The following is a 57,671-nucleotide window of genomic DNA, read 5'->3' on the forward strand; positions in this document are numbered from 1 at the left end:
TCATCCACAACTGTATATCGCTAACCGCGACAATAGATCCGAATAAGTATGAGCTGAATGTCTTGGACAGATTGGTTTTGAGACTCATCAACACTACAGCAAGAGCCAGCCCCGAAGTCATGATGATTGCCACAGGTACCTCGCTATAGGTTCGGTAACTTCGCCGCAGTTGTTCAACCAGTAATGCACCGATGATTGCAATAGCGAATCCGCAGATCACCGGATTAAGATTCATGACCGAACCGAGTGCAACCCCTGCGAGTGAGACATGGGATAACGTGTCTGCCATAAGGACCTGCCGCCTGAGCATCAGATAGACCCCGAGAATTGGAGCGATGACTCCAATCAGTCCACCTGCCCAGAAGGCACGTTGCATGAATTCGTACTCAAACACTGCCATTCCTCACTTTCTTGCCGCTCCAAAGTAATCGTTCGATCCAATCGATTCCCCATTTCTTCCAGTCCATGAGTAACCATAATAATCGTTATCCCATGAGCATCAACATAGTGGCGCATCAGATTGTAAAATCCTTCACGGCTGTGGCGGTCCATTCCCGTTGTTGGCTCATCCAGTACCAGAATCTGCGGTTGCCCAGCCATAGCTCTTGCAATACAGATCCGCTGCTTCTGACCACCTGACAGCTCACCGACTCGTGTATTCCGATATTCCCACATGCCAACTTCCCGCAGACTGCGTTCAACGATGGCATCCTGCTCTGGTGTGAATCTGCGGAATAATCCCAGCCTGGTGTAACAGCCGGACCGGACCAGTTCATTCACCGTACTGGGAAATCCACTATTGAACGATGCCACCTGCTGGGGCACATAACCGATATTGGACTTATTCCCACGTTTCAACTGCGGATTCATATGTATCGTGCCGCTCCAGGGCTTCAATAGCCCCAGCAGCAGCTTTAACAGGGTCGTTTTGGCAGAACCATTGGGACCTGTGATGCCTATGAACTCTCCCACATGGATATCCAGCGACAGTTGATCAATGACCGGCTCTTTGCCATATCCAAATACAACATCACGCATGGAGGATAATATCATGCCTCTCCCTCTTTTCGTAAATATTACGATTAAAAAATAACAAAAAAATTTAGCGTGTTTCCCGATGGATCGTCATTTTCTTCAGACGCGGGGAGTACTTCTTCATCTCAAGTCTCTCTGGATGGTTACGTTTGTTCTTGGTTGTTGTATAGTTGCGGTCCCCGCACTCGGTGCAGGCTAAGGTTACAATGACTCTCATGGTTGTTGCCTCCTCTAATTTAATCGTAATTATTACTATTTAATGATATTAGCCTATGCTTTTTCGTTTGTCAACTCCACGCGGGAAAAGGATCTTTCAGTTCACGCCAGTTCATCCACATCTCTTCCTCCGTAAGAAGGGTCTCATCCAATGTACGTTCAATCTCCGCCCGGTCCATATCAATGCCGATAAATACTAATTTGGTTACGCGATCACCCCACTCATCATCCCAGTCCGGTATGCTTGGCAATGTATCGCCAAAATGAAGTTCCCTTTCCTCCTCACTCATCGCACCTACCCATATTCCTGCTGGCGCAAGCTGCTTCGATGTGCCTGCGTGACTGAAAGAGATCGCCATATGGTTTCTTGTCGCTAGCCACATCAGGCCTTTGGATCGCACGATGTTATCTGGCCATTTCGCAATCCAACGCAGCAACCGTTCTGGGTGGAATGGACGTTTACGATGATAGACAAATGAATGAATTCCATATTCTTCAGTCTCCGGGGTATGTTCCTCTTTCATTAATTCGCGGATCCAACCCGCGGACTGGCTTGCTTTTTCAAAATCAAAACGTCCCGTATTCAATATCTCTCTCGGATCAATCTGCCCATGTGTCGTGCGAATGAGCTTGGCTTCCGGTTGCATGGCGTGTAGTGCCTTTTCAAGCTTCGAAAGTTCTTCCTCCGATACCAAATCACATTTGTTCAGAATCAGCACATCACAGAATTCCACTTGATCCGTCAGCAGATGAACGATTCCGCGAACATCGTCCTCCCCGGCTTCCTGTCCACGATCCTTCAGTGTTTCTTTAGAATAGAAATCACGCCAGAACTGGGCAGCATCGACAACCGTAACCATCGTGTCGAGACGAGTGAACTTCGTCAAATCAATGCCAAGTTCCTCATCGATATACGTAAACGTCTGCGCAACAGGTACCGGCTCACCAATACCCGTCGATTCAATCAGTATGTAGTCAAAAGAACCATCCAACGCCAGCCGCTCGACTTCTTTCAACAGATCCTCCCGCAATGTGCAGCAGATGCAACCATTGGACATCTCTACCAGCTTCTCATCAATACGTGATAATCCTCCACCATCTCGTATTAAACCTGCATCAATATTAACCTCACTGAGATCATTGACGATGACAGCAACCCGCATCCCCTCGCGGTTATGAAGCACATGATTGAGCAGTGTCGTTTTGCCTGCACCCAAATATCCACTAAGTACGGTTACTGGAACCCGCTGTTGAACCTGTTGATCTGACATTTCTGCTTCCTCCACTCTGTTTAAGTTGTAAATTTAATCGTAATAATTACTATTAAGAATGATCAATCCGAACTATACCGCAGTTTTCTTTAGGTTGTCAACTCTAATAGGATGAAAATTCTTGATTAATCGTAAAAATGTTGATTAGAACATAGGAATGATGTATGTTGCCGCACGTACAAGCATATATTTTAGCAAAGTCCTAGTTGTGGAGGTCTGTTTCATGAAAATGGCAGCCAATCTGAAGCTCCTGTCCTTCCTGATCCCTTGTGCATTTCTTGTTCCCGTGTTGATCACAATGGCTCCAGACTTGAAGGAAGCATGGAACAGTGAAGCTTTGCAAAATATGAAAACCGTATTCATAGGTATTTTCCTTGAAGCCGCACCTTTTCTGCTCATGGGTGTGTTATTGTCCTCGCTCATGCAGTGGTTTGTATCCGAAGAAATGGTCCGTAAGCTCACGCCCAAGAATCCGATCGGCGGTGTGCTGGTCGCAGGACTACTCGGTATTATTTTCCCCATCTGTGAATGTGGCATGATCCCGGTCGTGAGAAGGTTGATGCACAAAGGCATGCCAGCCTATATCGCAGTGACGTTCATTTTGAGTGGTCCCGTAGTCAATCCCATTGTATTTACCGCGACCTTGCTTGCCTTTCCCTCCCATCCTGAGATTACCATTGCCCGTATGGGACTGGCCTTTGCTGTAGCTGCTTCCATAGGCATGCTCGTGTATGTGTTCGTTCGTCGAAATCCCCTTCGGATGCCAAAGGTCGCAGTGACAGAGGTCAAGACACATCCCGGGTTTAAAATGGCGAAACCTCATGCTCATGCACACGCAAATGCACATGACCATAACCATGTAAAAAACTGGCGTAGCTTCTTCATTCACGCCGGAGATGAATTTGTCGATATGGGCAAATATCTGGTGATCGGTGCCTTGATTACAGCCTGCATCCAAACATTCATTAGCCGCAGTGATCTGATCTCACTTGGCAATGGTCCTGTTGCCTCCTATGTATTCATGATGGGGTTTGCTTATGTATTGTCTCTCTGTTCCACTTCTGATGCTTTTGTGGCTTCTGCGTTCTCACATACGTTTGCACTTGGGCCGCTGGTATCCTTCCTTGTGCTTGGTCCAATGCTGGATTTCAAAAGCACCCTGATGCTGCTCTCGACCTTCCGTACTCGGTTTGTTATAGGTCTAAGTCTAGCCATTATCACGCTCGTCTTTGCCGGCTCGTGGTTAATTAATCTGCTGGTATAAAGGTTAAGCAAATTACTTCATGACCTGAATGGTTAATCACATGAACTTTCATCCTGACGATTAATAGAGATGAGGTGATGATATGAACCACACTGTATATACGATGACAAAAGCCCCTGTTCCAAGATCACACATTATTCAATGGCATAACCTGATCCGTGCAGTATGGATCGGCGGTCTGGCGGTGTACATTATTCACTTGAATTCAAGTGATTCGCTTCATTATTATTTGGCGCCGACCATGCAAAAACTGCTGTTATGCTGCCCTGTTCCCTTATTGTTTATTGCCGTTATTATGGCGTGGCATGGATTGTTCAGTAGAAACGAGGTTCATTGTGACTGTGAGCATCCATCACCCTCGGGATTCCTTCGTAGTTCAATGGTATATGGTCTGATTGCTATACCCTTGTTGCTGGGGTTTTTGTTACCTGATCGGGCTCTCGGCAGCTCCATGGCCAGTCAGAAAGGCATGTCTCTCACTTATGCTCCTCCCGAGATTCGTCGGAAAGAACCGTTACCTGATCCGGCAACGCAATTGAATGTACAAGATCTTACACAACAACCAACGGCTGTTCAGTCTGCATCGGCCACCAAAGTACAATTCATTCCCCCAGACGAGTATAGCCGCGAATTCGCTGAACTGGCGGAAAAATTGTATGCAGAACAGGTCATCCGAGTCTATCCTGAGATTTTCTCTGAAACCCTCGGTACGATCGACATGTTCCAGCGACAATTTGCAGGCAAAGATATCTCGTTAACCGGGTTTGTCTATCGTGACAAAAGCATGGATCATAAATCACATTTTGCACTAGGACGATTTCTCGTCATGTGTTGCCCCGCGGATGCGGCTCCCTTTGGCGTGATGATTCACATCCCTGAAGCGGATAGCTTCCCTACAGATAGTTGGGTGCAAATCGATGGCAGCATCGGGTCAGCACAAGTGAATGGTAAGGATACTATTGAGATTCGCGCCACAAAGGTGACCCCTGTAGCCGAGCCATCCACGCCTTATATTTATACCAATGCGGACTCGGTGATGGCGTATGAGCAAATAAAGAGCGAGTAGTTGCTAGTAGTAGTAACTTGCAGCTCAACAACGATAAAAAGCCCCAAAGCGATGGATCACATCGCTTTGGGGCTTTCATGTTCAGTCAGATATGAGATTTCATCTCGTCTGCTCTGATTGTATTATTCCGTTACGATATCATGAACCAATACAGGAGCATCGGCATGATCCGCAATCGTAATGTTTTCTTTGATCTTCGCAATGACGTCAGCTACGTCTTCACGATTGGCATGAATCGTTACGAGGGACTCACCAGCTTTGACTGGGTCACCCACTTTTTTGTTCAGCATCAGACCAACAGCGAGATCAATCTCAGACTCTTTTGTTGCACGGCCTGCGCCGAGCAGCATTGCTGCCGTTCCGATTTCGTCAGCGACGATTCCGGCAACATATCCGTCTTTGTCTGCTGGGACTTCAACCAGGTATTGTGCTTGTGGCAAACGATCTGGATGATCCACAACCGAAGCGTCTCCGCCTTGGTTTGCCAGGAAATCTTTGAATTTCTCCAGCGCTTTACCGTTCTGGATCACTTCTTTCAATTTCTCCTCAGCATGTTCCAAGGAATCTGCTTTGCCAGCAAGGAATACCATCTGACGTCCAAGTGCCAGACATAGTTCTTCCAGATCTTTCGGACCTTTACCTTGCAGGGTGAGGATGGCTTCTTTCACTTCAAGCGCGTTACCAATCGCCAGACCCAGTGGTTGGGACATATCGGAGATAACAGCCATCGTTTTACGTCCAACATTGTTACCGATGCTTACCATGGCATGGGCCAATTCTTTAGCATCTTCTGTCGTTTTCATGAATGCACCAGCACCCGTTTTAACATCCAATACGATCGCATCTGCACCTGCTGCAATTTTCTTACTCATGATGGAGCTAGCAATCAGTGGAATGGAGTTAACGGTAGCTGTTACGTCACGCAGTGCATAGAGCTTTTTGTCTGCAGGCGTTAGATTACCACTTTGTCCAATAACCGCAACCTTGTGTTCGTTGACGAGACGAATGAACTCTTCTTTTTCAAGCTCTACGTGGAAACCAGCAACCGATTCCAGCTTGTCTGTTGTACCACCCGTGTGACCAAGTCCACGTCCGGACATTTTGGCAACAGGAACGTCCAGCGCAGCTACGAGCGGAGCGAGTACCAGTGTCGTCGTATCGCCCACACCTCCTGTGGAGTGCTTGTCTACTTTGATACCTTCGATAGCAGACAGGTCGATCGTTTCACCGGAATTCACCATCGACATCGTCAGATCCGCGCGTTCTTTGTCTGTCATATCTTTAAAGAATACCGCCATCGCCCAAGCGCTGACTTGATAGTCCGGGATCTCTCCTTGTGTGTATCCTTGAACAACAAAATCAATCTCAGCTGTTGTCAGTTCTTTTCCGTCGCGTTTCTTGGCAATAATGTCTACCATTCTCATGATGATCTCTCCTTGTGTGTGTATTGATTGTATAGAACACTTTGTAGTTACACCGTTACGGCCCCGGATCGTTCTTACGATCGCTGTTGTCTCCAAGTTTTTTTGATCCATTTTACAATGGAGAAAACTCGGAGACAAAGGCGAGCGCTTCGCTTCTTCAGAATCGATTCCGGGTCCTTCACTCCGTGCTTCAAACAAAAGTTTCGATTAAAATCAATTGATTATTGTATATGAAATACAAAAACATCCGTTGTAATCTTATACAACATTTTGACGTTAATTCGTTCCGCTCCGGATCGTTCCTTCGAACGCTTCGCTTCTTCAGAATCGATCCGCTTCCTTCACTCCGTGCTTCAAACAAAAGTTTCGATTAAAATCAATTGATTATTGTATATAAAATGCAACAATTACAGTGTGATTGCTGTATCTAGGGCAACTACCATCATGTCGTTGAACGTTTTTTGACGCTCTTCGGCAGATGTTTCTTCGCCTGTCAGCAAGTGGTCACTTACCGTCAGGATGGTCAGTGCGTTAACACCGAACTTGGCAGCAATGGTGTACAGTGCTGTTGTTTCCATTTCTACGCCCAGTACGCCGTGCTTCATCAACTTCTCGGTTACTGAACGGTCATCGCGATAGAAAGAATCGGAGCTGAACACGTTACCAACGTGAATTTTCATGCCTTTAGCTGTTGCACGGTCATATGCTTCTTTCAGCAGGGAGAAGGTAGCAATCGGGGAAAAGTCATATCCACCGAATACGTGCTTGTTCATGCTGGAATCTGTACATGCTGCTTGTGCAAGGATGACGTCACGTACACGCACATGCTCCTGCATACCGCCACAAGTACCTACACGAATCAGGTTTTTCACGCCATATTCGCTGATCAATTCGTTTGCATAGATAGCAAAGGACGGAATACCCATTCCTGAACCTTGCACCGAAATCCGGTGCCCTTGATATGTACCTGTGAAACCGAGCATTCCGCGAACCTCGTTATAACATACAACATCTTCAAGGTACGTATCTGCAATATATTTCGCACGCAAAGGGTCTCCTGGCAAAAGGATTGTTTCTGCGATATCTCCGGGTTTTGCTCCAATATGTGTACTCATGAATGAAATTCCTCCAGTTATATATTTAGTCTAATATGATGGCAGGAATCGGAGCAGCCACAGCCACTCCGACCTCCCCTATCCAGTTTTCGAAGAACTTACTTCAAATCTTTCAGGAAGCTAGTGCCGTATTCCGGCATTTTCACACCAAAGTTCTCGGCTACGGTTGCACCGAGGTCAGCAAATGTGCTGCGCAGGTCAAGCTTTTTGCCCTCACTGAAACGCGGAGAGTAGGCAAGCAGTGGTACATATTCACGTGTGTGGTCTGTGCCACGGTAGGTTGGATCGTTACCATGGTCAGCTGTGATCAGCAGCAGATCATCATTGGTCATTTTGGCAAAAATCTCTGGCAGCCGTGCATCATAGTCTTCAAGCGCCTGAGCATAACCTTGCGGATCACGACGGTGACCGTACAGGGCATCAAAATCAACCAGATTCAGGAAGCTGAGTCCTGTAAACTCTTCATCCATCGTTTCGGACAACTTGTCCATGCCATCCATGTTAGAGACAGTACGAACAGCCTTGGTTACACCTTCGCCATCGTAGATATCTGCAATTTTACCCAAGGCAATGACATCAAATCCACCATCTTGCAGTTCATTCATGACGGTACGTCCAAACGGCTTAAGCGCATAATCATGACGATTCGCTGTACGCTTCCAGTCACCTGCTTCACCTACAAATGGACGGGCAATAATGCGGCCCAGCATGTATGGATCTTCAAGTGTAATTTCACGACAGAACTCACAGATCTCATATAGTTCTTTCAGAGGAACGACATCCTCATGTGCTGCAATTTGCAGAACCGAATCCGCAGATGTGTACACGATGAGTGCGCCAGTTTCGACATGCTCTGCACCCAGCTCATCCAGAATTTCTGTGCCGCTGGCCGGTTTGTTACCAATCACTTTGCGGCCCGTTTTCTCTTCAATGCGCTGAATCAACTCATCGGGAAAACCGTTCTCGAACACGCGGAAAGGTGTATCAATGTAAAGACCCATCAGCTCCCAGTGACCTGTCATTGTGTCTTTGCCTCTGGATGCTTCCTGCATCTTGGTGTAATACGCTTTAGGTGCATCCGCTACAGGGATACCCTCGATTTCTTTGATGTTGGACAGTCCGAGACTGGCCATGTGAGGCATTTTTAGACCTCCGCGTTCACGTGCAATGTGACCGAAGGTATCTACATCAAAATCATCAAATTCTGCTGCATCCGGCGCTTCGCCGATCCCTACAGAATCCATAACGATTAGATGTACTCTTTTGAATGTTGACATAACCTAAGCACTCCTTCCAATAATCCGGTTTACAAGAACAGTCCGGCGATGATCGCCGACAATACACTGACAAGCGATGCACCGTAAAGCAGCTTCAGACCGAAGCGGGCTACCACATTACCTTGTTTCTCATGAAGTCCCTTCACCGCACCGGCAATGATACCGATCGAGGAGAAGTTGGCGAACGATACGAGGAAGACGGATACGATCCCTGTTGTTCTGGCAGACAACGTTGTCTGCTTCGTCAGATCAAGCATGGCTACGAATTCATTGGATACCATTTTGGTAGCCATAATACTTCCCGCTTGAACAGCTTCCTTCCATGGAACACCCATAATAAAGGCAAATGGTGCAAACACATAACCTAGCAGCTCCTGGAATGAAATACCGAGTATTGCGCTAAACATTCCGTTAACTAACGCGATGAGAGCGACAAAACCGATTAACATCGCAGCTACGATGATGGCGACTTTAAATCCATCCAGGATGTACTCACCCAGCATTTCGAAGAAGGACTGTTTCTCCTCTTCCTGTACTTCCAATATATCTTCTTCCTCTGTAACCTCATAAGGATTCACAATGGAAGCAATGATAAAACCGCCAAACAGGTTCAGCACGAGTGCCGTAACCACATATTTCGGATCAATCATGGACATATAGGCACCGACAATCGACATCGATACCGTGGACATCGCCGAAGCACACAAGGTGTACAGCCGATGTTTTGGCAACAACCCAATTTGTTTTTTCACAGAAATGAACACTTCAGATTGCCCCAATACAGCCGAAGCAACCGCGTTATATGATTCCAGTTTGCCCATTCCGTTGATTTTGCTTAATACCAGACCAATATATTTTATAACAAAAGGTAAGATTCGGATATACTGCAATATCCCAATGAGGGCAGAGATGACAACAATCGGCATCAATACGTTCAGGAAGAACGGAAATCCGCCATTAGCATCCGGGACACCAGTTAAACCACCGAATACAAATGAAATCCCTTCATTCGCATAGGCCAGCAAACTTTCAAATATGGTCGCAAATCCACCAATCAGCCATGTTCCTACCCCTGTATTCAGCAAGGCATAGGCCAGGATCACCTGCAAAACAATCATAACGACCAGCGGTCGGTATCTAATCTTCTTTTTACCGTTGCTTGCGATATAAGCCAGTCCAAAAACAACGAGTAAGCCAAGAAGGGCAATTAGAAATTTCATTTGATCTCTCCTTTGAAGGTAGTTAAGCCGGATGTGGAATTCAGCTCAAAGGGTTCTTAAGCATTCAAAATCATAAACCTTTCAGAAAACTTATGAAGCGCTTACAATTAATCCCGTTTTTAAAATATAAGTGTAAATTCTATTCCCTGTACCTGAGTCGAGTGCCCAAGTACAGAGAATATATCATTACTTTTTAGTTCATCAAGCTTTGTTTAATTAGCTTTTGCTTAGTAAGAAGAGGTAGACTGACCGCCCTGCATGATCTTCACACCAGAACTTGCACCGATCCGAGTCGCACCCGCTTCGATCATTTTCTGCATATCTTCCAGGCTGCGTACGCCACCGGAAGCTTTAACGCCAACATCAGGACCTACAGTACGACGCATCAAAGCGATATCTTCCGGCGTTGCCCCACCTGTGGAGAAACCTGTAGAAGTTTTAACAAAATCTGCTCCAGCTCGTACAGCTGCCTGACAAGCACGTACTTTCTCATCATCCGTCAACAGACAAGTTTCAATAATGACTTTCACCAAAGCTTTACCCGCAGCAGCTTCAACTACAGCACGAATATCCTGTTCAACGTAATCATCTTTGCCATCTTTCAAAGCACTGATGTTGATGACCATATCGACTTCAGTTGCACCTTTAGCAATCGCATCTTTAGTTTCGAAAGCTTTTGTCTCCGATGTAGATGCTCCCAGAGGGAAACCGATAACGGTGCAGATATCTACGCCAGTACCCTGCAACTGCTCAGCAGCATAAGCAACCCAGCCTGGGTTAACGCATACGGAAGCAAACTGGTATTGCTTCGCTTCTTCGGTTAACTTGGCCATTTCACTTTGCGTTGCGTCCGCACGAAGCAACGTATGGTCGATCATTTTAGCTAATTGTGGTGTAGTCAATTGAATCTCTCCCTTGTCTGAACTAGTTATTTTCTATACCCTTACACTAACATGAACATATGTAAAAATCAACTTGAACTTTTGTTCACGGTTCAATTTACAGTTCTTGCTTCGTTATATTTTCTGCCTTACAAAGCAAAACATCCGCCCTTTTTGCGTGGCAGATGTTGTCATCCATATCCATTCGAAATTAGAATCGCAGTAATGCCTGCGCTGTGTACTGATCTGTAACCAGAATATTCGCATAATGACCTTTAAGCGCGGCGTGAATCGCTTCAATTTTGCGTTGCCCCCCGGCGACAAGGATAGATTTTTCCTTATTTCTCAATTCAGCTAAGTCTATTCCGACGGTTCTGCTGTTAATCTCTTCACTGATCAACTGACCTTCCGCATCAAAAAAGCGTGAACAGATGTCACCAGCACCTGAGTTCATCAGTAATTGTTGCTCTTCTTCATTGAAGTAGCCGAGCCTGAACAATAAGGCATCCTCCTTCACAGTACCGACAGTGAACAAAGCGATGTTGGCTTGTCTGCCAAGTTCCACAATTCTGCCGATATGTCGATCCGCTTCCACCATGTTCTTCACTTCAATATTGTCGAAAATTACGGGCAGTGGCAGATACCTTGGTACCGTGTGGAAGGCCTCAGCGAACAAATGTACAATCTCAGCCGCATACGTATTGACATGGGAGTGACTTACGCCCCCCTTCAATTGAACGACTTCGACACCTTTGACCTGCTTGGGACGAAGCTGGCGTGCTACGGCATGCATGGTTGTTCCCCAGGTCACCCCGATAATATCTGCATCCTGAACCGTCTCCTGAAGATAGTCTGCTGCTCGTTTGCTAATATGCTTCTGTATTTCCTCATCACTCTTCAACGGGGCAAAACACACAAGTGCCGTATCCAGATCATATTTCGACTTGAGTTCACCGGCAATGATATCGATATCCTCCAGCGGGTCCATAATTTCAATTCGCACGTATCCGCGATCTTTGGCGTACTGAAGTAATCTTGATACTGTTGGACGCGACACGCCTAAGCGGGCGGCAATGTCCTGCTGGCTGTAATCGGACTGATAATACAATTTCGCTGCTTCAATGCTTAATCGTTGCTTCTCCAGATCCATTCCCATGTGCGCTCATCTCACTCATCCCTATTATCGTTGGAAAATAAATACTCGTCCTGTATATTATACATGGATTGAGTATCTGGTCACTATATAGCTTCCAATTCAGTATCGTGATCATTCGACTCATATTCCTTTCTGACGTATAAAACGGGAGAAACGATGCATACTACTGCGGTCGCTTCATCATTGCCAAGATTGGTTCACCCCATTAATTGCACAGAGAGGAAGAACTACATGTCTACCTTATTGTATATTACTGCCCATCCTCATGATCATGAAACCTCCTTCAGCATGGCTACAGGTAAAGCATTTATTGACGCGTATCGCGAAAGTCACTCTTCTGATGAGATTGTTCACCTCGATCTGTATCGCTCGGATATTCCCCATATTGATGCGGATGTCTTCAGTGGGTGGGGCAAACTGCAATCGGGAAGTGATCTGACTGCCGAAGAGCAGACCAAAGTAAGTCGTTTAAATGAACTGTCAGATCAATTCGCTGCTGCAGATAAATATGTTTTTGTAACCCCGATGTGGAACTTCTCATTTCCTCCAATTCTGAAGGCTTATGTCGACTCTATCTGCGTAGCTGGCAAAACATTTCGTTATACGGAACAAGGTCCTGTTGGACTACTGTCTGATAAAAAAGCATTGCATATTCAGGCCCGCGGCGGCATTTATTCTGAAGGCCCAGCGGCCCAGATGGAATCCGGTCATCGTTACCTGAGCATTATCATGTCATTCCTCGGTGTACCGAAGCTTGATGGCATTTTTGTTGAGGGGCACAATCAATATAAAGACCGTGCAGATGAGATTAAGCAACAAGCTATCGAGCAAGCAAGCACTTTCGCAAAACAATTTTAAGAGTAGTAGTTCAAAAAGTCCGCTTTTGAACACTCACTTAAAGTGTAGTAAAACAATCAAAGCATAAACAAAACCCGCGTGCGTCCCAGGGAATAATCCCAGGAAGCACGCGGGTTTTCAATGTATAATCAACCTCGAGCTTATTGATGTCCAGCGCTGGCACGGCTCATGGTTTCAAGTTTACGTGTGATCGCATGACGGTCTACTTTCAATCCCCAGATCATTTCGATAATCTGTTCTTTCTCCTCAGGACTGTCGGCATGCTTCAATTGCATTAACAGATCATGCATTTGTTCATTAATGCCTTCAAATTGAATCCATAAATCCTGTCTTACCTCTTTGGAATCCAGATGATGATTCGCATCGACTTCTTCCTTCAATGCTTGCATAATAGCATCTTTCCATTCGTCATCACCTAGCTGTTTCGCAATGTTCAGGAGATCCAGATAATCGTCAACAAGAAGTGAGTTCAATTCAGCATGTGTTTTCATCGTTTATTGCATCCCCTTTTAGTCTATTTACCAAGTATTATACTCGGTATTTCAGGAGATGCAATACCTGTCGGAAAAAGTTGATTTATGTAACCTGTCCCTTCAGCCTATGTACAAGCAAATTACACAACGTAAAACCGATTAAAACATACACACCGATCATACCCACAATGCCTATCCATCCCAAATGGCTGTAAAGCAATCCGCCCCCTGTTCCACTTACGCTTGAACCAAGGTAGTAGAAAAACAAATACAACGCATTGGCCTGTGATTTGTGCTGATTGGCCACGAGTCCAACCCAGCTGCTGGCAATGGAATGACCGCCAAAGAAACCGAAGGCAAACAGGGCGAGTCCAATAATTTTGACCCAAAGCGCTGGATGAACGGTACAGACTGCACCAGCCAGAATAATCCCCAGCGCGATTCCAAGCACATGTGATCTGCCGTACCGATCTGCCAGCCTTCCCATCCAGGTGCTACTAACCGTGCCCATCAGATATACCACAAAAAGACTTCCAACAATGGACTGGCTAAGATGATAGGGTTCGCCCGTTAATTCAAAACCAATATAGTTGAACAGGGTCACGAAGCCCCCCATCAGGAGAAAACCGAGTCCATACAGGCATAGCAGCCTTGGATTGCGACACTGTGACCACAAAAGAGGTATTGGATTTTTGAATCCGGGTGCAGCTTTGACAAAATGACGGGATGGTGGGATGACAAGCCAAAAAATAACGGCTGCACACAAACCTAGAATACCAATGAAACCCACAGCGGCGCGCCAACTGAACCAGTCTGTCACGACACCACTGATAAAACGACCAGCCATGCCTCCTATTGAATTCCCACTGATGTATAGCCCCATGGCATATCCAAGACTTGCAGGTTCAATTTCTTCTGACAGATATGTCATGGCTATCGCGGGCAACCCCGCGAGTGCCACCCCTTGGAGAATACGAAGCAGAAGAAGCTCCGTGTATCCCGGGCTGAACGCACTTAGCAAAGCAATAAAAGAAGATATTACTAATGCCGCTGTCATAATAAAGCGTCGCCCCACTGAATCAGACAAGGAGCCGATGAACAGCATCGTCAGTGCCATGGCGATCGTTGTTACCGATAGCGTAAGACTGGCGTGTGCCGGCGTAATGGAGAATGTATCGCTAATCTCAGGCATCAGGGGCTGGAGGCTGTAGAGCAACGCAAAAGTGACAAAACCTCCGGCGAACAGTGCAAGGCTAATGTTACGAAACGTCTTAGTTCCCTGCTGAATCATAGATGTTCCAACTTTCTCGGTAAGAAAGCTTCTTGGATGGACTGTGGCCTGATCGCCGGTCACTGAAGCCTTCCATTTTATCGTTATTTGATGAACAGTTTCCGTTCCATATGAGTCAGAAACTCATAACCATCTGGCGTTACGACAACTGTATCCTCGATTTGGAACCCACCAGCACCAAGCTCGTAATAAGGTACCTCCACACATAGCACCATACCGGGCTCCAGTATACGCTGGTCACCCGGGGAGAGAGTCATATCGTCGTACAGTTCCAAGCCGATGGCATGTCCGACATGCTGACGTCGGTAATGGGGAATTCCCTCGCGCTGTACGCGGGACACCGCCGCATGAAATACATCCGATGCCTTGACGCCAGGGCGCACCGTTTCAAGTGCCGTCTCCCATCCACTTTTGACCGCATCAAAATGCTTTTTCATCCAGGCGGTAGGTTCACCTGCAACAACCGTGCGGCCTGTATCTCCCCAGTATCCTTCCAGCTGGAGGCAAAGGTCGAAACGGACCTGATCTCCAGTCTCAATCGTATGAAAATAATTTTCAATGAGTGGCAACGCACTGCGTGGTCCTGCCCCTACTGCAGTCATTGCCGGAGTTCCACCTGCCCTCATCACAGCCAGACGATAATGATCTGCAAGTTGCTTCTCATGAACACCTGCTGCAATCAGATCAATCAGCTCCTGTTCAATCCGTTCATTTAATTGAGCAGCCTGACGCAGTTGCTCGATTTCAAAAGGTGTCTTAACCAGGCGGATTTGTCGGAACAGTTTATATGCGGAAACCACCGGCCTTTCAGGAAGCTCCTCCCTGATTCTAGCCAGAATATCGGGAGCGATCCGCATTTCATCGATGCCAATCGGCTGACTATCGATACCCAGCTGTTGTAATGCTGCCTTGAGTGCTTCTACAGGACCTGGATGAATGACCGTCGTTTGCAGGAGAGAATAGAATAGATCAATGTCGTCCGTGGAAGGTTTGCCTTCAATTGAACCTTCCACGAAGAAGTCACTGTAGGCAAATATGTCCACCCCCGTGATACCGAACTGGGCCACAACGCCCAACCGATTCGTTGGAATGATGATACACGGCTTAGCAGATCTGTCAGCAGGCAAAATAGCATAAATCTGCATCGTCCAGTTGCTTGCACGCAGCTGGGACCCGATGACATAGTGAATGTTCTCTGGAGTCGTTGCAATCAGGGCGCTTAGCCCCTGAGCTTTCATCACTTCTTCCGCCCGATCCCAATTCAGACCTGAGCTATGAGATAGATGGTGTGAATTATTCATTTTGATCCAGACCTCCTTTTGTTTTCCTGCGACCAAACAAACTCTCAAGTCCTGGTACAGAGCGCAAAACTAGTTTAATCGTCATAAACAGAGCCAGTGCAAAAGCGATCAACACTACAGACACAACAGCAATTGTTGGGTCCTGCCATTTCTCCATGTACAGGAATAGCTGTATTGGCAACGTGTAGCTGTCCTGACGGAGTAGCAGCAGTGCAGCCTCTACCTGATCGAAAGTGAAGACAAAAGCGATTGACCCTGACAAAAGCAGGGATAGTCGGAGCTGTGGCAGTGTAATTGTGAAAAAGATACGCATCGGTCCTGCGCCAAGGTCTGCGGCAGCTTCCCGGTGAGCCGGGTGCAGATTGGCTAATGCACTGCCCACAAGAGTGAGCACGAATGGAAGTACAATGACCGCTTCACCCAAAATAAGCGCAAACAATCCGCCTGCAATATGCATTTTCGAGAATAAAATCAAATATGCGATACCCAGCGTAATTTTCGGCATAACCATCGGAGATACAAAAAATGCCCTTAACATGCCAGAACCCGGGAAAGGATACTGCACGATCGCTAGCGCAGCAAGCGTACCCGTAATCAAAGCCAGCAGAACCGCCCCTGTCGAAGCAATGAGGCTGTTTTTGAAAGCATCGAGAAACTGGGTTTGCTCACCCAGATTGGCATACCATTTCAAGGTTAGACCTTCTGGCGGGAATTTACTGGCTGAACCTGAGCCTACGGACGTTAACATAATCATGAGCAGCGGCAACAGCAAATAAATGGCTACGGCGCTCACAAAGATATAGAGCAGCAGCTTGGTACCCTTGTTCGACTTAACCATACGCCTGACCTCCCTTACGGGAACGACGGAACATCAACATTTCCGCCCCTTTATTCACCAGCAACGAGACAACAATGGAAGACACAAGCAAGAACAGGCTGGCAACTGCAGCCATCGGCCAGTTCGTGTCCAAGGTACGCTGGTATATAAATACCGGAAGTGTCATGACTCTTCCCCCGCCGATCAGCTGAGGTGTGGTGAATGCGGTGAGGCACAGCGTGAACACAATTTGTACCCCGCTTGCAATGCCTCTTGCCGATAAGGGCAGGGTAATGGTGAGGAACGTTCTCCAGCTGCCCGCCCCCAAATCCTGAGCAGCTGCCTTTAAGGAAGCGTCACTTTGGGACAACACATTCAGAATCGGAAAGACCATAAATGGCAGGAAAATATGGACAAGCGCGACAACGACACCTGTCTCGTTGTATATCATGCTGAATCCTTCATCGGTAAGCCCCAGCCGGATGAATAGCCAGTTCATGAAGCCCTGTTTGGAAAGCAACAGCTGCCATCCGTAAGAACGCACAACCGCGCTGACCAGTAGCGGAAGAAACGTGAGCAGCAGCAATAACTGCTTCATGCCAGGCTTCTTTAGACCCGCTATGCAATAGGCCAGTGGATAGGCAAGCAGAAGGCTCCATAGCGTAACTTTGAAGGCAATGCGAAACGTTGTGCCAATTAGCTTCCAATAGTAGGGATCAGACAGAAACGCACGATACGCCCCCCAATCCCAGCCCCGAATAAGTTTTCCATTCTCATAAATATCGAAGCTATATCTCCCAAAGATCAACAACCCGCCCAGATAAACGATGCCCATCAAAGCAAGTGCAGGCAACAGAAGCAGCAACCGGGTTACCCATGTGCGGTTTCCAAAGGAATACAGATTCACGATCCGTTCCGCAATCCGGCTCATATTCCTGCCCCCTGGACTTGATCATGCACGGGTTCGGATAACAATAGCGCGTCCTCCGGGTCAAAGCCAATTTGTATTGGCTCACCTGGACTAAAACGTGAGGCTCCCCGCTGATGCAGCACACTGGCCTGAACCAGAAAACCTTCAGCAATCTGCACACTGTATCGAATATTTGCTCCGCCGTATACCGCTTCAATCACGTGTCCATCCAGTTTGTTCACACAATGAGTTGCATCTTCTCCGAATCGAATATATTCATTGCGGATCGATAAGGAATGTCGTGCTCCCGCTTTCGGTACAGCATTTCCATCACTGACCTTCACCAGCAATGGCTTGCCGAAGCAATCCACCCGAATTCCTTTCACATCATGTCCCAACACTTCCGTCTCAAAGAGATTGGTATCTCCAATAAACTTGGCCACGAAGCTATCGGCCGGTCTTTCATAGATTTCATCAGGGGTTGCGTATTGTAGCAGCTTTCCGGCGCGCATGACGCCGATTCGGTCAGACATGTTCATGGCTTCGCTCTGGTCATGCGTAACAAAGATAAACGTTCCGCCGAACTCACGCTGTATGCGTTTCAGTTCACGCTGCATATCGAGACGTAGTTGCATGTCCAATGCAGAGAGAGGTTCGTCAAGCAGCAGCACTTCGGGTCTGTTGATCAGTGCGCGAGCAATGGCGACGCGTTGGGCCTGCCCCCCGGACAGCTCGGATACAGCACGCCTGCCATAGTCTCCGAGCTGGACCAGATCAAGCATTTCACCCACCTGCCGCTTGATATCGGCTTTCGGTAACTTCTTCACCTTTAGCCCGTAGGCAATGTTGTTGAATACATCCATATGAGGGAACAGCGCAAGCTGCTGAAAAATCATATTACTATTGCGTCCATAGGCCGGAATGCCGGTAACATCCCGACCTCCCAGCATAATGGTGCCCTGATCTGGTTGCTCAAGTCCGCCAAGCATGCGCAGCAGTGTTGTTTTGCCACAGCCACTCGGACCAAGCAAGGAAACGAATTCACCCTTTTTCACTTGGAGTGTTACTTGATCAACCGCGGCTCGCTCACCATAAGTCTTCGTGACTTCCCTTGTTTCAATGGATATGGTCTCTTGTCCGCTGCTCATCTCTGGTTCCCTCCCATCCATTCCAGGTTCAGAGCAGAACCCGGAATTGTTGTGTGCCTGTCAATAATCCTTTTATTAAAGCTTTGTTTTCACCAGTCGGTCCCATAGTTCTTTCCAGGAAGAGCTGTTCTGTGCAAGCACATCCCAGTCTGGATTAATGCCGTTACTTTGCGTTTCTACGGAGAAGGAAGGATCATCCTTGTACTTGTCCGGAACTGCAGCTGTCGTGCTGGTTACTGGCGTACCGGTTGCTTCTGCATATTGTGACAGCGCCTCTGCGCTCAACAATTCGTTGATAATTTCGTTTGCAACACGTGTCTGCTCAGGTGTTGAGCCCTTCACGACCTGAAGTGTGTACGGGAAGGAGATGGCACCTTCACTCGGATACGCTACGGCAAGTGGAGAACCGCCATCAATCCATGTCTGTGCAACCTGTGCACTGAATGGGGCAATGAGAGCATCACCTGACTCCAGCAGTGCCTTCAGCTGATCATTGGATGAAACCAATGTGCCAATCTGGTCACTGCGATCTGCCCAGAACTGGAAGGCTGGCTCGGGATTTTCATAGGATGCACCAATCTCTTGACCTTTGGTAGCAATAAGTGGGGAGATATAGGAATAGAACATATAGTCCCAGAGCGCAGTTTTTCCTTTGAACTCCTCGTTATCCCATAGATCGTTCCAGCTGGTAGGCGGCGCTTTTACTAGGTCTTTGTTATACACTAAGGCGAAGCTCGAAACACCCCAAACCACACCTTTATTGTCTGGCTTGTGGAAGGCCTCTGGAATATCCTTCATATTGGTCACGATGCTTGTATCCAGTGGCTCCCACATATCATCATTCAAACCTTTAGCCGTCGCATCTGCATTGAAGTAACCGAAGTTGACGACCGGATTGTTGGCATCAGCCTGCTTGCCAGCGACCATCTTCGGGTACATTACCGAATTGGAGGATTCCTCAAAGGTGACTTCAACGTTGGGATGTTCTTTCACATACTCGGCAACCACTTCTTTCGGAACGACGTCTTGATTGGAACCAGCCCAGATAAACATCGTCAGCTTAACTTTGTCTCCGCTTGCTCCTGAAGATCCGCTCTCTCCGGCAGTATTACTTGAGCTGCCTGCTCCACCGCAAGCGGAAAGCACCAATGTACTGGCCAGTGTCAGTGAGGCAAGGCTGAGAAAGCGTTTTTTGTTTGATTTGAACATGCGAATTCCCCCATCCATGTAGTTGGTTTATCGATAAACAAGAACTAAATAGTCTCCATACACTTGATCAATGAAACCCTATTTTCTCGCGTAACCCTTCCATAATGTCGGATATCTCCCGTGGATCTACAGATAGGGAATCCTTATACTTCTCCTCTACAACGCCCATGGTCTGACGCTTCAGGTAGTCTCTCAATGCAAGCGGAGCACTCAGCAATGACTGATTCAGCGATACCTGCATCTCGTCGCTCCATATGGTTTCGAATTGCTCCCGTGCCTTGCCATAGGCGAATTCCTCCTGCTGCCGTGGGCGCTTGACGCGCAGTTGTTCGGTATCTCTCTCGTTCAGCTCCAGGCCGTCAATCACAACACCATATAACTCAAGGGCTTTCTCCGGGGATACCAGCCCACTTCTTACATCTTCCAGAACCAGACGTGAATCACGCTCAAATGGATCGCCATATCCGCCTCCACCTTGCGACAGGAACGTAACCGTTTCTCCAGGCTGAAGTAGCAGCTCATCAATTCTTCCCAGATGATCCTCACTTGCACGTCCAGCATTGAGAATCGCTTCTCCATGTGAACCTACGCCGCCACCGAGCCTGCCCCAGGGCTGAAATTCCATACGCTCCATGTTTCTGGCCGTCATTACGGTATCGGGTGTTAGAATTCTGACGCACAGGTCAATCCCGCTTCCACCGCGGAAGGTTCCCGCACCTGCCGAATCCGCACGAAGACCATAATGCTCGATCAACACAGGCATCTCGGATTCCACTGTTTCCGCAGGGATATTCCGAAGATGACCAACGGCAAAATCCATGCCATCAATCCCATCTTTCATCGGCCTTGCTCCCGAACCACCGCAGATCGGCTGAATTACGCCCACCTTTTTCTTGCCATCGGATGCATCTGTCATCGCCATCATGACGATGCAGGCTTGTCCAGCTCCTGCCGAAGGAACCTTGCTGGCCTGAGCTTTCCCCAAAGCACCCGTGATGACGTCCATCAGCCGGATAAAGGTCGCAGCACGTGCCCCAACAGCTGCCATCGGCTCCGGGTTGAGTACGGAAGCAGGTGGCGCGTAATTTTGCACCATACGAATCATACCCGAATTCCATGGAATGGTCGGATCGAGCGTACGGAAATAACGAATGAGTGCGGGCACCAGCATGTAATGCCCCTGTTGGTTGTGAGTAGGAATATTAAATGAAGCTCTAACCTGAGGATCGGTGCCGCTAAAGTCCAGATGAATGTCACTGCCCGCAATCGTCATTCTGCAGCGCAATCGGATGGGATATCCTCCTGGGCCTTTCTCCAGGTAGTCCCAGAAGTCATAGGAACCGTCCGGAATATCCTGCACGATGGCACGGGCCTTCAGCTCGGCATATTCCAGCAAATGTTCGATGCCCTGCTGGATTTTCTCCACGCCATATCGGGCAATGAGTTCCCCAAGTCTCTGCTCTCCCCGATTCAATGCAGCCATAAGCGCTTTGAGATCACCGAGATTTTGCTCCGGAATTCGGCTGTTGTCCAGAAACATGCGCAGAATCTGCTTGTTCAGAACACCAGCTTCATACAGCTTGACTGGTGCAATTCGAATGCCTTCCATATGAATATCGTAGGCGCTGGGAGATACACTCCCCGGTACCTTGCCGCCTACATCGGATGAATGGACAAAGCACATGCCGTAAGCGATGATTCGCCCTTCATGAAAATAAGGCTTGATAAGATGAATGTCTGGAAGGTGTGTAACCATGCCTTTGGTGGAATAAGGATCATTACATATGACGAGATCCCCTTCTTTCCAGTCTTCTATGCTGTCAATGGTCGCAGCAGCCGGAATGCCCAGAGACAGATTGTAACCCGTCTCCAGCGGCGACCCGAACGTTTCCCCGGAAGGAGATAAAAGGTAGGTTCCAAAATCGCCTGTTTCTTTGACAAAAGCGGTGAAGCCTGTCCGTAAAACGACATTCGCCATTTCTTCCACCGCAGCCTGAATTCGGTTGTTGAAAATCTCAAGAAAAACTTTGTCGCCGATCATGCTTCCACCTCCCCAATCACGTTCCCGTGCACATCCCGGTATACCTTATATCCAGGTGGGATAAAGATCGTGGTATCATATTCCTCTACAATAATGGGCCCGGGAATGGGAGCATCCACCGATGGAATCTGTCCTCTTTTGACTACCTTCGCTGTCTGCTGTACATGGTCAAAAGTAATGATCCTATCTTCCACTTCACTCTCGTCGAATGGCAAATCTACCGGATCTACCGTGTTACGGGTAGGCAAAACACCAACAATGGTCGCTCTAAGACTTACAAACATGACCTCTGCCTCCGGCTGACTAATGCCAAACACGTTTTGGTAAGACGTATGGAATTTCATCCCTGCCTTCTTGGGATCTTCAATTTCTTCCAATGTCAGCGTGACCTCGAGATCAAAGGCCTGTCCTTCATAGCGCATATCCGCACTGTATAGGCAATAAATATGATCCAGTTGGACACCGCCACGGGCTTCCTCATCGACCCAGCTACGTCCTTGGTTTTCCAGTTCAGTGAAAAGAGTTCTTAACTCACCAGGCTCCAGATTCTGGGTGCTTTTTTGTAACGTATGAACAAAATCATTTCGAAGATTGGCAACCGTGCAACCCATGGCACATAGTGTTCCAGGAGATGGCGGGATCAGCACCCTGCCGATGCCTACCTCACGTGCCATCAGAAAAGCATGCATCGGGCCAGCTCCACCATATGCGAGCAACGTAAAATCGCGGGGATCAACGCCCTTGCGGGCCATCAGAGGGGAAAACTGGGCATACATATTGGCAGTTGCCACATCGAGAATGGCTTGCGCAGTCTGTTTGGCATTCAGTCCAAGCTTCTCTCCCAGATTGGAAAGAGTACGCTCTGCAAGTTCGGGATACAGACGCATTTGTCCGCCAAGGAAACGGTCAGCGTGCAGGATACCGAGCTGTAGATAGGCATCTGTGGTTGTCGGCTCTTCTCCACCACGCTGATAGCAGGCCGGACCGGGATTGGCTCCAGCGCTGCGCGGTCCAACTTTGAGTACGCCTACGGAATCAAGCCATGCAATTGAACCACCACCTGCCCCAATGGCTGTTACATCAACAGCAGGAATGATGACAGGAAAATCCCCAACTTTGTTCTCGGATGAATAAGCCGGTTCTTTGTCAATAAGGGCAACATCAACGCTTGTCCCACCCATATCGAATGTGATGACCTGATGAATACCAGCTCGTTCAGCGATATGGGTCGCGGCGATTACACCGGAAGCAGGTCCGGACAGGAGCGTACGTACCGGCTCATTAGCCGCTCTGGCAGCCGTCATAATGCCACCGTTGGACATGGTAGACAGCAAGCTGGATTTGAGACCATACGCCTGAATCCCTTCTTGCAGACGCAGGAAGTAAGACCCCATTCGTTCCCCTACATAAGCATTCATGGCCGTTGCAAGTGTTCTTTCGAACTCACGCTGTTGTGGCCAGATGGCGCTGCTTCGGCAGATGAACAGTTGCGGATAACGTTCCCTGATCAGATCTTCCGCAAGCTGTTCATGAGCAGGATTCACATAAGCATGTAAGAAACTGATCGCCAAAGCGGTAACACCATCCTCCACCAGCTCATCCACCGCTTGCAGCAGCTGTTCCTGATTGAGTGGCTGGAGTATTCCCCCGCTCGCAATCACCCGTTCATCGACTTCCTTGACGCGATGTCTCGGTACCAGCGCATCGGTCTTGTCACCATACAGATTGGTTGTATCCTCAAGTCGCAACCGGCGGATTTCAAGAATGTCACGGAATCCTTTGGTCACCAGCAGACCTGTAACTGCACCATTTCGTTCGATTAACGTGTTTACGCCGAGCGTGGTACCATGCACAAACAGATCAATCTCACGAATGTTCACGCCATTTGCCTTGAGCTGATCCAGTGCGTTAAAAATCGCCTGCTCCGGAGCTGCCGCAATCGATGGCGTCTTCAGTGCCGCAATCACCTTGCCCTGATGGTCCATTACCAGCGCGTCCGTGAAAGTACCTCCGATATCTATACCTAAACGGTAGATTGTGTCCACAAGATCAACTCCTTTATCACCGGGTATTATTCTAAGGAATGTTATTGGTTTTGGTTTTGCATGGTGAAATAACGTTTGACATCATCGATCATTTGGTTGATATGATTCACCATTGCCGCTTCAGCCTGCTCCGGAGAGCCCGCTACAATAGCATCCAGAATCTGCTGATGATCCACAACTAATTCACTTCCTACTCTCCGGCGAATATACGCTGTTTCCAGAAAATCACGGCTTGTCTCCCATACCAGTTCAACCGCGTGCAGAAGAATTTGGTTTTGCGCAGCATAAGCCAACAATCTATGGAACTCTCGATCCTCCTCGTATGGTATAATATTCTTGGAAAGCAATTCATGCTGGTTCGCAATCGATGCTTGCAACAGTAATATGTATTCTTTCGTGGCACGCTGTGCTGCCAAGGAAGCGATCTCCCGCTCAAGTGCCCTTCTGGCAACGAGAACATCCAACAGAGCCTTTTCTCCAGAATGGTTCAGCATCTGAATTAACTGTGAATTCACGCTTTTTTGCTGCAAATCTCTTTCCAACGTCTTCATTCGATCCAGACCTTGTTCGGTCAAAGTCCTTCCCTTGCGACCTTCCAGAACTGTAAAACCTTCAACATCCATCTCCATAAGTCTTCTTCCGATGGTTGCCTGACTCAGACCATACGTTTTGCCCAAAGTATGAACCAACGTACTGGCCCCGATGGGAGCGCTCGCGTCTCGAAGCTGCTTCAGCAGTTCGTATTCCAACTCCATTTCGTTAAGCTCAGGACCCACTACATTTCACACCCCTCTTAAATACTTAATAGTTTTTTTAATCTTCTATCTTGTAGTTGTTACTCATTGATGATTAACGTTAGTATAACTTCTAATGATCTCATTTTCAACAATTCTCATCAAATTAGTATGAATTATTTCCCCCAGCTACATTCTTCGCCTTTTCAATTCATCATTAAAAATAAAAAAGAGCATTTCACATCCTTTATGCCAGCGTTTAACTGGAGGATGCAATCTGCCCTTAACGTAACAATCTTTTAATCACGATACGCTCACGAATGAACAAATAAAATATCAGGACTTGAGTTGTTGCAGTAACTGCACACGGTAGGCTTCACTTTCAAGGGATTGAATTTCCTTATATTCTTCGGCAGTAAGCACTTTGGGCTCCCCGGCTGCCTTTGCGATCATATATACCTTCGCGCTTTCTTCCACGACCTGGGTGCGGTAGTAGGCTTCGCGGAGGTTTTTACCCGTTGTGACCAATCCGTGATTAACGAGAATGAGTGCCGTATGTTCTTCTACCTGTGCTGAGACCGCATCCGCAAGAAGTTTCGTCGTTGGCAGAACATATGGAACGAACCCGATATCGCCCACCAATGCCGACTGATCAGGGAACAAGTGTGGCAATTCATCGAAAACGAGACTGAGTGCGATCGTGTATGCCGGATGCGTATGCACAATGGCTTGGATATCAGGATTCACACGATAGCTGTACAGATGCATCAATACTTCGGAAGAAGGGCGTGTTGCTCCGACATGAGTCTCTCCTGTCTCGATATCAATGGCGATCCATTCGTCAGGCTCCAGATCCTCAAGAGCATAACCACTCGGAGACAATAGCATCGTTCCTCCAGAGCGAGCGCTCAGATTCCCACCAGGTCCGACCACCAGTCCTTGAGCAACTGCTCTCCGGGCATATTTCGTTAACTCTTCCCTTACTTGTTGTTCAGACATGTTTTCTCCACTCCTCGTCCTTTTCTTTTTAGCATTTTGCATCCATGCTCATTTCATTGAATCTGTTCATTACCTTTTGATTTGATTCAGACTTTGGTAGTTTTCATAAGCTTCCTGCCACAGTTCTGCATCCTCTGGCTCATAGGTCTCGGGGGAGAAGGAAACAGACATAGCCTCTCGAACCTCAGCCAAGCTACTTACTTCTCCATGTGCAAGGAATTGCAGCATGCAATTCCCGGCTGAAGTCGCCTCTGCCGGGCCCGCCACCACCGGAACACCAGCTGCATTAGCCGTGAACTGGCATAGTAGACGATTGTGCACACCGCCACCAACCATATGAATTACACCAGGTCTTGTACCTGTGATCAACTGCAATTCATCCAGCGTCTGCCTGAATTCCAGTGCAAGACTTTCCAGAATGCACCGCACAATCGCTCCAGTCGTTTCGGGCACAGTCTGTCCGCTGAGGCTGCATTGTTGCCGTATTCGTTCAGCCATATTCCCTGGCGCCATATACACCCCATCTCCCGGCGACACGTAACATTGATGCGGCGTTGCCAAGGTAGCCAGCTGGACCAGTTCTTCATGTGTGAAAAGTTGATTCTCCCGCTCCCATTGCCGTTTGCATTCCTGTAGCAGCCACAGGCCTGAACGATTTTTCAGGGTACGTACTTTGCCATTCACGGTCCCTTCATTGGTGAATCCTAATGCACGACTTCGGTCATCCAATACAGGTGTATCTCGCTCCACACCCATAAGAGACCAGGTTCCACAACTGATAAAAGCGAAGTCCGAATCCATCGCAGGAATCGCTGCCAAGGCAGATGCCGTATCATGTGATCCCACAGAGACTACCTGCATCGGTCCAGTTCGTAACTCGGCACACAACTCATTTGTTAGATCGCCCAGCACGGTACCCGGTTGAACGAGTTTTGGAAATAATGTTTCCGGTATACCGAGACGTCCGATCAGATTTTCATTCCAACGCGCCTCGCCTGCATGCAACAGCCCACTGGTACTTGCAATCGTATACTCACAAGCCTGCTTACCGGATAGATAATAGTGAAATAAATCCGGCATAAATAACATGCGCACATCCGGACGCAAACCTTCGGCCTGCTCTCGTACACTGCCTAGCAGTTGAAATACTGTATTGATCTGCTGCGGCAAAACGCCGGACATGGCATACAGTTCTTCTTCTTTCACCATGTGCAGTACTTCTTCCATCCACTGTGCGTTGTGTGCTTCCCGATAATGACGCGGGTTAGAGCATAATCTTCCCGCACCATCTACCAGTCCATAGTCCACTCCCCATGTATCCACTGCTATAGAACGGACCGATGGAGAGACGCCTTGCGTCCCTTTCACAATGCCTTGTTTTAATTCATGAAAAAGTCGCAAGAAATCCCAATACAATCCGTCTCCCAGCTGCACGGGTTCGTTGTTGAATCGATGCACTTCTTGTAACGAGAGTCTGCTTCCATCAAAAGAACCCCGGACTACGCGTCCACTACCGGCGCCGTAATCGGCAGCAAGCACATGTGTTGCTTGATTGCCCATTCTTTCAAGCCTCCTTAACTCTACGCGATAAGCCGTATTCGAGTCTGAACACAGCTTTCAAGAGAACGCCATGTTACCTCATTTCACAAGGAACATGGCGTTTGACAGGAATGGAACTTTATTTTAACGATACAACGGACCAAACACACTGCAAGCACGGTAGTCTGCGCTCTCCGGCTCACTTGTGCCGAACAATCCCCACGCACGCGGACGGAAAATTTCCGTGTCAGGTACATTATGCATATTGACCGGAATGCGAAGCATGGAAGCGAGCGTAATCAGATCTGCACCGATGTGTCCATACGAGATGGAGCCATGGTTGGCGCCCCATTGATTCATGACTTCGTATACGGAAGTAAACGCTCCCGATCCAGTTAAAACAGGTGCAAACCAGGTGGATGGCCATGTTGGATCTGTCCGCTGATCCAGCGTATCATGCACATCTTCAGGCAGATCGACCGTATAACCCTGAGCGATTTGCAACACCGGCCCCAGTCCTTTGACCAGATTCAGACGTGTCATCGTTACAGGCATGCCGCCTTTAGTCAGGAAATCCGCTGAATAGCCGCCCCCACGGAAATACTCTACGGATGCCGGTCTCCACGATGTTGCTTTCAGACAGTCCTGAACTTCCTCATCTGTAATTTCCCAGAAAGGCTTGAGGACAGGCTTCCCGTCTCTGGACTGTTGTCCTGTGCCATCCAAAGCTGCGGAACCGGAGTTAATCAGATGCAGGATGCCATCCTTCGCGTTTCCTTCCAACTGGTGTCCCGTCACACGCTGTACTGAATCCGGACTCCAATACGTACGCACATCAGCAAAAATCTGTGCCGTATGTGTCAGTAGCGAACCAAACAACATGGACACTCCATTCAAGCTATCATTCTCTGTTGCAACCAGATAAGGCGCACGTTTGCCGTTCCAGTCAAAGGAAGAATTTAATATCGATTCAAGAAAATCTCCGTTCGGAGAATGATCTGTCCACTGTCGTTGCCCTTGGAAGCCGGATACAATCGCGTGGTGGCCCATCGATTCCTCTGTGAACCCAAGCTCAGCCAATCTCGGATTGCCCGCCATGAGGTCACGTACAATTTGGGTCATTTTCACCACGGTTTCCCATTCGTACTCTTTGCGTTTGCGATCCGTTTGCAGATGGGCAGCGTTGTTGTCCGGGCCTTCGCTACAGTTCTCCTTCACCCAGGCTAGTGCGAGCTTATACTCCTCGGGGTCGTAGATTTCTTCTTCGATACGGCGAGTGAGTTCGCTCATATCCACGTATTCATTGCGCATGCCCAGATACTCCTGGAAAAATGAATCGTTCACAATGGAACCTGCAATCCCCATGGATACTGATCCAATAGACAGATAGGCTTGCCCTTTTAAGGTTGCGGCTGCAAGACCTGCACGGCTGAACCGGAGCAATTTCTCACGCACGTCATCGGGAATCGTAGTATCCCCGCCGTCCTGCACATCCTCTCCATAGATCCCAAAGGCCGGAATCCCCTTCTGTGCATGGGCAGAGAGTACCGCTGCCAGATATACTGCACCCGGACGCTCAGTCCCGTTAAAACCCCAGATGGCTGTAGGAATGGATGGCGACATATCCATCGTTTCCGTACCATAACACCAGCATGGTGTCACGGTGATCGTTACGCCAACGTTCGAACGACTGAACAATTCTGACGCTGCGGCCGCCTCGGCCACCCCGCCAATACAGGTCTCAGCCACAACACACTCCACTGCGGACCCGTCCGGATAACGTAGTTCTGCTGCAAGCAACTCGGCAACAGACGTCGCCATCGTCATCGTTTGCTCTTCCAGTGACTCACGGACACCTTTGCGTCTTCCATCAATCGTGGGACGAATACCAATCTTGGGGAAAGCCTGCTTATAACGATAATCCTGATGTGTCATACTAGCGTGTCCTCCTTCAATTCGTTTCATAGAATTTGGGTTGAATTGAGAAACCTTCTGTCTGACCCATGTGCATTGATTGGAATAAGATAATGACGGAAATACAACCGATACCCGAGTGGCACATAAGAGCTGCATACACAGATGACCAAGAGCAGTTCGACAATTGAATACGTTTACATATTTGAAAAAATACCAATAGACCATTTCATTAATCAGCCTTGTATGTAGTTCCTCTCTTCAAGAAAATGGAACGTGCATGAGCGAATTTAACGAAATGGTTTATGTAGTAAAGACGTTCAGAACCCATTAGGGTTATCGGTAACCCTAACATAGCACGAGCCTATCTTGCTGTCAATTGGCATTATCCTATAGAATGGTAAGACTATGTTGCGGAAAGGTTAGATTCTAATGATTACCATTTACGATATTGCCAAAAAAGCCAATGTCTCCGCCATGACGGTCTCCAAGGTCATTAATCATACAGGCCGCATAAGTACCGCGACACGTGAACGTGTGCAACAGGTGATCGACGAACTTGGCTACATCCCGAACTCCAATGCGCGCAGCCTTGTGCTTCAACGAACCCAAATGCTTTCATTGCTCATTACGGATATTACTAACCCTTTTTATACAACCCTGGCCCGTGGTGCTGAAGATGCAGCCCATCTTCGTGGGTACCGTCTTTTATTCGGCAATAGTGACGAGGATTATAATAAGGAAAAGGATTACGTGGATGCGATTCTGTCTACTCGCGTGGATGGTGTACTCTATGCCCCTGCGGGGGATCGTTCTCTTCCTCATCTGAAACAGTTGCAGGAACGTCATATTCCGTTTGTCTTTCTGGACCGAACCGTTCCTGGCATTACGTCAGATATCATTGCCGGAGATAGCCGGGAAGGCGCGATTGATCTGATCCGATATCTGGTGCAATTGGGGCATCGGCGCATTGCACTGGTCAATGGTTCTTCGGAAGTTTCTACCGCCAGACTGCGAGAGGAAGGTTATATAGAGGGTTTGCGTGAGGTTGGAGCAGATATTGATCCCGAGCTTGTCCTTCGAACCGGGTACCGGGATTTCAGCGATGAAGAGGGATTGGATCGACTACTCTCTCAACCGGATCAACCAACAGCCATTTTTGCAGCTAATAACATGCTGGCGATTGGAGTCATTCGACTTTTGCGCAAACGGGGACTACGTGTGCCAGAAGACATCTCTGTCGTGTGTTTCGACGATCTGGATCTGGCTTCTGCATTTGATCCTTTCCTGACTGTAGCCGCACAGCCAGCATATGACTTTGGGTTTCAGGGCGTACAGATGCTGATTGACCGAATTGAGGGCAAGGCCCCTTCCGAAGCCCAAACCGTCATTCTACCGTCAGAACTGCGCATACGTGCCTCTGCCTCTGCCCCACGTGAGCAAAAATAAAGTTAAGCGCAAGAGTTGACTAAATAATATGTGTAGATGATTAGTCCCACTTATCTAGATCAGGTTCAATTCAGATTTTAAAAAAAGTACAACATAAACAGGGTGCACCGGAGATTACGCTCTCGTTGCACCCTGTTTATGTTCATTCGTTAGAATGACCCGTTCGTTCGAGCCGTTTGGTTCGTCTGTTTCATTCAGGCTCGTCGTTTCCTCCAGTTCCATCCATGCCGATAGTTTCTACCGCTCAGACTGTAATGCGAGAGCAACCTCACGAACGAGTCCCGGGAACCATTCCATCAGAGCTTCGAACGTATATCCCGCTTGTTCTGCCTTGGTCGTCTCCATCGTCCATGATTGTTCAATCCCGAAGGGTGACATGTCCTCTTTCACGGTTTCCGTAAGGATCTGGGACTGCATGCCCGTAACGGTCTCGATCAGATGAATCATGGCTGACAGCGTAATCGCACCCTTGGAAGCTGCATTCACCGGACCGGTAATGGACGAATGTCCAAGCCAGGCGAGAAATCTCGCCGCTTCGGTGGAATTAATAAATCCAATCTCTGCATCCGGATTCGGCATGCCGATCGGTTTTCCTTTTTGCACATGTTCAATATGAAAATGAAGTCTTCTCGTATAATCATCGATCCCGAGTACAATTGGAATGCGCATCGCCACAACCGGGAAATCCGCTTCCTGGAAAAATACAGCCTCTGCAAGCCGTTTACCTTCTCCATACGAAAAATCCTCAGCACTCCCATACTGCAATGGATATGTATATGGGTCAAAATCCGTTTCCTTAAATCCAGGTCTGGGATCACCGTACACTGATAGTGTGGATGTCAGAACGTATCTTTTGGTGCGTCCTGCAAAAGCTTCACATGCTGATTTCGCCGCATCCGGTGAATAGCAGATATTATCGTACACAACATCCCACATGTCTGTCTGCGCAACCTCTGCCAGAGATTCAGGGTCTTCACGATCCATCTTGATCCGTTTTACTTCGGGTCCGAAGTAAACATCCGTTTTACCACGAGTTGCGACTGTGATCTGAGACTTCCCTTCCCACAGCAAGTGATCCACCAGACGTTTACCGAAAAAACGTGTACCCCCAAGTATAAGTACTTTATTCATCCAAAAAAACCTCCTATCTTGTTCGATTATGTTTAACAATTTGAAGCATGGTGTGAGCGTTCCGTTGAAATTCATATGCTGTTGGTTCTTCGGATACGGTGCACCCACGCTCTTCGAGTATTAATTTTAACGCATCCATATGCTTGTAACGTTCGCCAGACATATCCACTGTCGGAAAAATACGAACCTCTCGTTTGGTCACACGCAGCAGCTCCATTACGGTTGCAACATGAAAATCAATATCCAATCGATCCGCATACGTAAACAGGAAATGGGCGGATAACGTCAGATCGAATTGTTCATCGTCAAAAGGTAGATCCGGGAGCACAGACGCCACATAACGGTCAGGAAACATTCTCATATCTGCGATGCAATCTGTGATAGCACGAGTTCGTTCTTCCTTTAACCCCTGGATTGATCCAAATTGTTCCCACACATATATGCCCTGCACCGGTTCCATCTTTTTCATCGTATGCTCAATGTCCTGAAATCCCTTTACTTCAAGCTCGTCGATCTCGTATTCGTAGGCCATATCCACGGCCATGGGGTCTGCACCCAATTTGCGCGCTTGGCTACTAAACGAACAGGCACCGCCTGGACAATCCAGAATAGACTTGCCATTAATCTCGTCCACCGTTAAGTTGAACATCTTCATATATTCCTCGAAGGTTCTTCCTATGAAAACGATCTGTTTCAGTTCCAAGCCTCCAGACTCATTGGACTGCTGATCTTCTCTGCTGTTTTTCTGCACTTCTGTACTGTTGCTCTGCTCATCTCTGCTCATCTCGTCTCAGCTACCTTTCCTGTTATTGAATCAATCGTTAGGGAATACAAGCCCAATCTGCTTACGAATCTGATCCATAACCTGCATCGTTACATAGGAGCGTTCATACGTGTTCATGTCCGATTCCTTTTGGCCCTGCTGAACCAGATGCACGAACTCCTCCACTTCATAATACATCGCCGGATGGGTTTGTTCGACTGTGAGCTGCTCCACCGTACCGTCATTGTATCGTATCTCTGCATGTTCCGGTGAGCCAATCTTGTCAATGATGATGCTGCCCAATTCCCCCATGATTTCGCTTGGTAGATGAGAGTTGGAGATTTTGGAATATGTAACGACCGCATCCATCCCGTCATAATCCAGCAGCACGCTACCATGTCCATCCACGCCAGATTCAAGCATCATCGCTTGGGACTGAACCCGGTTAGGTGCACCGAACAATGTAATCAATGGGTAGAGACAATACACACCGAGATCCATTAACGCCCCATTAGCGAGTTCAGGCTTGAATGCGTTCAGGACAATTCCCTCTTTGTACTTGTCGTAACGTGAAGAATACTGAGAGTATCCTGCTACGTATTTGCGGACAGGACCGATTTTATGCAGGCTCTTCTGCACCATTTTGAACTGGGGAACGAGGGTCGATTTCATCGCTTCCATGAGTAGAACCTCGTGTTCTCGTGCTGTATCGATCATACTTCGAACTTCGGCGCTATTTGCAGCCAAAGGCTTCTCGCACAATACATGTTTGCCGTTTCTGAGAAAAAGCTCAGCCTGCTCCGCATGAACCGTATTCGGTGTTGCAATGTAGACTGCATCGATCACATCACTTGCCGCCAACTCTTCCAGATCGGTGAAGCGGTGTTCAACATCATATTTATCTGCAAATGCGTTAGCCTTATCTTCAGTTCTTGAATACACGGCGGTCAATTCGAATCCTTCAACCTGTGCTGCGGCTTCCAGAAGCCTTTCCGTAATCCAGTTGGTACCCACTACGCCAAAACGAACCATGCCTATCTACCTCTTTCATCTATAAATTTCATTTGAGTTCTAAACCTGTATACCATCCTGTATATTGTAGCTCATATTTCGTTCAGATTGAAGGAAGGAGCCATATCCCCAAATATTGATATCTTGCTTTTTAAGTTGAAACTTCGTCATTCTCTTGGAATCAGCGGTATAATTAGAGATGAGGTGATCACCGTGGAAAGTCGAGATCAAGATCGCATACAACCCGAATCTATAGAGCAAAAATACTGGCATGCCATCATCCACAACGATAATTCTTATGATGGAACGTTCTTTTACGGCGTGCAGACAACAGGTATTTTCTGCCGACCTTCCTGTAAATCGAGAGCACCCAAAGCTGAAAATGTTCTGATATTTCATTATGTTGAAGAAGCATTAGCACGAAAATTCAGACCCTGCAAACGTTGCAAGCCAACAGGTGAGCGGGTACCTGATCAGGAGTGGATATATGGGATCACCGATTACATTGAACATCATTATGCCGAGCCTCTAACCCTAGATGTTCTTGCCACCGTAAGTCATGGTAGTCCTTATCATCTGCATCGTGTGTTTAAGCGGATTACTGGCCGCACACCCGTTCAATATATTCAGGAAAAACGAATTACCGAAGCACGAAAGTTGCTTGAACATACCAGACTTAACGTCACAGATATTGCACGCCATGTCGGTATACCCAACTCAGCTTATTTCATTACTGTATTTCGCAAACACACAGGTCTCACACCTGCACACTACCGCGAAAGGCATGACAACTCATGAAGACCAACCTTACTTACAAAGTACCCAAAACGTTACTCAACAAGGGGACAGGGTTCCTTAATGGATATACACATACGCTGAATCCTTACACAGGCTGCGCCTTCGGTTGTTCCTATTGTTATGTCAGACAGATGCCTGTCTCCTTATTTCGCAAAGAGGATTGGGGAAGCTGGGTCGATGTGAAACAGGAGGCTTCTCGAGTGTTCGCCAAAGAATTGCAACGTGCCCTGACGAAAGGCAAAGTCACCATATTCATGTCATCCAGTACTGACCCGTATCAACCCGCCGAGTACAAAGAGCGTATCACGCGTTCATTGCTTGAAACGATGATACAGTATCCGCCGGATTTCGTATTAGTTCAGACTCGCAGTCCACTGGTTACAAGGGATATAGATTTGCTACAGCAGTTAGGTGACCGGGTTCGGGTCAGCATGACCGTGGAGACGGATCTGGACGATATGCGCAAGCATTTCAGTCCTTCTGCTCCCCCGATTGCCGGCCGATTACGTGCACTGGAACAGTTGCGGGATGCCGGAATACCCACACAGGTTGCGATTGCTCCCGTATTACCCAGCAGTGAACAGTTTGCATCCATCTTGAGACCTCTAGTTCAGCGTGTGTGCATTGACGATTATTTCATGGGCGATGGCAGTGAGGGCAAGCGCACCCGTCGACTCGGCATGGAGTCACTCTATCAGCAAGTGAGGATGGAACATTGGTATCATCCTGATGCGTATAAAGCTGTTGTTCAGCGGATGAAAGACTATTTTGCCGAGGATGAGATCTGGATCAGTCAGGCGGGATTTGAGCCCTAAATCGCTATATAAGTTGAACTGAAGAATATTTACACTGGTCACTCCGATGACAGAACAACCTTCCGATCGCTGTTATTCCCAGATTTTCTGATTTAATAAAAAACAGCCCCTTTCCTGGTTTGAAGGAAAAGGGGCTGTTCGTCATGATATAAGCAATAATGGCTGTCTTATTTATCCAATGTATACAATGGCAGATCCACTGGCAATGCAGCTGGGCGCTGACACGAGCTTTTCATTTGGTAGAATGCCTGCTCATCTGATGAATCGTGGAATGCCCACATGGCCTCAAGAACGTGGTATGCCAGCTCCCCACTTGCCCGGTGTGCACGTCCGCTATGGGCTGCATAGGCCATATCTGCCACACCGATGCCGCGTGTATTTTCCTGATACCCTGGGAGAAGTGGAACTTCCGTCCATTCCTGTTCACCCAGCAAGCGGTAACGAACTGGACCGCCGAAGGTGTTGGGATCAGGTACTTGCAATGTACCGTGCGTGCCATATATCTCAATTGGTGGCAGGGCACTTCCGCCAAATACATCAAAGCTCGTAATCAGCGTGCCAATGGCTCCTTGTTCAAACTGTAACAGACCGGTAACGTGAGTTGGAATTTCAACGGGAACCGTCTGGCCTCTCTTTTTCTCACTCGTAATCGTCCGTTCTTCCATGGCTTTACCTGTCATACCCGCAATTGACTTGATCGGTCCCATTAGTTGAACCAATGCGGTGAGATAGTACGGACCCATGTCAAACATTGGCCCACCGCCTGACGCGTAATAAAACTCCGGATCTGGGTGCCAGTGCTCATGTCCACGGCTCATCATAAATGCAGTCGCCGCTACCGGCTTGCCGATTACTCCTTCCTCCACTAATTGAAGTGAAGTCTGGATACCCGAGCCAAAGAATGTCTCAGGCGCACAACCCACGAGCAATCCTTTACGCTTCGCTGTTTCGAGTACGGCCTGCCCTTCTTCACGGGTAACAGCAAGCGGTTTTTCCACATACACATGTTTTCCAGATTCAAGCGCACGCAAGCATACATCCGCATGAACGGAAGGAATCGTCAAGTTGATGATCAGCTCAATCTCGGGATCAGCCAAGAGTTCGTCGACGCTGTATACGTTAGGCACGTTATAGGCAGCAGCCTGCTCTTCGGCACGTTTCCGGTCAAGATCCGCAACAGCAACAAGTTCCAGCACCTCGAACCGGTGACAGTTTTCCATATAAATACCGCTGATTTTACCGCAGCCAATAATGCCTACTTTCATTGTTTTCATGCCTGGGGCTCCCTTCGCCGTGGAACAGAAATGGTTTATCCATTGAGGATGAATTGTTGAGACCGACTTTACATGTGCAATCAAACTACAATCTCATTAGTTCTGGTTGTCCGCCATACCTGTGTATACTTCATTCACTGCATCTGTTCGGCTCTTCGCAAGCTCCTTGCCTGCTGCCGTCCATTTGAAACCACTGCGCATCATTTCAGTCACGGGTTTCATGTCTACAATGTCTGCATGATGTCCCAATGAGTTGTAAAATACCCGTCCTGCGCCCCAGCGTTTCGTCCAAACAACCGGCATATCTACCGGTCCATTTGCTGCATGCGGACCAGTCACCACTGGAAAACGAGTCGTTGCCAGCACTTCCACTGCCGGGTCTACGTGCAGGTAGTACTGTTCACTTTTCACCTGAAAATCTTCAATATGATCCAATAACGGGCTAGAGCCGCGCTTCATGTTCACCATATACTCCACGCCATCGTTACCTGGATGGGCAACCCATTGTCCACCCGTCATAAACTGCCAGTCCACGTTATTTCGGAAGGCATCACACATGCCGCCATGAAGACCAGCCAGGCCCACACCGCTCTGAACTGCCGCTGATACGTTATTGACTAGCTCCTGCTCAATCTGCCCCATCGTCCACAATGGTACGATTAGATCCAGACCCAGTAGCTTCTCTGCATCCGCATAAGACTCCAACGTATTCGAGACTTCAACCTCAAACTGCTCTTCCTTCAAAATGCGTTCAAAAATCGCTGCTACCTGCTCCGGTTCATGTCCGTCCCAGCCGCCCCATACGATCAGTGCTTTGCTCATCGTTTAATCACTCGCTTTCGGATAGTTTAGTTGTGTTCAACCCTGTTCCTGACTTCGCTGTCTTGCTTGTTCACATCTCTTCAAGCGGCACCCAGCGTCGTTCCGTCACAGAACGTTCTACGGCTTCCAGTACAGCCTGACAGGCAACCCCATCGTGGAAACTTGGTGATGGTTGTCGTCCTTCAGAGATCGCAGTCACCAGCTCCAGCATTTCATGGGTGAACGTGTGCTCGAATCCAATTGTATGTCCGGCAGGCCACCAAGCTTCGGCATATTTGTGTGCAGGATCGGTTGCCAATACACGGCGGAATCCCTGTACGTCCTCTTCATCCTTTGTAAAATACACTTCCAGTTCATTCATCCGTTCAAAATCAAATCGTACGCTACCGAGACTACCGTTAATCTCAAACGAGTTCGTACTGCGATGCCCCGCCGCAAAGCGTGTAGCCTCGAAGCTACCCAGCGCACCTCCTGCGAACCGTGCAAGGAATAGCGTCGCATCATCGACGGTTACTTCCCCTTTGGGTGCATCCGCATTCGAACTGCCCTTTGCACTCAGCCCGGTCATCTCGGCTGCAAGCGGTCGCTCTTTGATGAATGTTTCGCTCATACCGATGACTTCCTGAAACTCACCAACGAGGAAACGCGCCAAGTCGATTAAATGCGCACCCAGATCCCCGTGGGAACCGGAGCCAGCCACTTCTTTTTGCAAACGCCATACCAATGGGAACGAAGGGTCCATGATCCAGTCCTGAAGGAAAAACGCACGAAAATGATAGATCTTACCGAGTCGTCCGCTCTCCACTAGATCTTTGGCTAACTGTACTGCTGGTGAGAAACGATAGTTGAACCCCACCATATGGGCGACTCCAGCGTCCTCTGCTGCCTGAAGCATCTCACGTGAATCCGCAAGCGACAGGGCCAGTGGTTTCTCACAAAAAAGATGTTTGCCCTGACGAGCCGCTTCCAACGCAATTTCCTTGTGGGCATCACTTGGCGCGTTAATATCAATCAGATCGATATCATCCCGCTTCACCAGTTCTCGCCAATCCGTTACACTCTCGGACCAGCCGAACTGATTCGCTGCCTCCTGCACTCCCTGCTCGTTACGTCCACAGATCACGGACATCTCAGGCTTCAGCGGAGCAGACGGGAAAAACATCGGCAGACTGCGATAGGCGTTACTGTGGGCCTTCCCCATAAACTTGTATCCAACCATTCCGACACGAAGACGATTTGACATGATCATTTCCTCCTTTGGAATAATAAAAAGTCTTTCAATATATGCACCAATAAACTATTGACGGATAGAAGAAGCACGGATAATCAGTTCGGTAGGCAACAAAGCTCTTGCTGATTCAGTTACGGATACAACCGGGTTATTTGCTTCAGGTGTTCCACCCACTGACCCACGCATTAGCTTCGATGCTGCAAGTTCACCCATTTCAAAAAATGGAACCCTGACGCTACTCAGCGGCGGAACCGCCATCTCGGCGGCATCGGAGTCGTCATACCCCACGAATGCCGGAAAATCCGCAGGCCCTATTCCCCGCTCACGCAAACCATGCATGACACCAATAGCCATCCGGTCATTGGCCGCAAATACAGCGTCAATCTCGTGGAGCCGATCTGCTATAATTGCCGCGGCTGCAATGCCGCTTCGTCTGCTGTAATTCCCCTCAAGCAATAGGCTCGGGTCCAGCTCCATACCCGCTTCTTGCAGGCCCAGACGGACACCTTCCATTCGCTCCTGGCTGTTGGAATAGCTATCCGGACCATTGAGAAAAGCGATTTTGCGATACCCCTGATCCGTAAGATGACGTATCGCAAGCCTGCTGCCTTCCACATGATCCGCGTCCACTTCCATGAACGATTGGCCCTCAAAATGTTGATTCATGACACAGAATGGGTGTCCTTCCTGATGAAGCTGCTGCATGGCCGCCAGTTCTTCGTGATCATCTCTGGCACCAAGGATAATGCAAGCGTCCACTTTCTGACGCCGGAACAGATCCGTATAATTCATCACTTCACCCGGTGTCCGGAACATAACCAGCAGGTCCATGCCATTGTCTCTGGCTTTGCTTCCAATTCCACTCAGCATTTCCGAGAAAAAATAAGCCGAGAACAGATGCGCCTTCGGAACATAAGGTAACACCACGCCAAGGTTCCCGCTTTTACTTCTGGCAAAGCTGCGAGCAAGTGCGCTGGGCACATAGCCTAACTGTTCGGAAGCTTCAAGGACCTTGCGGCGTGTCTCTTCTTTAATAGGGCCTACCCCATTAAGCACCCGGGAGACCGTCGCCTCGGAAACACCCGCAAGATCAGCCACTTCTTTACGAGATGCCATGAATTTCACCCCCTTATAGCTCATCAATAAATCAAATAGTAATTAAAAATCAATATTTATGTACGCGCGTACATTTTCTCATGCCATGTAACCGTTGTCAATGCTTTTAACACAAAAAGGATGAGGAATGGATTGAACCCGTTCCCCATCCTTTTAACAACTACTTAAGACCAATTACAACGTCGTTGTTACGCCCTGATCAACAGAGGATTGACTAAACTCCGCCTGTTCTAACGTTTTCACATGAATGCGATCCGAAGGTTCTGGCGTGGATTGCAGCTGTCTTACTTTGTGCAGCACTTCTTTGTTCGGAAGGAAGTGTTGGGAACGAATGAACCGAATCGTTTTGGTTTTGGCACGCATGACAATCGAATCGGTTTCGGCCCGATCATCTGCAAGATACCGTACCCCTCCCAGAATCTCACCTGGCGTAACACCCGTTGCGGCAAAAATGACATCCTCTGTGCCGATCATATCCTGCATCGTTAACACTTTGTAAGGATTATCGATCCCCATCTGCAAGCAGCGCTGGAATTCGTCCGCGTTGGCAGGCATCAGGCGACCTTGAATCTCGCCCCCTAGGCAAGACAGGGCAGCTGCCGCCAGCACACCTTCCGGCGCTCCTCCAGACCCCACATACAGATCAATGCCCGCCTCCGGGAAGGCTGGTGCCATCGCACCCGCAACATCGCCGTCACTGAGGAACTTGATCCGTACGCCAACCTTACGCAGCGTCTTGATTGTGCTCTCATGTCGTACACGATCCAGAATCATCACAGTGAGGTCCGAGATGTTTTTGTTCAAAGCAGCTGCTGCTTTCTCCAGGGTCACTTCAACCGGGTCTTCAATGCTGACCTTGCCTACAAGCGCAGGGCCTACAGCCAGTTTCTCCATATACATGTCCGGTGCGTGGAGCAGGTTACCTTTTCCCGCCACTGCAATAACCGATAGAGCGTTGTTCAGTCCTTTGGCCACGATTTCTGTACCTTCGAGCGGGTCTACAGCCACGTCAACCTCAGGGCCCTCAGCGTTGCCCACTTCCTCGCCGATGTACAACATGGGTGCTTCATCCATTTCTCCTTCACCGATTACCACCGTGCCGCGAATGGACACGGAATCGAACATGGCGCGCATGGCCAAAGTAGCCGCTTCATCTGCACTGTTCTTATCGCCTCGTCCCATCCAGGGTGCTGAAGCTAACGCAGCCAATTCTGTTACTCTGACAATTTCCAACGCCAGTTCGCGTTCCATTTTTCCCACTTCCTTTCCAATTTTCAAAAGCATAACGTGAAAGCGGTACTAAATCCATCGCAAATCCATATGAAATTGATCTATAATCGGCGTAGGAGCGCCTTTTCGGCAATTAATCCCTTATTTATCCAATTCAAATTTTGATTGATTTCACTTCTTTTTCGGCTGGATTTAACATTCCAATCCGTCCATTGTTTCACCTTAAATGTTAATATAAATTCCCATTTAAAATATAAAAATCCATATTATTCAACATGATGAATTTGGACACCCATTTCATGCGCAATAAGTTCTTTTAACATAAGGTATATTCAACTTTTAAGGTGATTATTAAGAACGTAACGATCTCTGACTGACTACGAACGAAAACGATTTTCGTTTAGCTCATCAAATGCAAAAATCAACTAATAAATTGTAATGGTAATCCTTGAGATCATCCTAGTCCTATCATCGTTATCCGGCAAAATTTTGATGGCCTTTATGTATTAATCAGGACTTTAACTTTTACAAATGCCATAGATGTAGCTTATGATGGTCATCGAAAATAATAAGTTTACATAATATTTATTATGTTAATTTTTTTCTTCAATTTCTCCATTTTATGATTCATCGATTCTGGCAAAAGATAAAAAAGCCTGAAAGAATTCTGCATTTAGCATTTTTTCTCTCAGGCTTTTCCCTCAATGATCCCGTTACAGTATCGTTTTGGTCATTATAAAATCACTCTGTTCCTCATCTCCCATAACAAAGGCATGGGCTCCGGTCTGAACAAATCCCATCTTTTCGTAGAATGCGATGGCATTTTCATTTTTCTCCCACACGCCTAACCAAATATTCCTCTTCTGATGTTCAGTTTCCATTTCTATGGCTTTATGGAGCAGCACCTTACCCAGCCCATGTTTTTGGAACTCTTTCTTAATGTACACCCGCTCGATCTCAAGGGACTCCATCCCCATCTTCTCAGACTGAGCATCATTGATATTCACCTTCATATACCCTGCCAATTTATGGTTGACATAAATAAAAAGAAATTGTGAATCTGTAACGGATAGCTCACTCTCTAATTGTTCTCGATTAAACGCCTTTTCCAGATAAGCTTTCATATTTTCGGGTGAATTTTGCGCTTTAAACGTTTCATTAAACGTCTCATAACTAATCTCCTGTAGTTCACACACCTGTTCAACGGTACATATCTCTATACGAATCGTCATCTATCATCACATTCCTTTAGCAAGTTAATTATTTGTTGCAAATGCAATAAAAAAGGATTACATTGAATCTAACTTAATTTTGTTGTATTTGCAACATAACATAGAAGATGAGGTTGAATGAATTGAAATATGTACTTTTTGTCGCAGGTATTCTAATCTTAACGCTTGGCATTTCGCTTACCATTCAATCTGAACTGGGTACCTCACCATTTGACGCACTTCTGGTAGGGCTTTCCCATCAGGTAGGGCTCAGTGTAGGAAGCTGGGAAGTCATCATTGCTTTCCTGTTAATAGGATGCAATTCGCTTTTGAAGCAGCAAAAACCCGAGTTTCTGGGGCTCGTCACCGCATTTATTACAGGTGTTGGGATTGATATGTGGCTTTATGTATCTGAATCCTTGATTACGCCCGAAGTTTGGTACAGCAAATTAATGACTTTTGTCATTGGTCTAGTAATCATAAGTATCGGCACCGCAATCTATTTACAGACCAATTTCGCACCCATTCCGATTGACCGCTTAACCCTAATCCTGCATGAACTTACTCGAACTCCATTATTTATATCGAGAACATTGATTTACTTTGTATTTTTGATACTGGCGTTTCTGCTCAGTGGACCGATCGGGCTTGGAACATTGCTAACCGTATGTTGTGCAGGTCTGCTCCTTCAGTTCATCATGGGGCATACGAAAAAGATAATAGATCGCATATTAACAGACAGGGATACATCGCCCCATACTAAACGTGAAAAAGAACATTCCGTCTAACGGGTGTATCACTGACTACACAATAAAAGGCTGAATCAGAGGACTAACCCCTGATCCAGCCCGTGAAACATGCTTCTTCCTTACGGCTCAATTCCCCACACCAACTGACCATTCACATACCCGGTAACCTTATCATGGTTTGCGAACTGACTACCGGATGCCTTGAACGAGTAATCGTTAGTCTGAGTGTAATTCGTCCAATTGTTTTTGGAGAAGCGAGCTTGAACCTCTGCGCTCTGACCTTCATTCAGCGTTCCCGCCCCACTTGTAAAGCCCACTTCAAGATAATGATCCGCCCCAGCAACTGGAGTCGCCAGTTTAACGAAATTGCTCGTTACATTTGCACTTCCCATACTGGCCCAGTCGGACCAGAAACTCTGAGCTTCTTCCCCATCGATCGTATAGTAATACCGGAGTTTTACATCACTCAACGAGATGGCCGAGCTACCAGAGTTGACCAATTTGAATTTGGGTGAGATTCCGTTGGTGGATGCACTTGTATTGCCGTTAAAAGCTTGAATCGTCAAATTTCCGGCAGGTACAGTAACCGTGCTATCTACTACGTTCACCGTAAGCACAGCGTTATTTCCTCCATTGAAGTGAAAGGTCAATACGTTCTGACCTAAGGGCAGCGTAGCAAGATAGGATTTGTTCAGAACAACAGCAGAGCTGGATGCTGTATAATTCTGACCCGATACAAGCGTAGCATTCCCCTTCGTGATGCTTGTAAGCTGACGGCCATTTAAGGTGAGAGATACGCTAATATCCTGCGCCGGATTCGTCGCTTTATCAAAAGTTGCATTCACAGGAGAAATCGAAGCATTCGTACTCGGTGTTGAATCCACAATTTTAACTTTTAACACCGGGTCCTGACCTTGATTAAAATCCAGAACAATCGAATGCTCGCCAACTGGCAGAGTTGCCAGATAAGCTTTTTTCAGCAGCAGTGTGCTTCCACTCAGGGTATAGTCCGTATTTGCCGTCAACGCATTGTTGCCTGCCCGAAGAGCAGTCAGCGTATTTCCGTTCGCATTTACGGTTACGGCTTTGTCGCTTTGATTGGGTGTATATTTGTCAAATTCGACGTTTACAGGTGTGATGGATGCACTGGGGTTGGGATTGTTAACCTTTAAATTTGGCAGCTCATCCAATGTAATGACATAATCGCTTTGATAAAGCGTTTTCAACGTTGCCGGGTAGTTAAATGCAGAACTCATCAGATGCTCGCCATACCAAGGGCAGAAGTACAGCCATCCTGATTTCTCCTCTGTCAGATTTTTCACGCTTGGAATCGTGTCGTTCTCCGTCATCGCTACCATTTTTGTACCACCTGTCAATTCAACAAGCTTATAGAAAATCGAGGTAATGGCATCCTCATTGGGCACGCCGGACAAACCATCATAACGGTTGTAGATCGTATTGTATTTATCGTATCCGACAAGGTCTACCTGATCATCGCCCGGGTACCAAGCCGGAGAAGTACTGTATACATAGCTGTTGTAGGTCCAAATCAGATTATGCAAGCCATACGTTTCGGTCAGTTCCGTATATAGCAGATCCCATAGCTCTTTGTACACTTCTGCGCCTGCCGAAGCCCACCAGAACCATGCACCTTCCCCGTTGAGCCCGCCGTTGCCTTCTGCTTCATGATACGGACGGAACAGCACCGGCACATCGTTATCTTGCAAAATCAGCAATTGTTCTGCCAGATCCTCGATGGTCATCATCACATATTGATACTCTTTTGTACCGGGAATTACCGCATTGGCTGTATTAAAATTCGTTTCTGTTGGCTTGTAGGTAGCTTCTTTCCAATCGACAAAGTCCCCGAGCTCATACGTATTGAAATTACGAGGCACATTGATATGCCAGGAAGCTGTTGCAATACCTTCACGGTTATTCACCCAATCAATCATGCGATCGGTTGTACCGTCCTCCCAACCATACAGCGGATTATAGTTCATCAAATCAAAGCCACGGATTGCCGGATACTTTCCGGTAAGATCATGAATCCACTCGAATTCAAGCTCCGTATCTCCGTCATTTCCACCTCCATAGATCTCTTGCTGACCAGAGATGATGTTGTTCCCGTAGACCTCTGTCAAATAATTCATCAAAATTTGAGTTTCCGGTGTAGCTTCTGGATCAGTCAGAACTGGCTGCACATTCAGGGGATCCAGATCAGCATGATCCACTGTGAACGTGTCAAAATAAGCGAAGCCCCAACCCGCCTTTAGCTCGATCGTGTTGGCACCCTGATTCAGCTTATGGAAGCCAAAATCGAAGTCCGACCACGTTGTCGTGTAAGGCAGCATGTACGCCCCCTTGGTAACACCATTCACATTTAAATTTTGAGACCTTCCGTCAGCACTGAGCTCCTGCATATATCGTGTGGAGATCGCGTACATACCGGTTTCCGGGACAGTAACAGTGAAGGTTAATGTACCCGAGTTCTGCATCCAGACAAATCCGGCCCCTGAGAATCCTGGTTTGGGTTGTCCATAGATTGAAGTGACCACTTGAAGATCCGGGGTGAGCTGCGCATTTTCGCTTTCGATGGTGAACAGTGGTGTGTCTGCATGAACGGGCGCTGTCATTAATCCAAGAAGTAGGGCCAATGCCAGCATCATTGCGGTTGCCTTTTTGAGCAAATTTTTCATCAATTCCATCTTCCTTCCCAAGTGAAATATGATAATGAAATGTCAATGAACCCATTCATGATGGCGCTTTCAAAGTAAACATAGCATGTACATCAATTTTTGTAAATATATGGTGAATGTAAATGTTTAAACTTCTTTTATACACGTATTTTGAACATCATACCTCCATTCTCTCATCCGATTTGAAAATTCACGAAAACGGTTCATTCTTTAATCAAATTAGAGTATGAAACCTCATCTCACCTTAGATGTGTAATTGGAAGAAAACCGGACAAACAACAAAAAAAGCATCCCTGTTCGAATGCTTTTTCAAGTACGTTTCTTCAATTGCCCTCGTTTATGTCTTAGGCCTGCGTCCCGGCTCAACTTACGGTTTCCTCGGTAGATGTTTCCGTTCGCGCACAACGTTCCCCTGCTTTTCGTACCGCCCGAATAATCCCCCCGTATCCGGTACATCGACATAGATTCCCGCACAGTCCCGTTTCAATCTGATCTTGTGAAGGCTCAGGATGTGCATCCAGCAATGCCTTGGTTGAGATCACCATGCCCGGAGTACAATAGCCGCACTGGAAACCACCTTCCTCCACAAAAGCCTGTTGAATCGGATGCAGAGTACCTATCTCTTCGCCGTGCAGACCTTCAATGGTCGTAATATCACTGCCTTCACATTGATACGCCATAACAAGACAGGAATTCACAGGCTCTCCATCCATCAGAACCATACATGCGCCGCAGCGACCGACTTCGCACGATACTTTGGTACCCGTCAGTTGCAAATGAGTCCGAAGCACATCAACAAGTCGGGTCGTTTGCGCGATCTCCAGATGTTTCTGTTCCCCATTCACAACGGCTGTCCAGTGATTCTCAAGTGGTTTACTCATGATGGACTCACTCCTTCCTGCAAAGGTACATGTAAAGGTCTGACCAGTTGTTCTCTCCGTACAGGAAGACGGTTGACCCATACGCCTGTTGCCTGATGAATTGCGGCTGTAATGGCCGGCGCAAGCGCTACGGAACCAATCTCACCAATGCCTCTCGGGCCAAATGAATCACCTTCGGGCAAGTCTTCAATAGCCTCAACCTCCAGATGGGTATGAATATCCCGAATAGTTGGGATCAGATACGTGTCGAGGTTGGTCGTTAGATAGCGGCTGTCCTGCATAACTGCATCCTCGGTCAACGTAAATCCAAGGGCCATGACACTGCCACCTTCAATCTGTCCAATGTAGCCCATAGGGTTGATGACCGGCCCTGCCGCCACAACATGGCGTGTATCCAGCAGCTTGGTTTCTCCGGTTAAGGTATTCACTTCCACCTCTGCCGCAACCGCCGCGTACGTATACAAATAATGCCCGCCTACCACGTTGTCCGGCGTAGTTGGGTAATCAAACTTTGTATCAAAAATCCATTCATCGGCTTCGCCCTGCATCGCGAGTTCGGCATACGAGACCACAAAGCCTGATTCTGTTTCTACTTCTGAAATGTCGGCAGGAAGCTGGCCTTTGTGCCATATACCACCAGGTCCTGTTACCAGTTCATCCGCCGGAATGCCTGACATTTCAGACGCGACCGTGAGAGCACGGGATCGAAATGGAGTCTGCAACCGCTGTAGTGCCATCCAGGCCATGGTTGTTGAACGCGAAGCGGTACTTGAGCCGCTGTGTGGTACACGATCCGTATCTCCAATGATGATACTGAGGTCCGATGTACTGCATTGGAACAGATCACATAGCATAATTTCCAGCGTTGCAACGAGCCCCTGGCCAAATTCCTCGTAGCTGAACGCCACCTCAATCTTGCCTTCGTTATTCAGGGACAAACGGCCTCCTGCAGGGTCTGGAATGCCATAACCCAGCCCTGCACCGTGCATGGCGATGGCTGCTCCAACTCCGCGTTTAATCCATGGCGGCAGAGCAGGATCTGCCGGAGGATGCTGATGTTTTTGCCACAACTCGGAACGATCCAATGCCTCCCAGACTTGGGATAGTCCATCGGTGACCAGAATCCGTTGATTCAGCGGTCCGGGATCATTCTTTTCCCGCATATTGCGTCTACGGAACTCCCAAGGGTCCATATCCATGATTTCTGCAAGCCGATCCATCTGGCCTTCCATGGCAAAAATCGCCTGGTTCCCGCCAAATCCACGAAACTCACCTGACAGCCCGTTATTCGTATACACAGACACCCCTTCCACATCCACATGAGGAATAGCGTAGGGTCCAAGGCAATGCTCGGTACAGAAGTTCAGCACGGGTGCACCAAGTGTGGCGTACGCTCCGGTATCTGCTGTTATACGGACACGATGTGCTTGAATTATGCCTTCTCGACTAATGCCGGTCTGCATTTCAATTTTCATTGGATGCCGTTTCAGCCCTGCACGAACGGATTCTTTACGCGAATTATGCATTTTCACAGGACGTCCGCATCTTAAGGCCAGCAATGCACCATAGGGCTGTACGTTGAGTTCATCTTTTCCACCAAATGAACCACCAATCGGTGAAGACACCACCCGGATATCTTCTTCAGGACAGCCAATGATGCGTGCAAGCTGCATCCGGTCTTTATAGCCATGTTGCGTTGCTGCGTATACATTCAGCCGCCCCTCTTCATCCGGGACAAACAGGCCACCTTCTGTCTCCATGTAAGCATGCATCTGGCGAGGTGTATAATACGTCTCTGTTACGATATGATCACATGCGGCAAAGGCTTGCTCCGCATCTCCACGTTTGATCTCCGTGCGATGCAGCACATTGCCTGGACCATGTTCATGCAGCTCTGGTGATCCGGGAGCCATTGCAGCATCTGTACTATCCAGTGGCGTGAGTTCCTCATACACTACCCGAATCGCATCCAGCGCAAGCGCCGCACGTTCGGGGGAATCCGCAGCAACCGCTGCAATGGCGTCACCGACATAACGTACAATATCCTCGCAGAACACAGGCTGATCCGGGGTCGCAATACCAAAACGATTCAGTCCAGGCACATCTTTGGAGGTTAGAACCGCATAGACACCTTCTAACGCCTCAGCTTCCGAAGTATCTATAGACAATAGACGAGCATAAGGATATTCGCTTCGTAATACTCTGCCATGAAGCATGTCAGGTAGCGTCATATCCGTCAGATATTGAAGCTGCCCTGTTACTTTGGGTGCCCCATCTGGCCGCAGGTGCCAGCGTTTCCCGCTCTGTTCCCGATTCAGCAGCATGATCCCTCTCCCCCTTTGTGTGATCCCATTCTTCTATTCGTGAAGTGCCTCCCATAGCCCGGCGCCAAGCATGTTGCCTGCGGTCTGCTTGCGATAATGTTCTGTTGCAAATGCATCGCTATACGTCGAAAATTCGCTAGCTACAGCAGTTGCGAGAGTCGCCGCTTGCATGACAGAAGCTTCGCTACCAAGAAGCTGTTGTTCTGACTCCAGAAGTCGCATCGCCATGCCTGAGCCTCCACCAGCCGCAATCGCAATCTTGGTCCAGCGGTTATCCGAATCAATCTCCCCATACAAAGCAATCGTCACCAGCGATGCACTGAACGTCTCCCGTCGACCCAGCTTGCGGTAAAAGGAAACTTCTCGTGTAGCAAGCCTGTGCTCCCTGTTCACATCAAGCATAGAGGACGGTCTCATCGGAATATGAATCGAGATTAATACGTCCCCTGGATTACGGCTGCCATCCCGTCCACCCTGAAGCCAGGAAGACACACTGCAGATCTCTATGCCGCTGTCCGTCAACCAGTGCAGCTCCGCATCATATACAAGCAAAGCAGTCAGGGTATCCCCTACTCCAGATACAACATTCCCGCCAATGGTTGCCACATTACGAATGGAAGGAGCAGCAATTGCATTCACCGCTTCTTGCAGGATCGGCAGTTGAAGCAGCAACACTTGTGAGGCACATTCCTTCAATCGGGTCATGGCTCCAATGACCAGCTCATCTCCACGAATAGATACACCGCTCATTTCAGGAATACGACCCAGACTAATCATGTGTTCAGGCGCTGGAATCAAGCCACCTTCCCACTGGGTTCGCAGCAATGTTCCGCCTGCCGTGAAACAACATATTCCCTTTAGTCTACTTCTCAATGTTTGCAGTTCTTGCAGGTTCTCAGGTTGCCATACCGATGGCATGGCTCCAGAACCGTATGCCGGTGTTACCATCGCAGCATCCCCTTTCTCTCTCTTCCATGGGCAGGAAATTCAACCGTCTGATCCAGATAATTCTTCAAATCATATGAGAGTTCAGCAGCAACGTCAATTACCTTCACATCGTTTTGGATAAATGTATAAAACCTGCGTTCCATTTGTGCTTGATGCATCATGATCTATTGAAAGCTAACACATACTCTCTTTTGCTACACGTTAAAAGAAGACAAACAGGCCAACCAGACTGCCTGGCTGACCTGATCATGTTATTAAATTATACATAGTTAATAATCTTCTCCTGTTATTTAGTCTGTCTGCTTCGACTCGTATACATAATTCAGAATACGTTCCAATTCCGGTTCTGTATCCGCATCCCAGAAACTAGTCTCAGACAGTGGTACATGTACACCTGAATAGTTAGCGCTACGCATAATCTTGCGTGCCCCCTCATCTCCATGCAAGGACAATAGAGGGCCGAACATATGGGAGCGAAAAGCAACGGGCGGTTTACCACCCTCACCGTCGGTAGCTGCGACATAGTCACTCAGCTTGTGGGTAGCCAGTGCTGTGGTCACCAGATTGATATCCTGTGCTTTTAATAAAGGCTGATCCCCCAGAAGCATGAGAATGCCCTCCGGTTTGTACTCCATGGCGGACAATACGCCAGAATGAAGAGAGTTTGCCATGCCGAAAGCATAGTCAGCACAGACCACAATTCGAAGTCTCGCTGTAGGATGATAGGCATACGTGGCAGAATCAAACCATTTTAATGGTAGCCATGCGAGCGAATCTTCCGGTTTGACCACACAGACCACTTGATCCAACTCCGAATTCAACGCAGCTTCCAGTGACCATGCAGCCAGTGACCTTCCGTCAGGCATGATAACCGAGAGTTTATCCCGACCAAGGCGACGACTCTTACCTGCTGCCAGAACTATGCCCGTCATTCGCATGTACAACGCTCCCCTTCTGCGACTCGGAACTCAAGGAAGAGACCTTATGTTTACACGCGATCAATTCAGCAGCAATGCTGATGGCAATCTGTTCGGGACCGTCCGCTCCGATACTTAGACCAACGGGAGAGTGTATATTTCTCAAGGATGGTAAACCATCAAGCAGGCGGGCCGTTCGTGTTTTGGAACCCATGATACCAAGGTACGCATACTCACAGTTCACCAGCATCTCCAACAGTTCACGTTCGCGTGGGAAATTGTGACTCATTAGAATCAGATAATCCCGATTGTTCACGTTTAACAGAGGCATAATCTCACGTGGGAAACCAAGTACAAATTCAGCTTCAGGGAACCGCTCCGAGGTGCATAAGGACTCTCGCCAATCCGCTACAACCACACGGAATCCTGCGGATCGGGCGAGTCTGGCAACAGGAATAACATCATTCCCGGCTCCGATGATAATCAGGCGAGGTATAGGCGTGTACAGCGAAGTATGTTGCTGCGGGAGGTTCCAGGGATTCGTTGAAACCGTGTTGTTTGTCGCTAATTCAGCGTCAGCCTCAGATATATGTTGTGAATTAGCGGATAGATGGGAAGAGTGATATCCGTTTGACGTAGCAGATGCCACTTCAGGCACAAGCGTAAGGCGAGGTATTTCGGGAGAATATTGTGTTGATGTTGTATGTTCATGCTTGGTATTTCCGCTGCTGTGTTGTTCATCACCCTGCAATGGCGATTGATTATGATTCGCCCCGCGATCATGACGAAGGACGAGCGAAGGACGTAAAATTGACTTTTGCCCCTTTTCCATGGACTCAATCCGTTTCCAGCCATATTGCACCTTCGTATAATCATCTTGGAACATTCGGGTTAACGCTGTTGTAGCCCCGGATTGCAAACACTCATGCATCTTCTGCAACGTATGTCGGAGTTCACCACATACAGGTTCAAGCAACACAACAACGAGTCCACCGCACCCGATCGTCTCACCCCATGACAGATCATCCTCAGGACGCATATCGTATTCCGCGAATTCCATCTGTTTCGTATCCAGTACATGGCTCACCCGGGCCTGAAGATCACTCTCCAGGCATCCCGGACTGATACTGCCATACATTATGCCACCCTCGATCAACAGCATAGAGACTCCCTGCTTACGGTAAGCATGACCCTCTACCTTGATCGCTGTTGCGAGCACGCAGCGCGTTTCGCGGGCTGCGATTGCACACAGATCATGCATTTCCATATCGGTCTCCATCCTTTCTGGAATCGCATAAGCTTCCTTCAATCAGATGCGCTTCATTAATCTCGCAATGCTCTTATCCGACTCACGCAGCACAATGCCACGATCGATCGTCTGAATCTTACGATTTTTGAGCACGATACTTCCATCGATAATCACGGTGTCCACACAGCTTCGTGTTGCAGAATACACTACGCGGGAATAGACATCCGTCTCATAGGAAGGATACGTGTGGAAATCATCCAGATCCAGCAGCAGCATATCTGCCTTTTTGCCCACTTCGAGACTGCCGATTTCCTTCGACAAGCCGAGCACCTCTGCACCACCCATAGTAGCCATACGCAATACCGTCCGTGCATCCATCACCGTTGGGCCATGAGGAATCTTCTGCATTAGGGCCGTGAGGCGCATCTCCTGAAACATATCCAGATTGTTGTTGCACGCGGCACCATCGGCCCCGATCCCAACCGCGATCTGACGATTCAGCAGATCCGGAATATCCGCTACCCCGGAGGAAAGTTTCATATTCGACCCAGGACAGTGAGTGACTTTGACACCGCGCTTGCGGATGATCTCCTTCTCTTCCTCACTCAGCCATACACAGTGGGCCAGCACCAATCTTGGGGTAGCCAGACCGATATGATCAAGGTATACGATGTTGCGCATTCCGCGTTCGTGTTCTACCAGTTCGATCTCTCCGCGATTCTCGGAGGCATGGGTATGGACTTTGACATGATATTTATTGGACAGGTCGCGCACCTCTACCAGCAATTCTTCGGTACACGATACTACGAAGCGTGGACAGAAAGCATATTGAATGCGACCTCCGCCAAAACCGTTCCATTTCTCTAGCAGATCCACACTCTGTTGCAGTGAAGTTGCTGTATTCTCACGCAAGGGTTCGGGAACCTCGTCTCCATGATCCATCATCACCTTGCCGGAAATGACCCGGATGCCACTCTGTGCCATCGCCTGAAACGCCGAGTCTGTGTGATGTACCGTCTCCATATCCAGAATGGTCGTGGTTCCGCTGGAGATCAATTCCCCGAGTCCAAGCATTGCCGAATAATAGACGGACTCCTCATCATGCGCTGCTTCCAGCGGCCAGATGCGTTGACGGAGCCAATCCATCAGTTCCAGATCATCCGCACGTCCACGGAACAAGGTCTGACACAGATGAATATGCGTCTGGATAAAACCTGGCAGCAGCACTTTACCGCGAGCATCAATGACCTGATCAGCCTGAACGTCGATGTGCGCTGCAATCTCCTTGATTTTGTTATCCTCGATCAATAGATCTCCGATGAACACTTCCTCTTCTGCATTCATCGTCACAAGCTGTGCGCCCTTCAGCAGGATCGTTCCCATGCCAATCTCCCCTATCTGTGTCTGTCTATATCGTTCAACTTATACATATTTACACTTGTACTCCGATGACAGATTAACCTTCCGATCACTGTCTGTTACCATCCAATAGCCATTCCATCGCCTCTGGGGTCTGCTGCGCCGCTAATCATGCCGTCCTCAAGAATGACAATGCCTTGAGACTGTCCCATAATACCGTCCCACGGCGCTCTGGCTTCAACGTTATGTCCCCACTGGGCAAGGGTTGCACACACGTCATCATGATATCGGTTCTCCACACGCATCGTATCGCCTTCTTCACCCCAGGTACGTCCGTACACCCAACGCGGCAGGCTGATCGCTTCCTGGATGTTAAGCCCGTAATCAAGTACTCCGGTAAGCACGGATAATTGCGTCTGTGGCTGACCTTCGCCTCCCTGCGTGCCCACGAGCATATAAGGTTTGCCATCTCGTGTAACGAGGCCCGGCATGAGGGTATGGAATGAGCGTTTATTCGGTTCCAGTACGTTGGCATCTCTCGGATCTAAGGAGAAAAACGACCCCCGGTTCTGCATGATAACCCCCGTATCCCCCGGAACATACGCCGCACCGAAGTCAAAATACAGGCTTTGGATGAAGGAAACGGCATTGCCTTCGCTATCGACAACCGCTGCATACGCCGTGTCCTGACCTATCGTTTTGGACAAAAACGGCTGTGCCACAGGTGGAGCAGCCTGAATCTCATTCCACAATTGGTCTCCGTAAGCCTTGGATAATAGATGGTCCAGCGGAATGTCCCTGAAATCCGGGTCCGTCAGATAACGGTCACGATCCCGAAACGCCTTTTTCACCACTTCCGCCATCAGATGATAGAATTCCGGTGAGGTGCGTGCAACAGAGGACAGATCCGTATGCTCCAACATATTTAACATCATCAGCATCGAGAATCCCTGCGAGTTGGGCGGCATCTGATGAACTTCATAGCCACGATACCCCGTACTAACGGGTTTCACCCACTCGCCACGATGACCCGCAAAGTCCGCTGGTGCAAGCATGCCCCCATCCTCACGAATAGCCGAAGTCATACGATCCGCAAGCTCCCCTGTATAAAAAACATCTCGCCCTCCCGTCTGAATCAGACGAATGGAGGTAGCGAGTTCAGGCTGAATCAGCAGCTCGCCTTCCTGCAAAAGTGTACCCGACGGGGCAAATACCGCTCGCAGAGGTGTATGACCCAGTATGAAATATTCATCCCTTTCCATCCACAGGCGGAGATTTCGGGATACAGGGCATCCTTTTTCCGCATACTGCACGGCAGGTTCAAGCAATTGCTCCCACGGTAACTTTCCGTACCGGGACCAGACTTCCCACCAAGCATCCACCATTCCCGGAACCGTGATGGCACTAAGCACACCGCGCTGAGGAATGGCATTCATACCCATCGCTTTGAACGTATCGGCATGAATGCCTGCGGCTGAGCGGCCACTTCCGTTATAGGCGGTAATCTCACCGCTCGTTCCATCATGAATCAGGAAGAAGGCGTCCCCGCCAAGTCCGGTCATATGCGGATATACCACACCTAGTGCTGCACTGACCGCAACAGCAGCATCGTAAGCATTCCCGCCTTGCTGAAGGATGGAGCTACCTACTGCACTCGCCAGGTAATGAGGAGTGGTGACCATGACCTCTCTGGAGATTGGCATTTGGTTTAACATAAGGCGCCCTCCTTCCCTGCATACACATCCATCGCTGCCTGCACCGCTTCACCGGCTGGTAACACATGACGATGACGGAGAAGAACAGCTTCCAAAGCTCCGAGCACATGAAGTACGTTTTTTCGTTGGCAGCTGAATCCCATCGTACCGATCCGCCAGATTTGTCCTTTCAACGGTCCGAATGAACTGGCAATCTCAATGCTGAAATCGTTCAGCAACATGCTGCGCACCGACTCGCCATCGATCCCCTCCGGAATCGTGATACAAGTGACCACCGGAAGTTTGCTAGACATATCCCCATACAACTGCAATCCCATTCCCTGAATTCCGGCGACCAACGCACGTTCATTCACAAGATGTCTCTGGAACCTGGCCTCCAACCCTTCTTGCAGCAGAATGCGCAATCCTTCGTGAAGACCATAGAGCATGGAGGTGGCCTCCGTATGGTGGTTCAACCGTGCTGAACTCCAGTAATCCTGCAATTGGCTCAGGTCAAAATAATTGCTGGCAATCGTGCGGCCTTCTGCCCGTGCACTGGTTGCGTCTCGGAGTCCGCGTTCAACTGTTTTGCGGCTCATCAGTTTCTGCTCCACACGACTGTTGTATGTGAGAGGTGCCATCCCTGAAGGAACAGACAGGCATTTCTGCGTGCCGCCCATCACCGCATCCAGATGCCAGGCATCCGTCTCCACGGGTGTGCCGCCAATGGTTGCCACAGCATCTACAACGAGTAAGATATCAAGCTCGCGACAGGCTTTGCCTATCTCGGCAAGGGGTTGCATCTGTCCGGTGGATGTTTCACCGTGAACCATCGCAACCAGACTCGGTTTATGCGTATGAATCGCTTTGATCACCTCTTCCGGATCAAATACCGTGCCCCATTCCGTTTCAAAAAAGACAACCTCGGCACCACAGCGTTCCGAGATTTCAACTAGCAGATGTCCAAATCGTCCATAGATCGGGACGAGAACTTTGTCACCGGGCTGGATCAGACTGACCAACACAGCTTCAATGCCTGAACGGGATGTACCATCTACCGGATAACACCACTCGTTGTCTGTCATATATAACTCACGCAGCATCGCCATCGTCTCGTTCATCAAGGATGTGAACTCCGGGTCAAACTGACCCAGGATTGGAAAGGATAACGCTCTAAGTACGCGTGGATCAACCTCAACGGGTCCCGGGGTCATAATGGTCCGCAAGGACGGAGATAACTCTTTATAGGTGGACATCTTCATTCAACTCCCGTAACCGTATTTATAGAGTAGCCGGACCAGAACCCGAAAACCGTGCATCAGGTCTGCCTCAGCTGTATATTCAAGTGGATTATGACTAATACCGTCCTGGCTGGGCACAAAGATCATAGCTGTTGGACAAGCCGGCTGGAAAATCTGCGAATCATGTCCCGCGCCGCTTGGCATTAACCAGTAGGACAACTGTTCCTTCTCACAGATATCTTGAATGTCTGAGATCATCTCGGCATCCATAGGAATGGGCGTCACCGACAGATGTTCTTCCCAGTCCAGTCCGAGCTGCTGCTCGGCTGCGATTCGACTAAAAGCCTGAAGCATATCCTGCCAGCAGCGATCAATACTCTCCTGCCGGATATGGCGGATATCCAATGAAAATACCGCCCGTGCTGCAACCACATTCCCAACACCCGGATCGGCTGTAATTCGCCCAACCGTGGCTACCAGCGGTTCTCCTGCTTCCAATGCGATATTCCTAACCGCAGCAATCATCTCGGCTGCTCCGGCAAGTGCGTCCTTGCGCCAGGACATCGGCGTCGTTCCCGCGTGGTTTGCTTCTCCGCTGATGGTAATACTGAACCGCTTCTGACCTACGATATCGGATACAACTCCAATCGAATGTCCGAGGCGTTCCAGAACCTGACCTTGCTCAATGTGAAGTTCAATAAAAGCACCGTATTTTTTCGCAGCGGGTTGATGCACAGTTTCGGGTCCAAAACCCGCATGACGTATTGCCTGTGCAAATGTAACGCCGTGTTGATCCTTCAAATGCTCTACGTCTTCCAGAGCCGTTATGCCTGTTATACTGCGTGAACCCCAATACGCGAAAGGAAAGCGACTTCCCTCTTCTTCACATAGCGATACCACTTGAAGTGTGCGCTTCGGTGCTCCGAAATGCTTCTGTAAATACTCCAATGCCAGGACTCCAGCTACCACACCGTAAGCACCGTCATACTTGCCACCATACACGACAGAATCAATATGTGATCCGGTCACTATCGGTAATTCTTCAGCACCAGTCGCTGATTCCTTACCCTCGCCCTTCAGTGTTCCATACAGATTACCGGACTGGTCGAACTCGGGAGACAGTCCTTTCTCCTGCATTTTGGCAGCAAGGGCACCCTGCGCTTCACACCAAGCCGAGTCATACAACAGTCGTGTAACGCCACCCTGTGCATCCGCACCATATGTCGACAGCCAGTCAAGCATGGCTTGCAGTTCCACCTGTTCTACATTTGGCAAAGGAATAGGTGGATTATTCGTACCGGATGACCGGTATACTCCAGACTCCGTCATGGCGTCTCCCCCGTTCCCGCCTGGATGGGATTAGAGGAGTGGGCTGCAATGTGCTTCCCAATAGGTTCAGGAGATAATCCAGATTCCGAGTTATATACCCGTTGCCCACGACAAAATACGTCTGCAATGCGACAGTTAAATGTACGTCCCACATAAGGGCTCTGTTGATGCGTATAGAGCAGATCCTCCGTGTTCATGGTTGTACTTTTCTCCCAGTCAATCAGGA

The 57,671-nt window shown here is 48.3% G+C and carries 51 protein-coding genes (2 of these 51 cut by a window edge); 7 read left to right on the forward strand and 44 right to left on the reverse strand.

What is annotated here, in order from left to right:
- From MKX75_RS15910 to MKX75_RS15925, 4 genes are all read right to left on the reverse strand, one after another.
- Positions 1-400 carry the 5' end (the start) of a metal ABC transporter permease gene (locus tag MKX75_RS15910; RefSeq protein ID WP_339165957.1) on the reverse strand. The gene continues 494 nt to the left of window position 1, outside the view, so 400 of the gene's 894 nt are visible here — the first part of the coding sequence; it begins with the start codon at positions 398-400; the stop codon falls past the left edge of the window.
- Positions 346-1,053: a metal ABC transporter ATP-binding protein gene (locus MKX75_RS15915; protein WP_339165958.1), complete on the reverse strand. Its 708-nt coding sequence runs from the start codon at positions 1,051-1,053 to the stop codon at positions 346-348. Before MKX75_RS15915 ends, MKX75_RS15910 begins: the two co-directional genes overlap by 55 nt.
- A 49-nt stretch (positions 1,054-1,102) precedes the next feature.
- Positions 1,103-1,252, reverse strand: a complete 150-nt coding sequence (gene rpmG / locus MKX75_RS15920; protein ID WP_036613813.1) for a 50S ribosomal protein L33 — start codon at positions 1,250-1,252, stop codon at positions 1,103-1,105.
- Positions 1,253-1,322: 70 nt separating this feature from the next.
- The gene (locus MKX75_RS15925; RefSeq protein ID WP_076331655.1) at positions 1,323-2,522 is read right to left on the reverse strand and encodes a GTP-binding protein; all 1,200 of its coding nucleotides are present in this window, start codon (positions 2,520-2,522) and stop codon (positions 1,323-1,325) included.
- A 223-nt stretch (positions 2,523-2,745) separates the two neighbouring features.
- On the opposite strand from MKX75_RS15925, the gene MKX75_RS15930 reads away from it, so the two are divergent.
- Together MKX75_RS15930 and MKX75_RS15935 are read left to right on the forward strand one after the other, a co-directional pair.
- Complete coding sequence (locus tag MKX75_RS15930; RefSeq protein ID WP_339165959.1) at positions 2,746-3,786, forward strand: permease; 1,041 nt, start codon at positions 2,746-2,748, stop codon at positions 3,784-3,786.
- A gap of 103 nt (positions 3,787-3,889) precedes the next feature.
- Positions 3,890-4,852, forward strand: a complete 963-nt coding sequence (locus MKX75_RS15935) for a TIGR03943 family protein (protein WP_339165960.1) — start codon at positions 3,890-3,892, stop codon at positions 4,850-4,852.
- Between the two features lie 122 nt (positions 4,853-4,974).
- Here the strand turns inward: MKX75_RS15935 and MKX75_RS15940 are convergent, their stop codons facing one another.
- The 6 genes from MKX75_RS15940 to MKX75_RS15965 all read right to left on the reverse strand — a co-directional run bounded on the left by MKX75_RS15940 (position 4,975) and on the right by MKX75_RS15965 (position 11,919).
- Positions 4,975-6,276: a pyrimidine-nucleoside phosphorylase gene (locus tag MKX75_RS15940; RefSeq protein WP_036613808.1), complete on the reverse strand. Its 1,302-nt coding sequence runs from the start codon at positions 6,274-6,276 to the stop codon at positions 4,975-4,977.
- Between the two features lie 407 nt (positions 6,277-6,683).
- Positions 6,684-7,391: a purine-nucleoside phosphorylase gene (deoD, locus tag MKX75_RS15945; RefSeq protein ID WP_056691414.1), complete on the reverse strand. Its 708-nt coding sequence runs from the start codon at positions 7,389-7,391 to the stop codon at positions 6,684-6,686.
- Between the two features lie 98 nt (positions 7,392-7,489).
- A complete protein-coding gene (gene deoB / locus MKX75_RS15950; protein ID WP_145148223.1) occupies positions 7,490-8,668 on the reverse strand; it encodes a phosphopentomutase in 1,179 nt (392 codons plus the stop codon).
- Between the two features lie 29 nt (positions 8,669-8,697).
- Entirely contained in the window at positions 8,698-9,888 is a 1,191-nt protein-coding gene (locus MKX75_RS15955) for a NupC/NupG family nucleoside CNT transporter (protein WP_062834777.1), read from the reverse strand.
- A 227-nt stretch (positions 9,889-10,115) separates the two neighbouring features.
- On the reverse strand, positions 10,116-10,766 hold the full coding sequence (deoC, locus tag MKX75_RS15960; protein WP_062834778.1) for a deoxyribose-phosphate aldolase: 651 nt from the start codon (positions 10,764-10,766) through the stop codon (positions 10,116-10,118).
- 214 nt (positions 10,767-10,980) lie between these two features.
- Positions 10,981-11,919, reverse strand: a complete 939-nt coding sequence (locus tag MKX75_RS15965) for a sugar-binding transcriptional regulator (protein ID WP_062836066.1) — start codon at positions 11,917-11,919, stop codon at positions 10,981-10,983.
- Positions 11,920-12,156: 237 nt separating this feature from the next.
- On the opposite strand from MKX75_RS15965, the gene MKX75_RS15970 reads away from it, so the two are divergent.
- Complete coding sequence (locus MKX75_RS15970) at positions 12,157-12,783, forward strand: FMN-dependent NADH-azoreductase (protein ID WP_339165961.1); 627 nt, start codon at positions 12,157-12,159, stop codon at positions 12,781-12,783.
- Positions 12,784-12,923: 140 nt separating this feature from the next.
- On the opposite strand, the gene MKX75_RS15975 is transcribed toward MKX75_RS15970, so the two are convergent.
- The 13 genes from MKX75_RS15975 to MKX75_RS16035 form a co-directional block, all read right to left on the reverse strand.
- Positions 12,924-13,274 (reverse strand): hypothetical protein, encoded by a 351-nt coding sequence (locus tag MKX75_RS15975; protein WP_339165962.1) that lies wholly within the window; start codon positions 13,272-13,274, stop codon positions 12,924-12,926.
- Between the two features lie 85 nt (positions 13,275-13,359).
- A complete protein-coding gene (locus tag MKX75_RS15980) occupies positions 13,360-14,547 on the reverse strand; it encodes an MFS transporter (protein WP_339165963.1) in 1,188 nt (395 codons plus the stop codon).
- 83 nt (positions 14,548-14,630) lie between these two features.
- Positions 14,631-15,848: a Xaa-Pro peptidase family protein gene (locus MKX75_RS15985; protein ID WP_339165964.1), complete on the reverse strand. Its 1,218-nt coding sequence runs from the start codon at positions 15,846-15,848 to the stop codon at positions 14,631-14,633.
- Positions 15,841-16,686: an ABC transporter permease gene (locus MKX75_RS15990; RefSeq protein ID WP_339165965.1), complete on the reverse strand. Its 846-nt coding sequence runs from the start codon at positions 16,684-16,686 to the stop codon at positions 15,841-15,843. The genes MKX75_RS15985 and MKX75_RS15990 overlap by 8 nt, the downstream gene beginning before the upstream one ends.
- Positions 16,679-17,596 (reverse strand): ABC transporter permease, encoded by a 918-nt coding sequence (locus tag MKX75_RS15995; RefSeq protein ID WP_076331646.1) that lies wholly within the window; start codon positions 17,594-17,596, stop codon positions 16,679-16,681. The genes MKX75_RS15990 and MKX75_RS15995 overlap by 8 nt, the downstream gene beginning before the upstream one ends.
- Positions 17,593-18,723 carry an ABC transporter ATP-binding protein gene (locus MKX75_RS16000; protein ID WP_339165966.1) on the reverse strand — a complete coding sequence of 377 codons (1,131 nt, stop codon included), beginning with the start codon at positions 18,721-18,723 and terminating at the stop codon, positions 17,593-17,595. Before MKX75_RS16000 ends, MKX75_RS15995 begins: the two co-directional genes overlap by 4 nt.
- A 75-nt stretch (positions 18,724-18,798) precedes the next feature.
- On the reverse strand, positions 18,799-19,932 hold the full coding sequence (locus MKX75_RS16005; RefSeq protein ID WP_339165967.1) for an extracellular solute-binding protein: 1,134 nt from the start codon (positions 19,930-19,932) through the stop codon (positions 18,799-18,801).
- Between the two features lie 67 nt (positions 19,933-19,999).
- Positions 20,000-21,973 (reverse strand): hydantoinase B/oxoprolinase family protein, encoded by a 1,974-nt coding sequence (locus MKX75_RS16010; RefSeq protein ID WP_339165968.1) that lies wholly within the window; start codon positions 21,971-21,973, stop codon positions 20,000-20,002.
- Positions 21,970-24,018, reverse strand: a complete 2,049-nt coding sequence (locus tag MKX75_RS16015; protein ID WP_339165969.1) for a hydantoinase/oxoprolinase family protein — start codon at positions 24,016-24,018, stop codon at positions 21,970-21,972. Before MKX75_RS16015 ends, MKX75_RS16010 begins: the two co-directional genes overlap by 4 nt.
- 41 nt (positions 24,019-24,059) lie before the next feature.
- The gene (locus tag MKX75_RS16020) at positions 24,060-24,773 is read right to left on the reverse strand and encodes an FCD domain-containing protein (protein ID WP_076331784.1); all 714 of its coding nucleotides are present in this window, start codon (positions 24,771-24,773) and stop codon (positions 24,060-24,062) included.
- Between the two features lie 315 nt (positions 24,774-25,088).
- Complete coding sequence (locus MKX75_RS16025) at positions 25,089-25,751, reverse strand: class II aldolase/adducin family protein (protein ID WP_339165970.1); 663 nt, start codon at positions 25,749-25,751, stop codon at positions 25,089-25,091.
- Positions 25,752-25,820: 69 nt separating this feature from the next.
- Positions 25,821-27,311: a rhamnulokinase family protein gene (locus MKX75_RS16030; RefSeq protein WP_339165971.1), complete on the reverse strand. Its 1,491-nt coding sequence runs from the start codon at positions 27,309-27,311 to the stop codon at positions 25,821-25,823.
- 123 nt (positions 27,312-27,434) lie between these two features.
- Positions 27,435-29,225: an L-fucose isomerase gene (locus tag MKX75_RS16035; protein ID WP_339165972.1), complete on the reverse strand. Its 1,791-nt coding sequence runs from the start codon at positions 29,223-29,225 to the stop codon at positions 27,435-27,437.
- Positions 29,226-29,636: 411 nt separating this feature from the next.
- On the opposite strand from MKX75_RS16035, the gene MKX75_RS16040 reads away from it, so the two are divergent.
- The gene (locus MKX75_RS16040; RefSeq protein WP_339165973.1) at positions 29,637-30,653 is read left to right on the forward strand and encodes a LacI family DNA-binding transcriptional regulator; all 1,017 of its coding nucleotides are present in this window, start codon (positions 29,637-29,639) and stop codon (positions 30,651-30,653) included.
- Between the two features lie 237 nt (positions 30,654-30,890).
- Here MKX75_RS16040 and MKX75_RS16045 read toward each other — a convergent pair whose 3' ends face one another.
- From MKX75_RS16045 to MKX75_RS16055, 3 genes are read right to left on the reverse strand one after another with little or no spacing between them, the layout of a single operon-like run.
- Positions 30,891-31,784: an NAD-dependent epimerase/dehydratase family protein gene (locus MKX75_RS16045; RefSeq protein WP_339165974.1), complete on the reverse strand. Its 894-nt coding sequence runs from the start codon at positions 31,782-31,784 to the stop codon at positions 30,891-30,893.
- A gap of 13 nt (positions 31,785-31,797) precedes the next feature.
- The gene (locus MKX75_RS16050) at positions 31,798-32,568 is read right to left on the reverse strand and encodes an SAM-dependent methyltransferase (protein ID WP_339165975.1); all 771 of its coding nucleotides are present in this window, start codon (positions 32,566-32,568) and stop codon (positions 31,798-31,800) included.
- 30 nt (positions 32,569-32,598) lie between these two features.
- A complete protein-coding gene (locus MKX75_RS16055) occupies positions 32,599-33,579 on the reverse strand; it encodes a Gfo/Idh/MocA family oxidoreductase (RefSeq protein WP_339165976.1) in 981 nt (326 codons plus the stop codon).
- 192 nt (positions 33,580-33,771) lie between these two features.
- On the opposite strand from MKX75_RS16055, the gene MKX75_RS16060 reads away from it, so the two are divergent.
- Both MKX75_RS16060 and MKX75_RS16065 read left to right on the forward strand, forming a co-directional pair.
- Positions 33,772-34,356 (forward strand): bifunctional transcriptional activator/DNA repair enzyme AdaA, encoded by a 585-nt coding sequence (locus MKX75_RS16060; protein ID WP_339165977.1) that lies wholly within the window; start codon positions 33,772-33,774, stop codon positions 34,354-34,356.
- A complete protein-coding gene (locus MKX75_RS16065; protein ID WP_339165978.1) occupies positions 34,353-35,171 on the forward strand; it encodes a radical SAM protein in 819 nt (272 codons plus the stop codon). Before MKX75_RS16060 ends, MKX75_RS16065 begins: the two co-directional genes overlap by 4 nt.
- A gap of 167 nt (positions 35,172-35,338) precedes the next feature.
- Here the strand turns inward: MKX75_RS16065 and MKX75_RS16070 are convergent, their stop codons facing one another.
- From MKX75_RS16070 to MKX75_RS16095, 6 genes are all read right to left on the reverse strand, one after another.
- The gene (locus MKX75_RS16070) at positions 35,339-36,445 is read right to left on the reverse strand and encodes a Gfo/Idh/MocA family oxidoreductase (RefSeq protein ID WP_339165979.1); all 1,107 of its coding nucleotides are present in this window, start codon (positions 36,443-36,445) and stop codon (positions 35,339-35,341) included.
- Positions 36,446-36,541: 96 nt separating this feature from the next.
- Complete coding sequence (locus tag MKX75_RS16075; protein ID WP_339165980.1) at positions 36,542-37,267, reverse strand: ThuA domain-containing protein; 726 nt, start codon at positions 37,265-37,267, stop codon at positions 36,542-36,544.
- A gap of 70 nt (positions 37,268-37,337) precedes the next feature.
- The gene (locus MKX75_RS16080; protein WP_339165981.1) at positions 37,338-38,510 is read right to left on the reverse strand and encodes a Gfo/Idh/MocA family oxidoreductase; all 1,173 of its coding nucleotides are present in this window, start codon (positions 38,508-38,510) and stop codon (positions 37,338-37,340) included.
- Positions 38,511-38,564: 54 nt separating this feature from the next.
- Entirely contained in the window at positions 38,565-39,614 is a 1,050-nt protein-coding gene (locus MKX75_RS16085) for a LacI family DNA-binding transcriptional regulator (protein WP_339165982.1), read from the reverse strand.
- A 174-nt stretch (positions 39,615-39,788) separates the two neighbouring features.
- Positions 39,789-40,865, reverse strand: a complete 1,077-nt coding sequence (gene glpX, locus MKX75_RS16090; protein ID WP_076331631.1) for a class II fructose-bisphosphatase — start codon at positions 40,863-40,865, stop codon at positions 39,789-39,791.
- A 692-nt stretch (positions 40,866-41,557) separates the two neighbouring features.
- A complete protein-coding gene (locus MKX75_RS16095; protein WP_339165983.1) occupies positions 41,558-42,076 on the reverse strand; it encodes a GNAT family N-acetyltransferase in 519 nt (172 codons plus the stop codon).
- 122 nt (positions 42,077-42,198) lie between these two features.
- Between MKX75_RS16095 and MKX75_RS16100 the strand changes: the two genes are divergently transcribed.
- Complete coding sequence (locus MKX75_RS16100) at positions 42,199-42,843, forward strand: YitT family protein (protein ID WP_339165984.1); 645 nt, start codon at positions 42,199-42,201, stop codon at positions 42,841-42,843.
- Positions 42,844-42,923: 80 nt separating this feature from the next.
- On the opposite strand, the gene MKX75_RS16105 is transcribed toward MKX75_RS16100, so the two are convergent.
- The 12 genes from MKX75_RS16105 to allB form a co-directional block, all read right to left on the reverse strand.
- Positions 42,924-45,503 carry a X2-like carbohydrate binding domain-containing protein gene (locus MKX75_RS16105; RefSeq protein ID WP_339165985.1) on the reverse strand — a complete coding sequence of 860 codons (2,580 nt, stop codon included), beginning with the start codon at positions 45,501-45,503 and terminating at the stop codon, positions 42,924-42,926.
- 362 nt (positions 45,504-45,865) lie between these two features.
- Positions 45,866-46,384, reverse strand: a complete 519-nt coding sequence (locus tag MKX75_RS16110) for a (2Fe-2S)-binding protein (RefSeq protein ID WP_339165986.1) — start codon at positions 46,382-46,384, stop codon at positions 45,866-45,868.
- Positions 46,381-48,708 (reverse strand): xanthine dehydrogenase subunit D, encoded by a 2,328-nt coding sequence (gene pucD / locus MKX75_RS16115; protein ID WP_339165987.1) that lies wholly within the window; start codon positions 48,706-48,708, stop codon positions 46,381-46,383. The genes MKX75_RS16110 and pucD overlap by 4 nt, the downstream gene beginning before the upstream one ends.
- 33 nt (positions 48,709-48,741) lie before the next feature.
- On the reverse strand, positions 48,742-49,656 hold the full coding sequence (locus MKX75_RS16120; protein WP_339165988.1) for an FAD binding domain-containing protein: 915 nt from the start codon (positions 49,654-49,656) through the stop codon (positions 48,742-48,744).
- The gene (locus MKX75_RS16125) at positions 49,650-49,817 is read right to left on the reverse strand and encodes a hypothetical protein (protein WP_339165989.1); all 168 of its coding nucleotides are present in this window, start codon (positions 49,815-49,817) and stop codon (positions 49,650-49,652) included. The genes MKX75_RS16120 and MKX75_RS16125 overlap by 7 nt, the downstream gene beginning before the upstream one ends.
- Before the next feature lie 129 nt (positions 49,818-49,946).
- Positions 49,947-50,588 (reverse strand): nucleotidyltransferase family protein, encoded by a 642-nt coding sequence (locus MKX75_RS16130; RefSeq protein ID WP_339165990.1) that lies wholly within the window; start codon positions 50,586-50,588, stop codon positions 49,947-49,949.
- The gene (locus MKX75_RS16135) at positions 50,560-51,840 is read right to left on the reverse strand and encodes an XdhC family protein (RefSeq protein WP_339165991.1); all 1,281 of its coding nucleotides are present in this window, start codon (positions 51,838-51,840) and stop codon (positions 50,560-50,562) included. The genes MKX75_RS16130 and MKX75_RS16135 overlap by 29 nt, the downstream gene beginning before the upstream one ends.
- 42 nt (positions 51,841-51,882) lie before the next feature.
- A complete protein-coding gene (locus MKX75_RS16140) occupies positions 51,883-53,205 on the reverse strand; it encodes a 5'-deoxyadenosine deaminase (RefSeq protein ID WP_062834805.1) in 1,323 nt (440 codons plus the stop codon).
- Positions 53,206-53,300: 95 nt separating this feature from the next.
- Positions 53,301-54,896, reverse strand: a complete 1,596-nt coding sequence (gene ggt, locus MKX75_RS16145; RefSeq protein ID WP_339165992.1) for a gamma-glutamyltransferase — start codon at positions 54,894-54,896, stop codon at positions 53,301-53,303.
- Positions 54,890-56,131 (reverse strand): alanine--glyoxylate aminotransferase family protein, encoded by a 1,242-nt coding sequence (locus MKX75_RS16150; protein ID WP_339165993.1) that lies wholly within the window; start codon positions 56,129-56,131, stop codon positions 54,890-54,892. The genes ggt and MKX75_RS16150 overlap by 7 nt, the downstream gene beginning before the upstream one ends.
- 6 nt (positions 56,132-56,137) lie before the next feature.
- Complete coding sequence (locus tag MKX75_RS16155) at positions 56,138-57,445, reverse strand: Zn-dependent hydrolase (RefSeq protein WP_339165994.1); 1,308 nt, start codon at positions 57,443-57,445, stop codon at positions 56,138-56,140.
- Positions 57,442-57,671, reverse strand: the final stretch of a protein-coding gene (gene allB, locus MKX75_RS16160; protein WP_339165995.1) for an allantoinase AllB. It continues 1,174 nt past the right edge of the window; the window shows 230 of its 1,404 coding nt (coding positions 1,175-1,404); its start codon lies off the right edge, out of view; it ends in the stop codon at positions 57,442-57,444. Before allB ends, MKX75_RS16155 begins: the two co-directional genes overlap by 4 nt.

The sequence above is a fragment of the Paenibacillus sp. FSL R5-0341 genome (assembly GCF_037975235.1).
Classification (GTDB): Bacteria; Bacillota; Bacilli; order Paenibacillales; family Paenibacillaceae; genus Paenibacillus; species Paenibacillus amylolyticus_A.

Excerpts from the sequence above, each read along its gene's own strand:
- MKX75_RS15915 (WP_339165958.1), bottom strand. The coding sequence starts at position 1,053 with ATGATATTATCCTCCATGCGTGATGTTGTATTTGGATATGGCAAAGAG.
- rpmG (WP_036613813.1), bottom strand. The coding sequence starts at position 1,252 with ATGAGAGTCATTGTAACCTTAGCCTGCACCGAGTGCGGGGACCGCAAC.
- MKX75_RS15925 (WP_076331655.1), bottom strand. The coding sequence starts at position 2,522 with ATGTCAGATCAACAGGTTCAACAGCGGGTTCCAGTAACCGTACTTAGT.
- MKX75_RS15930 (WP_339165959.1), top strand. The coding sequence starts at position 2,746 with ATGAAAATGGCAGCCAATCTGAAGCTCCTGTCCTTCCTGATCCCTTGT.
- MKX75_RS15935 (WP_339165960.1), top strand. The coding sequence starts at position 3,890 with ATGACAAAAGCCCCTGTTCCAAGATCACACATTATTCAATGGCATAAC.
- MKX75_RS15940 (WP_036613808.1), bottom strand. The coding sequence starts at position 6,276 with ATGAGAATGGTAGACATTATTGCCAAGAAACGCGACGGAAAAGAACTG.
- deoD (WP_056691414.1), bottom strand. The coding sequence starts at position 7,391 with ATGAGTACACATATTGGAGCAAAACCCGGAGATATCGCAGAAACAATC.
- deoB (WP_145148223.1), bottom strand. The coding sequence starts at position 8,668 with ATGTCAACATTCAAAAGAGTACATCTAATCGTTATGGATTCTGTAGGG.
- MKX75_RS15955 (WP_062834777.1), bottom strand. The coding sequence starts at position 9,888 with ATGAAATTTCTAATTGCCCTTCTTGGCTTACTCGTTGTTTTTGGACTG.
- deoC (WP_062834778.1), bottom strand. The coding sequence starts at position 10,766 with ATGATCGACCATACGTTGCTTCGTGCGGACGCAACGCAAAGTGAAATG.
- MKX75_RS15965 (WP_062836066.1), bottom strand. The coding sequence starts at position 11,919 with ATGGATCTGGAGAAGCAACGATTAAGCATTGAAGCAGCGAAATTGTAT.
- MKX75_RS15970 (WP_339165961.1), top strand. The coding sequence starts at position 12,157 with ATGTCTACCTTATTGTATATTACTGCCCATCCTCATGATCATGAAACC.
- MKX75_RS15975 (WP_339165962.1), bottom strand. The coding sequence starts at position 13,274 with ATGAAAACACATGCTGAATTGAACTCACTTCTTGTTGACGATTATCTG.
- MKX75_RS15980 (WP_339165963.1), bottom strand. The coding sequence starts at position 14,547 with ATGATTCAGCAGGGAACTAAGACGTTTCGTAACATTAGCCTTGCACTG.
- MKX75_RS15985 (WP_339165964.1), bottom strand. The coding sequence starts at position 15,848 with ATGAATAATTCACACCATCTATCTCATAGCTCAGGTCTGAATTGGGAT.
- MKX75_RS15990 (WP_339165965.1), bottom strand. The coding sequence starts at position 16,686 with ATGGTTAAGTCGAACAAGGGTACCAAGCTGCTGCTCTATATCTTTGTG.
- MKX75_RS15995 (WP_076331646.1), bottom strand. The coding sequence starts at position 17,596 with ATGAGCCGGATTGCGGAACGGATCGTGAATCTGTATTCCTTTGGAAAC.
- MKX75_RS16000 (WP_339165966.1), bottom strand. The coding sequence starts at position 18,723 with ATGAGCAGCGGACAAGAGACCATATCCATTGAAACAAGGGAAGTCACG.
- MKX75_RS16005 (WP_339165967.1), bottom strand. The coding sequence starts at position 19,932 with ATGTTCAAATCAAACAAAAAACGCTTTCTCAGCCTTGCCTCACTGACA.
- MKX75_RS16010 (WP_339165968.1), bottom strand. The coding sequence starts at position 21,973 with ATGATCGGCGACAAAGTTTTTCTTGAGATTTTCAACAACCGAATTCAG.
- MKX75_RS16020 (WP_076331784.1), bottom strand. The coding sequence starts at position 24,773 with ATGGAGTTGGAATACGAACTGCTGAAGCAGCTTCGAGACGCGAGCGCT.
- MKX75_RS16025 (WP_339165970.1), bottom strand. The coding sequence starts at position 25,751 with ATGTCTGAACAACAAGTAAGGGAAGAGTTAACGAAATATGCCCGGAGA.
- MKX75_RS16030 (WP_339165971.1), bottom strand. The coding sequence starts at position 27,311 with ATGGGCAATCAAGCAACACATGTGCTTGCTGCCGATTACGGCGCCGGT.
- MKX75_RS16035 (WP_339165972.1), bottom strand. The coding sequence starts at position 29,225 with ATGACACATCAGGATTATCGTTATAAGCAGGCTTTCCCCAAGATTGGT.
- MKX75_RS16040 (WP_339165973.1), top strand. The coding sequence starts at position 29,637 with ATGATTACCATTTACGATATTGCCAAAAAAGCCAATGTCTCCGCCATG.
- MKX75_RS16045 (WP_339165974.1), bottom strand. The coding sequence starts at position 31,784 with ATGAATAAAGTACTTATACTTGGGGGTACACGTTTTTTCGGTAAACGT.
- MKX75_RS16050 (WP_339165975.1), bottom strand. The coding sequence starts at position 32,568 with ATGAGCAGAGATGAGCAGAGCAACAGTACAGAAGTGCAGAAAAACAGC.
- MKX75_RS16055 (WP_339165976.1), bottom strand. The coding sequence starts at position 33,579 with ATGGTTCGTTTTGGCGTAGTGGGTACCAACTGGATTACGGAAAGGCTT.
- MKX75_RS16065 (WP_339165978.1), top strand. The coding sequence starts at position 34,353 with ATGAAGACCAACCTTACTTACAAAGTACCCAAAACGTTACTCAACAAG.
- MKX75_RS16070 (WP_339165979.1), bottom strand. The coding sequence starts at position 36,445 with ATGAAAACAATGAAAGTAGGCATTATTGGCTGCGGTAAAATCAGCGGT.
- MKX75_RS16075 (WP_339165980.1), bottom strand. The coding sequence starts at position 37,267 with ATGAGCAAAGCACTGATCGTATGGGGCGGCTGGGACGGACATGAACCG.
- MKX75_RS16080 (WP_339165981.1), bottom strand. The coding sequence starts at position 38,510 with ATGTCAAATCGTCTTCGTGTCGGAATGGTTGGATACAAGTTTATGGGG.
- MKX75_RS16085 (WP_339165982.1), bottom strand. The coding sequence starts at position 39,614 with ATGGCATCTCGTAAAGAAGTGGCTGATCTTGCGGGTGTTTCCGAGGCG.
- glpX (WP_076331631.1), bottom strand. The coding sequence starts at position 40,865 with ATGGAACGCGAACTGGCGTTGGAAATTGTCAGAGTAACAGAATTGGCT.
- MKX75_RS16095 (WP_339165983.1), bottom strand. The coding sequence starts at position 42,076 with ATGACGATTCGTATAGAGATATGTACCGTTGAACAGGTGTGTGAACTA.
- MKX75_RS16105 (WP_339165985.1), bottom strand. The coding sequence starts at position 45,503 with ATGAAAAATTTGCTCAAAAAGGCAACCGCAATGATGCTGGCATTGGCC.
- MKX75_RS16110 (WP_339165986.1), bottom strand. The coding sequence starts at position 46,384 with ATGAGTAAACCACTTGAGAATCACTGGACAGCCGTTGTGAATGGGGAA.
- pucD (WP_339165987.1), bottom strand. The coding sequence starts at position 48,708 with ATGCTGCTGAATCGGGAACAGAGCGGGAAACGCTGGCACCTGCGGCCA.
- MKX75_RS16120 (WP_339165988.1), bottom strand. The coding sequence starts at position 49,656 with ATGGTAACACCGGCATACGGTTCTGGAGCCATGCCATCGGTATGGCAA.
- MKX75_RS16125 (WP_339165989.1), bottom strand. The coding sequence starts at position 49,817 with ATGATGCATCAAGCACAAATGGAACGCAGGTTTTATACATTTATCCAA.
- MKX75_RS16130 (WP_339165990.1), bottom strand. The coding sequence starts at position 50,588 with ATGACGGGCATAGTTCTGGCAGCAGGTAAGAGTCGTCGCCTTGGTCGG.
- MKX75_RS16135 (WP_339165991.1), bottom strand. The coding sequence starts at position 51,840 with ATGGAAATGCATGATCTGTGTGCAATCGCAGCCCGCGAAACGCGCTGC.
- MKX75_RS16140 (WP_062834805.1), bottom strand. The coding sequence starts at position 53,205 with ATGGGAACGATCCTGCTGAAGGGCGCACAGCTTGTGACGATGAATGCA.
- ggt (WP_339165992.1), bottom strand. The coding sequence starts at position 54,896 with ATGTTAAACCAAATGCCAATCTCCAGAGAGGTCATGGTCACCACTCCT.
- MKX75_RS16150 (WP_339165993.1), bottom strand. The coding sequence starts at position 56,131 with ATGTCCACCTATAAAGAGTTATCTCCGTCCTTGCGGACCATTATGACC.
- MKX75_RS16155 (WP_339165994.1), bottom strand. The coding sequence starts at position 57,445 with ATGACGGAGTCTGGAGTATACCGGTCATCCGGTACGAATAATCCACCT.